Annotated in this window: 56 protein-coding genes, 1 tRNA gene, 1 other RNA gene and 1 pseudogene; 17 read left to right on the forward strand and 42 right to left on the reverse strand. The window is 69.9% G+C overall.

Going from position 1 to position 54,838, the window contains the following annotated elements; genetic code table 11:
* From ACYVAK_RS00535 to ACYVAK_RS00575, 9 genes are all read right to left on the reverse strand, one after another.
* Positions 1-593 (reverse strand): PAS domain S-box protein (locus tag ACYVAK_RS00535; protein WP_461056946.1); only part of this gene is annotated, 593 nt, incomplete at its 3' end.
* A 180-nt stretch (positions 594-773) separates the two neighbouring features.
* On the reverse strand, positions 774-2,033 hold the full coding sequence (locus tag ACYVAK_RS00540; protein ID WP_461056948.1) for an FAD-dependent oxidoreductase: 1,260 nt from the start codon (positions 2,031-2,033) through the stop codon (positions 774-776).
* 25 nt (positions 2,034-2,058) lie between these two features.
* Positions 2,059-2,805, reverse strand: coding sequence for an S-methyl-5'-thioinosine phosphorylase (locus ACYVAK_RS00545; RefSeq protein WP_461056950.1), 747 nt, complete (start codon positions 2,803-2,805; stop codon positions 2,059-2,061).
* Positions 2,802-3,359, reverse strand: a complete 558-nt coding sequence (locus ACYVAK_RS00550) for a hypoxanthine-guanine phosphoribosyltransferase (protein WP_461056952.1) — start codon at positions 3,357-3,359, stop codon at positions 2,802-2,804. The genes ACYVAK_RS00545 and ACYVAK_RS00550 overlap by 4 nt, the downstream gene beginning before the upstream one ends.
* A 9-nt stretch (positions 3,360-3,368) precedes the next feature.
* On the reverse strand, positions 3,369-4,376 hold the full coding sequence (gene nagZ / locus ACYVAK_RS00555) for a beta-N-acetylhexosaminidase (protein ID WP_461056954.1): 1,008 nt from the start codon (positions 4,374-4,376) through the stop codon (positions 3,369-3,371).
* The gene (locus ACYVAK_RS00560) at positions 4,370-4,879 is read right to left on the reverse strand and encodes a CYTH domain-containing protein (RefSeq protein WP_461056956.1); all 510 of its coding nucleotides are present in this window, start codon (positions 4,877-4,879) and stop codon (positions 4,370-4,372) included. Before ACYVAK_RS00560 ends, nagZ begins: the two co-directional genes overlap by 7 nt.
* On the reverse strand, positions 4,879-6,252 hold the full coding sequence (gene rlmD, locus ACYVAK_RS00565; RefSeq protein WP_461056958.1) for a 23S rRNA (uracil(1939)-C(5))-methyltransferase RlmD: 1,374 nt from the start codon (positions 6,250-6,252) through the stop codon (positions 4,879-4,881). Before rlmD ends, ACYVAK_RS00560 begins: the two co-directional genes overlap by 1 nt.
* A 99-nt stretch (positions 6,253-6,351) precedes the next feature.
* Positions 6,352-7,017: a YdbL family probable chaperone protein gene (locus ACYVAK_RS00570; RefSeq protein WP_461056960.1), complete on the reverse strand. Its 666-nt coding sequence runs from the start codon at positions 7,015-7,017 to the stop codon at positions 6,352-6,354.
* Positions 7,018-7,144: 127 nt separating this feature from the next.
* Entirely contained in the window at positions 7,145-9,145 is a 2,001-nt protein-coding gene (locus ACYVAK_RS00575; RefSeq protein WP_461056962.1) for a hypothetical protein, read from the reverse strand.
* Positions 9,146-9,242: 97 nt separating this feature from the next.
* Here ACYVAK_RS00575 and ACYVAK_RS00580 point away from each other — a divergent pair, with 97 nt between their 5' ends.
* Complete coding sequence (locus tag ACYVAK_RS00580) at positions 9,243-9,911, forward strand: response regulator (RefSeq protein ID WP_461056964.1); 669 nt, start codon at positions 9,243-9,245, stop codon at positions 9,909-9,911.
* Here ACYVAK_RS00580 and recO read toward each other — a convergent pair.
* From recO to rpoE, 10 genes are all read right to left on the reverse strand, one after another.
* Positions 9,867-10,637 (reverse strand): DNA repair protein RecO, encoded by a 771-nt coding sequence (gene recO, locus ACYVAK_RS00585; RefSeq protein WP_461056966.1) that lies wholly within the window; start codon positions 10,635-10,637, stop codon positions 9,867-9,869. The two genes, ACYVAK_RS00580 and recO, sit on opposite strands and share 45 nt — an antisense overlap.
* 9 nt (positions 10,638-10,646) lie before the next feature.
* On the reverse strand, positions 10,647-11,561 hold the full coding sequence (gene era / locus ACYVAK_RS00590; RefSeq protein WP_461056968.1) for a GTPase Era: 915 nt from the start codon (positions 11,559-11,561) through the stop codon (positions 10,647-10,649).
* Complete coding sequence (rnc, locus tag ACYVAK_RS00595) at positions 11,558-12,250, reverse strand: ribonuclease III (RefSeq protein WP_461056970.1); 693 nt, start codon at positions 12,248-12,250, stop codon at positions 11,558-11,560. Before rnc ends, era begins: the two co-directional genes overlap by 4 nt.
* Positions 12,251-12,260: 10 nt before the next feature.
* The gene (locus tag ACYVAK_RS00600; RefSeq protein ID WP_461056972.1) at positions 12,261-12,623 is read right to left on the reverse strand and encodes a DUF4845 domain-containing protein; all 363 of its coding nucleotides are present in this window, start codon (positions 12,621-12,623) and stop codon (positions 12,261-12,263) included.
* Positions 12,624-12,639: 16 nt separating this feature from the next.
* Positions 12,640-13,458 carry a signal peptidase I gene (gene lepB / locus ACYVAK_RS00605; protein WP_461056974.1) on the reverse strand — a complete coding sequence of 273 codons (819 nt, stop codon included), beginning with the start codon at positions 13,456-13,458 and terminating at the stop codon, positions 12,640-12,642.
* A 9-nt stretch (positions 13,459-13,467) separates the two neighbouring features.
* On the reverse strand, positions 13,468-15,267 hold the full coding sequence (gene lepA, locus ACYVAK_RS00610) for a translation elongation factor 4 (protein WP_461056976.1): 1,800 nt from the start codon (positions 15,265-15,267) through the stop codon (positions 13,468-13,470).
* A gap of 131 nt (positions 15,268-15,398) precedes the next feature.
* The gene (locus ACYVAK_RS00615; protein ID WP_461056978.1) at positions 15,399-16,856 is read right to left on the reverse strand and encodes a Do family serine endopeptidase; all 1,458 of its coding nucleotides are present in this window, start codon (positions 16,854-16,856) and stop codon (positions 15,399-15,401) included.
* A gap of 11 nt (positions 16,857-16,867) precedes the next feature.
* Positions 16,868-17,335 carry a SoxR reducing system RseC family protein gene (locus ACYVAK_RS00620; RefSeq protein ID WP_461056980.1) on the reverse strand — a complete coding sequence of 156 codons (468 nt, stop codon included), beginning with the start codon at positions 17,333-17,335 and terminating at the stop codon, positions 16,868-16,870.
* Positions 17,332-18,006: a sigma-E factor negative regulatory protein gene (locus ACYVAK_RS00625; RefSeq protein WP_461056982.1), complete on the reverse strand. Its 675-nt coding sequence runs from the start codon at positions 18,004-18,006 to the stop codon at positions 17,332-17,334. Before ACYVAK_RS00625 ends, ACYVAK_RS00620 begins: the two co-directional genes overlap by 4 nt.
* A gap of 8 nt (positions 18,007-18,014) precedes the next feature.
* Positions 18,015-18,593 carry an RNA polymerase sigma factor RpoE gene (rpoE, locus tag ACYVAK_RS00630; RefSeq protein ID WP_461056984.1) on the reverse strand — a complete coding sequence of 193 codons (579 nt, stop codon included), beginning with the start codon at positions 18,591-18,593 and terminating at the stop codon, positions 18,015-18,017.
* A 159-nt stretch (positions 18,594-18,752) separates the two neighbouring features.
* Between rpoE and ACYVAK_RS00635 the strand changes: the two genes are divergently transcribed.
* From ACYVAK_RS00635 to ACYVAK_RS00660, 6 genes are all read left to right on the forward strand, one after another.
* The gene (locus tag ACYVAK_RS00635; protein WP_461056986.1) at positions 18,753-20,783 is read left to right on the forward strand and encodes a 3-hydroxyacyl-CoA dehydrogenase NAD-binding domain-containing protein; all 2,031 of its coding nucleotides are present in this window, start codon (positions 18,753-18,755) and stop codon (positions 20,781-20,783) included.
* Between the two features lie 97 nt (positions 20,784-20,880).
* The gene (locus tag ACYVAK_RS00640; RefSeq protein WP_461056988.1) at positions 20,881-22,011 is read left to right on the forward strand and encodes a polyamine ABC transporter substrate-binding protein; all 1,131 of its coding nucleotides are present in this window, start codon (positions 20,881-20,883) and stop codon (positions 22,009-22,011) included.
* Between the two features lie 4 nt (positions 22,012-22,015).
* Positions 22,016-23,158, forward strand: coding sequence for an ABC transporter ATP-binding protein (locus ACYVAK_RS00645; RefSeq protein ID WP_461056990.1), 1,143 nt, complete (start codon positions 22,016-22,018; stop codon positions 23,156-23,158).
* 140 nt (positions 23,159-23,298) lie between these two features.
* Positions 23,299-24,156 carry an ABC transporter permease subunit gene (locus ACYVAK_RS00650; protein WP_461058590.1) on the forward strand — a complete coding sequence of 286 codons (858 nt, stop codon included), beginning with the start codon at positions 23,299-23,301 and terminating at the stop codon, positions 24,154-24,156.
* Positions 24,153-24,962, forward strand: coding sequence for an ABC transporter permease subunit (locus ACYVAK_RS00655; RefSeq protein WP_461056992.1), 810 nt, complete (start codon positions 24,153-24,155; stop codon positions 24,960-24,962). The genes ACYVAK_RS00650 and ACYVAK_RS00655 overlap by 4 nt, the downstream gene beginning before the upstream one ends.
* A gap of 237 nt (positions 24,963-25,199) precedes the next feature.
* The gene (locus tag ACYVAK_RS00660; RefSeq protein ID WP_461056994.1) at positions 25,200-26,624 is read left to right on the forward strand and encodes an alpha-amylase family protein; all 1,425 of its coding nucleotides are present in this window, start codon (positions 25,200-25,202) and stop codon (positions 26,622-26,624) included.
* 22 nt (positions 26,625-26,646) lie between these two features.
* On the opposite strand, the gene ACYVAK_RS00665 is transcribed toward ACYVAK_RS00660, so the two are convergent.
* From ACYVAK_RS00665 to ACYVAK_RS00675, 3 genes are all read right to left on the reverse strand, one after another.
* Positions 26,647-27,288, reverse strand: coding sequence for a class I SAM-dependent methyltransferase (locus ACYVAK_RS00665; protein ID WP_461056996.1), 642 nt, complete (start codon positions 27,286-27,288; stop codon positions 26,647-26,649).
* A 77-nt stretch (positions 27,289-27,365) separates the two neighbouring features.
* The gene (gene rlmKL / locus ACYVAK_RS00670; protein ID WP_461056998.1) at positions 27,366-29,528 is read right to left on the reverse strand and encodes a bifunctional 23S rRNA (guanine(2069)-N(7))-methyltransferase RlmK/23S rRNA (guanine(2445)-N(2))-methyltransferase RlmL; all 2,163 of its coding nucleotides are present in this window, start codon (positions 29,526-29,528) and stop codon (positions 27,366-27,368) included.
* Positions 29,528-30,091: an alpha/beta hydrolase gene (locus ACYVAK_RS00675; protein WP_461057000.1), complete on the reverse strand. Its 564-nt coding sequence runs from the start codon at positions 30,089-30,091 to the stop codon at positions 29,528-29,530. The genes rlmKL and ACYVAK_RS00675 overlap by 1 nt, the downstream gene beginning before the upstream one ends.
* Before the next feature lie 63 nt (positions 30,092-30,154).
* Between ACYVAK_RS00675 and ACYVAK_RS00680 the strand changes: the two genes are divergently transcribed.
* Genes ACYVAK_RS00680 through ACYVAK_RS00690 form a run of 3 tightly spaced genes read left to right on the forward strand, consistent with a single transcriptional unit; the run spans position 30,155 to position 32,067 of the window.
* A complete protein-coding gene (locus ACYVAK_RS00680; protein ID WP_461057002.1) occupies positions 30,155-30,748 on the forward strand; it encodes an N-acetylmuramoyl-L-alanine amidase in 594 nt (197 codons plus the stop codon).
* Between the two features lie 48 nt (positions 30,749-30,796).
* On the forward strand, positions 30,797-31,669 hold the full coding sequence (gene tesB / locus ACYVAK_RS00685) for an acyl-CoA thioesterase II (protein WP_461057004.1): 873 nt from the start codon (positions 30,797-30,799) through the stop codon (positions 31,667-31,669).
* Entirely contained in the window at positions 31,669-32,067 is a 399-nt protein-coding gene (locus tag ACYVAK_RS00690) for a hypothetical protein (RefSeq protein WP_461057006.1), read from the forward strand. The genes tesB and ACYVAK_RS00690 overlap by 1 nt, the downstream gene beginning before the upstream one ends.
* 34 nt (positions 32,068-32,101) lie before the next feature.
* Here ACYVAK_RS00690 and ACYVAK_RS00695 read toward each other — a convergent pair.
* The 13 genes and pseudogenes from ACYVAK_RS00695 to ACYVAK_RS00755 all read right to left on the reverse strand — a co-directional run bounded on the left by ACYVAK_RS00695 (position 32,102) and on the right by ACYVAK_RS00755 (position 42,727).
* Positions 32,102-32,456, reverse strand: a pseudogene (locus tag ACYVAK_RS00695) (PilZ domain-containing protein).
* The gene (gene holB / locus ACYVAK_RS00700; RefSeq protein WP_461057008.1) at positions 32,456-33,439 is read right to left on the reverse strand and encodes a DNA polymerase III subunit delta'; all 984 of its coding nucleotides are present in this window, start codon (positions 33,437-33,439) and stop codon (positions 32,456-32,458) included. Before holB ends, ACYVAK_RS00695 begins: the two are co-directional and overlap by 1 nt.
* A complete protein-coding gene (gene tmk, locus ACYVAK_RS00705) occupies positions 33,436-34,077 on the reverse strand; it encodes a dTMP kinase (protein ID WP_461057010.1) in 642 nt (213 codons plus the stop codon). Before tmk ends, holB begins: the two co-directional genes overlap by 4 nt.
* Position 34,078: 1 nt before the next feature.
* Positions 34,079-35,110, reverse strand: coding sequence for an endolytic transglycosylase MltG (gene mltG, locus ACYVAK_RS00710; RefSeq protein ID WP_461057012.1), 1,032 nt, complete (start codon positions 35,108-35,110; stop codon positions 34,079-34,081).
* A complete protein-coding gene (pabC, locus tag ACYVAK_RS00715) occupies positions 35,110-35,898 on the reverse strand; it encodes an aminodeoxychorismate lyase (RefSeq protein WP_461057014.1) in 789 nt (262 codons plus the stop codon). The genes mltG and pabC overlap by 1 nt, the downstream gene beginning before the upstream one ends.
* Positions 35,888-37,336 (reverse strand): aminodeoxychorismate synthase component I, encoded by a 1,449-nt coding sequence (locus ACYVAK_RS00720; protein WP_461057016.1) that lies wholly within the window; start codon positions 37,334-37,336, stop codon positions 35,888-35,890. Before ACYVAK_RS00720 ends, pabC begins: the two co-directional genes overlap by 11 nt.
* A gap of 4 nt (positions 37,337-37,340) precedes the next feature.
* Entirely contained in the window at positions 37,341-38,579 is a 1,239-nt protein-coding gene (fabF, locus tag ACYVAK_RS00725) for a beta-ketoacyl-ACP synthase II (RefSeq protein WP_461057018.1), read from the reverse strand.
* Between the two features lie 94 nt (positions 38,580-38,673).
* On the reverse strand, positions 38,674-38,913 hold the full coding sequence (acpP, locus tag ACYVAK_RS00730; RefSeq protein ID WP_297864848.1) for an acyl carrier protein: 240 nt from the start codon (positions 38,911-38,913) through the stop codon (positions 38,674-38,676).
* A 108-nt stretch (positions 38,914-39,021) separates the two neighbouring features.
* A complete protein-coding gene (fabG, locus tag ACYVAK_RS00735) occupies positions 39,022-39,765 on the reverse strand; it encodes a 3-oxoacyl-ACP reductase FabG (protein WP_461057021.1) in 744 nt (247 codons plus the stop codon).
* Between the two features lie 43 nt (positions 39,766-39,808).
* Positions 39,809-40,750 carry an ACP S-malonyltransferase gene (gene fabD / locus ACYVAK_RS00740; protein ID WP_461057023.1) on the reverse strand — a complete coding sequence of 314 codons (942 nt, stop codon included), beginning with the start codon at positions 40,748-40,750 and terminating at the stop codon, positions 39,809-39,811.
* A gap of 98 nt (positions 40,751-40,848) precedes the next feature.
* Positions 40,849-41,823 carry a beta-ketoacyl-ACP synthase III gene (locus ACYVAK_RS00745; RefSeq protein ID WP_461057025.1) on the reverse strand — a complete coding sequence of 325 codons (975 nt, stop codon included), beginning with the start codon at positions 41,821-41,823 and terminating at the stop codon, positions 40,849-40,851.
* Positions 41,824-41,992: 169 nt separating this feature from the next.
* Positions 41,993-42,187: a 50S ribosomal protein L32 gene (rpmF, locus tag ACYVAK_RS00750; protein WP_461057027.1), complete on the reverse strand. Its 195-nt coding sequence runs from the start codon at positions 42,185-42,187 to the stop codon at positions 41,993-41,995.
* A 3-nt stretch (positions 42,188-42,190) separates the two neighbouring features.
* On the reverse strand, positions 42,191-42,727 hold the full coding sequence (locus ACYVAK_RS00755; protein WP_461057029.1) for a YceD family protein: 537 nt from the start codon (positions 42,725-42,727) through the stop codon (positions 42,191-42,193).
* 132 nt (positions 42,728-42,859) lie between these two features.
* Here ACYVAK_RS00755 and ACYVAK_RS00760 point away from each other — a divergent pair, with 132 nt between their 5' ends.
* Complete coding sequence (locus ACYVAK_RS00760) at positions 42,860-43,360, forward strand: hypothetical protein (protein WP_461057031.1); 501 nt, start codon at positions 42,860-42,862, stop codon at positions 43,358-43,360.
* A gap of 9 nt (positions 43,361-43,369) precedes the next feature.
* On the opposite strand, the gene ACYVAK_RS00765 is transcribed toward ACYVAK_RS00760, so the two are convergent.
* A complete protein-coding gene (locus ACYVAK_RS00765; RefSeq protein ID WP_461057033.1) occupies positions 43,370-44,968 on the reverse strand; it encodes an ArnT family glycosyltransferase in 1,599 nt (532 codons plus the stop codon).
* On the opposite strand from ACYVAK_RS00765, the gene ACYVAK_RS00770 reads away from it, so the two are divergent.
* From ACYVAK_RS00770 to ACYVAK_RS00780, 3 genes are read left to right on the forward strand one after another with little or no spacing between them, the layout of a single operon-like run.
* Positions 44,967-45,920, forward strand: coding sequence for an AAA family ATPase (locus ACYVAK_RS00770; protein ID WP_461057035.1), 954 nt, complete (start codon positions 44,967-44,969; stop codon positions 45,918-45,920). The genes ACYVAK_RS00765 and ACYVAK_RS00770 overlap by 2 nt on opposite strands.
* Positions 45,921-45,943: 23 nt before the next feature.
* Entirely contained in the window at positions 45,944-46,909 is a 966-nt protein-coding gene (locus tag ACYVAK_RS00775; RefSeq protein WP_461058592.1) for a DUF58 domain-containing protein, read from the forward strand.
* A complete protein-coding gene (locus ACYVAK_RS00780) occupies positions 46,906-48,867 on the forward strand; it encodes a transglutaminase TgpA family protein (RefSeq protein ID WP_461057037.1) in 1,962 nt (653 codons plus the stop codon). The genes ACYVAK_RS00775 and ACYVAK_RS00780 overlap by 4 nt, the downstream gene beginning before the upstream one ends.
* A gap of 6 nt (positions 48,868-48,873) precedes the next feature.
* Here the strand turns inward: ACYVAK_RS00780 and ACYVAK_RS00785 are convergent, their stop codons facing one another.
* Genes ACYVAK_RS00785 through dnaX form a run of 4 tightly spaced genes read right to left on the reverse strand, consistent with a single transcriptional unit; the run spans position 48,874 to position 52,009 of the window.
* Complete coding sequence (locus ACYVAK_RS00785) at positions 48,874-49,218, reverse strand: histidine triad nucleotide-binding protein (RefSeq protein ID WP_461057039.1); 345 nt, start codon at positions 49,216-49,218, stop codon at positions 48,874-48,876.
* Between the two features lie 60 nt (positions 49,219-49,278).
* Positions 49,279-49,878 (reverse strand): recombination mediator RecR, encoded by a 600-nt coding sequence (recR, locus tag ACYVAK_RS00790; protein WP_461057041.1) that lies wholly within the window; start codon positions 49,876-49,878, stop codon positions 49,279-49,281.
* Between the two features lie 34 nt (positions 49,879-49,912).
* Positions 49,913-50,242: a YbaB/EbfC family nucleoid-associated protein gene (locus tag ACYVAK_RS00795; protein WP_461057043.1), complete on the reverse strand. Its 330-nt coding sequence runs from the start codon at positions 50,240-50,242 to the stop codon at positions 49,913-49,915.
* Positions 50,243-50,245: 3 nt separating this feature from the next.
* A complete protein-coding gene (dnaX, locus tag ACYVAK_RS00800) occupies positions 50,246-52,009 on the reverse strand; it encodes a DNA polymerase III subunit gamma/tau (RefSeq protein WP_461057045.1) in 1,764 nt (587 codons plus the stop codon).
* Between the two features lie 154 nt (positions 52,010-52,163).
* Between dnaX and ACYVAK_RS00805 the strand changes: the two genes are divergently transcribed.
* Together ACYVAK_RS00805 and ffs are read left to right on the forward strand one after the other, a co-directional pair.
* Positions 52,164-52,256: transfer RNA gene (locus ACYVAK_RS00805), tRNA-Ser, on the forward strand.
* Positions 52,257-52,293: 37 nt separating this feature from the next.
* Positions 52,294-52,390: signal recognition particle sRNA small type (gene ffs / locus ACYVAK_RS00810), an RNA gene on the forward strand.
* Between the two features lie 71 nt (positions 52,391-52,461).
* On the opposite strand, the gene ACYVAK_RS00815 is transcribed toward ffs, so the two are convergent.
* On the reverse strand, positions 52,462-53,196 hold the full coding sequence (locus ACYVAK_RS00815) for a 3-deoxy-D-manno-octulosonic acid kinase (RefSeq protein WP_461057047.1): 735 nt from the start codon (positions 53,194-53,196) through the stop codon (positions 52,462-52,464).
* A gap of 27 nt (positions 53,197-53,223) precedes the next feature.
* Between ACYVAK_RS00815 and ACYVAK_RS00820 the strand changes: the two genes are divergently transcribed.
* A complete protein-coding gene (locus ACYVAK_RS00820) occupies positions 53,224-54,270 on the forward strand; it encodes a glycosyltransferase family 9 protein (RefSeq protein WP_461057049.1) in 1,047 nt (348 codons plus the stop codon).
* On the opposite strand, the gene ACYVAK_RS00825 is transcribed toward ACYVAK_RS00820, so the two are convergent.
* Positions 54,271-54,681 carry a DUF6165 family protein gene (locus ACYVAK_RS00825; protein ID WP_461057051.1) on the reverse strand — a complete coding sequence of 137 codons (411 nt, stop codon included), beginning with the start codon at positions 54,679-54,681 and terminating at the stop codon, positions 54,271-54,273. It lies immediately after the preceding gene.
* Between the last annotated feature and the right edge of the window lie 157 nt (positions 54,682-54,838).

Consider the following 54,838-nt stretch of genomic DNA (forward strand, 5'->3'; position numbering starts at 1 on the left):
ACCATCCCGTCGTGCGCCGGCCGGATCGCCTCCGGCACCAGCATCTTCACGTTGCGGCCCAGCACCTCCGCCCGCGAGTAGCCCCACAACCGCTCCGCCGCCGCGTTGAAGAACGTCACGTTGTTCGACTGGTCGATCGTCACCACCGCATCCAGCGCCTGCTCCAGCGTCTGGTTGATGATCTCCCGGCCCTCGCGCTCCGCCGTGATGTCCTTGACGAACGCCGTGTACAGGATCTTCCCGTCCAGGCGCACCTTCGACAGCGACAGGTTGCCCCACACCATCGAGCCGTCCTTGCGGAAGATCTGCACGTCCCGCGACGTCCCCACGATCTTGTCCCGGCCCGTCGTCCGGTTGGCGTCCACCATCCCGTCGTGCGCCGGCCGGATCGCCTCCGGCACCAGCATCTTCACGTTGCGGCCCAGCACCTCCGCCCGCGAGTAGCCCCACAACCGCTCCGCCGCCGCGTTGAAGAACGTCACGTTGTTCGATTGGTCGATGCTGACCACCGCGTCAAGCGCCTGTTCGAGGACGCTTCGCCATTGCTCGGCTTGGCGGGTGGCGGGGAACCAGCGCACGAGCGACGACCACATGGCAGACCTCCAGGCGAGGGACGGACAGGCATTAAGGGCGGCGCAGAAAGTACGGGAACCGCGGCGTGAAAAAAGGGTGAAATATCGCCATGGCGGCGTCGATCTCACCACTTTTCGCAAAAGCACGGCGCCAGGCGCATCGCCAGCCGCGACGCGCACCGCATCCCGGTCAAGGGGTCGTCACGCCGAAGCGAGTCGATCGAGGAACGCCGCCGGCAGGGCCTGCCGCCCCAGCCAGCCGCGCTGCGTGCCGGTCAGCACGCGCAGCATCTGCCCGCGCCCACCGGGCAGGCGCCCCATCGGCACGAAAAGCGCGTCGCGCATTGCCGCGACCGCGTCCTGCTCGCCTTGGAACACCGGCGTCAACCAGCGGCTCCAGAACTGGTAGATCGCGACGTGGCGGCGGCGCTCCGTCGCGAAGGCATGGAGCGCGCCGTCCAGCGTGCGCGCCTCCGGTGCCGCGCCCTCGGGCAAGGTTCGAAGGGCATCACGCAGGGCCAGCGCATCGAGCAGGGCCATGTTCACGCCCTGCCCCAGCTGCGGGCTCATCGCGTGGGCCGAATCGCCGCAGAACACGAGGCGGCCACGGTGCCACGGGCCGCGCATCACCACGTCGCGATACGTGGCGCGGGCGAGCGCTCCGGCCTCGGTGATGCCGGCCACGAGCTCGGCGGCTTCCGGCCACAGCGCGGCGAGTTCGGCCTTCCACGCGTCCAAGCCCTCGCGCTCCCAGGCCTCGAAGGCCTGGCGCGGCAGGCTCCAGAAGAAGCTCAGCATCGGCCGCGCATCACCGGGCCGCGTGCCCACGGGCAACACGCCGACCATCTTCCGCGCCTGCCGGTAGCGCTGCCGGAGTTCCTTCGGGTGCGTCCAGCCGCGGTCCTCGCACAGGCACCACAGCGCGCCCCACGGGTACACCGCGTCCATCGATGCGACGTCGGGCATCGATTGGCGAAGGGCCGAGTGCGATCCGTCGGCCGCGATCACCAGATCGAACGGGCCGTGCCTTTGGCCACCGGCATCGACCAGCGTGCCGTCGTCGTCGGCGCGCTCGATACGCGTCCCGGTCGTGATGCGCCCGTGGTCCGGCCAGGCCGCACGGAGGGCTTCGAACAGCGCGCCGCGCTGCAGGCCCCAGCCGAACAGGCGGGCGTCGAGCCCAGCGTAATGCATGTCCATCACCGCGCGATGGCCGTCGCCACGCGGCGTGTCGCCATACAGGCGATCGATGCGCCGCCCGTAGGCCAGCACCGCGTCGAGCAGGCCCATCTGCCACAGCGCCCCCAGCCCGGTGGGCTGCAGCAGGAAGCCCGCGCCGACCGGCCGCGGCGCTTCGGCCTGCTCGAACACCTGCAGCCGGTGCCCATCGCGGGCGAGCAGCAGCGCCAGCGCTTGGCCGGCGGTGCCGTAGCCGACGATGGCGATGTCGAGGGGCCTCATGCGCGTCGGGGGCCGCGTCGGAGGCTCAGACCGTCAAGGCCCGCAGCAATCCGGGCAAAGGCTCGGTGGCCGCGGCCATGTTCGCCAGCACGTCCTCAAGGGTGATCACCTCGTCGGTCGGCGCGCGGCCGGCCGCCCAGTTCGCGACGATGGCGAGGCAGGCGTAGTCGAGGCCAAGCTCCCTCGCGAGCGCGGCTTCCGGCATGCCGGTCATCCCGACGAGGTCGCAGCCGTCGCGGCGCAGGCGTTCGATCTCGGCCTTGGTCTCCAGCCGCGGGCCCTGCGTGGCGCCGTAGCAGCCGCCATCGACGACCGGCACGCCGGCGGCCTTCGCCGCCTCGACCAAGGCACGGCGCAGCGACGGCGTGTACGGGTCGCCGAAGTCGACGTGCAGGGCCTCGCCCTCGCCGTCCCACAGGCTCACGGTGCGGCCGTGCGTGTAATCGATGATCTGGTCGGGCACGCCGATGACGCGGGGGCCCCAGCCTGACGTGATCCCGCCGACCGAATTGACCGCGACGACGCGCGTCGCGCCGATCGATTTCAGCGCCCACAGGTTGGCGCGGTAGTTGATGCGGTGCGGCGGCATCGCGTGGCCCTCGCCATGGCGCGCCATGAAGGCGATGCGGTGCGGGCCGAAGCCGCCCACGCGCACCGGCGCCGAGGGCATGCCGTAGGGCGTGTCGACGGTGTGCGTCTCAACACCCTCGAGCTCGGCCAGCTTGTACAGGCCGGTGCCGCCGATGACGGCGAAGTCGATGGCGCGGCTCATGCCTGAGGCTCCCACGCGTAGATGGCCGGCAGGTTGCGGCCCTGTTCGTAGAAGTCCATGCCGTAACCGTAGACGTAGAAGTCCGGCACCTCGAGGCCGATGTGCTCGGCCTTCGCATCCGGCGCGCAGCGGTCGTGCGCCTTGCGGCAGAGCACGGCCACGCGCACTTCGGCGGCGCCCTGGTCATGGCACCACTGGGTGATGCCGACCAGCGTATTGCCCTCGTCGAGGATGTCGTCGACGACCAGCACGCGGCGCCCCTTGAGCGGCGTCTGCGGGCGGTGCAGCCACACCAGCGTTTCGCCGGTCGTCTTGCCGCGGTAGCGCGTGGCGTGCAGGTAGTCGAACTCGAAATCGCGGCCGGTCGCCAGCGCGAGGCCGGTGGCGAACAGCATCCCGCCATTCATCACGGTCAGGAACAGCGGCGGCTCGGCGGCATCGGCGTACGCCGCGCGCAGCTCCGCGGCGACGCGGGCAATGGCGGCATCGATGGCCGAGCGGTCATGGATCACGCGCGAGTCGCGCAGGGCATCGGCCAGCAGGGGGCGGGTCATTCGGAGTTCTCAGGCGATGAACGGGGACGCGCCAAGCGCGGACTGGATGGCGGGACGGCGGGCGTCGGCGAGCAGCCCCTGCCAGCCGAGCGCACCGCGGCCCATCAGGCCGGCGAGCGCGGCGGTGTTGGCCGGACCGCGCGAATCGCAGGCGTTCAGGCTGTCCTCGACCAACGCCGGGGCGCAGACCAGCACCACGTCGCAGCCGGCATCCAGATGCGCGTCGATGCGCGCCTTGATGCCACCGGCGGACTCCGCCGCGGCCATGCCGATGTCATCGGAGAACGCCACGCCGCGGAAGCCCATGCGCTCGCGCAGCACGTCCTTCAGCCAGAACGGCGAGTAGCCGGCCGGCTCCGGTGCGATGGCCGGGTACGTGACGTGGGCGAGCATCACCGCCTCGGCGCCCGCCTCGATGCCGGCGACGAAGGGCACGAGGTCCTCGTGCTCCAGCACGTCCATCGGACGCGGGTCGACGGCTTCATCGAAGTGCGTGTCTTCGAGCACCGAGCCGTGGCCCGGAAAGTGCTTGAGCGTCGCCGCCATGCCGGCGGCGTGCATGCCCTGCACGTAGGCGCGGGTGAAGGCCGCCACCACCTGCGGGTCGGCATGGAAGGCGCGATCGCCGATGGCGAGGTTGCCGCGGCCAAGGTCCACCACCGGCGCGAAGCTGAGGTCGAGGCCGATCGCACGGATCTCGCTGGCCATCAGCCAGGCGTGTTCGTGCGCGAGGCGCAGGGCGGCGCCGGGATCACGCTCGTAGAGCGGCCCGAACGGCGCGAGCGCCGGCAGTTTGGTGAACCCTTCGACGAAGCGCTGCACGCGGCCGCCCTCCTGGTCGACGCAGAGCAGCTGCGGCCGGGGCGCGGCCTCGCGGATGGCGGCGGCGAGTTCGGTCACCTGCTCGCGCGAGGCGAAGTTGCGCTTGAACAGGATCACGCCGGCCGCGGCCGGATGCTGCAGCCAGTCGCGCTCCTGCGCGGTGAGTTCCGTACCACTGATGCCGAAGATCAGCACGCGTGTTTCTCCTCGTCGGTCCACGCAGCAAACGGCCGGGCCGACAGCGCGAGGTTGTAGTAGCGGGCGTGCTCGGTCACTTCCGCGCCGAGCCACGCTGGTCGTTCGAACGCCTCGTCGACCGCGCCCAGCTCGATCTCGGCGACGACGAGCCCGGCATTGTCGCCGTGGAACTCGTCGACTTCCCACAGATGCGCGCCGACGTTGACGTAATGCCGGGTCTTGTCGATGGCGCCGCCGACGCAGAGCGCCAGCAGGGCTTCCGCATCGGCCAGCGGAATGGCGTACTCGAACTCCTGACGCGAGGCGCCGAGCTCACGCGACTTCAGGTTCAGCGCGGCCTGCTCGCCGGCGATGCGCACGCGCACCGACGCCTTCTGCGCGCCGGCCTGCAGCGATGCCGCGTCGTTGAGGTAGCCCTGGGCCATGCGCTGGCGGCGCGAGGCTTGCGCGCGCCACGCGTCGCCCAGCACGAGGAACTTGCGTTCGATCTCGATGCCCATCAGCGGCGCTCGAACACGGCGATCGACTCGACGTGCGCGGTGTGCGGGAACATGTCCATCACGCCGGCGCCGAGCAGGGTGTAGCCGCGCTCGTTGACGAGGAAGCCGGCATCGCGGGCCAGCGAGCCCGGGTGGCAGCTCACGTAGACGATGCGGGGAATGGTCTTCAGCGGCAGCTGGGCCAGCACCTCGGCCGCGCCGGCGCGCGGCGGGTCGATCAGCAGCTTGTCGAAGCCGTCGCGCATCCACGGCTCGCCCGAGAGGTCCTTGGCGAGGTCGGCGGCGAAGAAGCGCGCGTTCGGCAGGCCATTCGCCTCGGCGTTCTGCCGTGCCCGCGCCACCAGCCCGGCATCGCCCTCGACGCCGACGACGTCGAAGCCGCGCCGCGCGATTGGCAGCGTGAAATTGCCCAAGCCGCAGAACAGGTCGAGCACGCGCTCGCCGGGCTTGAGGTCGAGCAGATCGATGGCTCGCGCGATCATCTGGCGGTTCAGGCCGGCATTGACCTGGATGAAATCGAGCGGCCGGAACTGCAGGCGCACGCCGTCCGCGGCGCCCACGTCCGCGGGGCTGAGGTCGAAGTGCAGGTCGACGTGCTCCGGCCACAGCGGCGCGACGGTGTCGATGCCGCCCGGCTGAAGGAAGACCGCGACTGCCTCGCGCTTCGCGAAGTCCGTCAGTTTCTCGAGATCGCCGGCCGAGAGAGGTTCGAGGTGGCGGAACACCAGCGCCAGCACGCCGCTCTCCCTCGCCACGCCGCCATCCAAAGCACCGTCGCCGGCGATGAACTCGATCTGCGGCAGCGTGCGGCGGCCGTCGAGCGATTCCACCAAGGCGGACAGCGCCGGAATGCGCTGACCCACGGCCGGGATCACCGTGTGGCACTCGGACAGATCGGCGACGAAGCGCGGGTCCTGCTCGCGGAAGCCCACCAGGGCCTTGCCCTTCTTTTCGACCCAACGCACTGACAGGCGGCCCTTGCGCCGATAGCCCCATTGCGCGTCGCGGATCGGAGTGAACCACTCGCGCGGCTCGACGTGGCCGATACGCGCCATGTTCTCGGTGAGCACGCGGGCCTTGGCCTCGATCTGCTTCGCCTCGTCGAGGTGCTGCAGCACGCAGCCGCCGCAGGTCCCGAAATGGGCACAGCGCGGCGCCACGCGATCGGCCGAGGCGTCGAGCACCTCGAAGGCCGCCGCCTCGTCGAAATGGCGGTTCTTCGCCGTCTGCTTGGCCCGGACGCGCTCGCCCGGGAGCGCGCCCGCCACGAACACGGCCTTGCCGTCGCGGCGGCCGACGCCCCGACCGTCGTGGGTCAGGCCGTCGATGGCGATCTCGAAATCAGGGTCCAGTCGTTGCCGCTGTCGTGCCACGGGAAGCTCGGAAAGGAACGGGGCGCGATTGTATCGCGCCCCGGATTTCTCGCCCCGACTCCCCCGCCCGGCGCCGTCGCAAGGTGAGTCGGCGTCGGCCTACTTCTGCTTCCAGCCGCCGGCGCTGTCCTGGTACCACCAGCCCGCGCGGGCCTGCGCCACCCACTCCTTCGCGAACGTCTGCCGGATCTGCGTCTCCCATTCCGGGTGGCCGTTGGCCACGGCGATCTCGCGGTAGACGGCGTTGCGGTCGCGGTTCTCCTCGGCGACCGCCTGGTTCGCCGCCGTGCGCTGCGCCAGCGGCACCTTCGACGGATCGCGCAGCACGACGAGGCCGTCGTTGCCGAAGCCCATCGCCCCGGCGTCGAAGAGCGGCGCCAGCCTGCCCTGGAAGCGCTCGGCCATCCGCGCCTGGATGGCCTGGATGGCCGGCGTGCGGATGCGGATGTCGACGTTCTCCTGCGCATGCGCGCTGGCGATGAGGAAACCGAGCGGGTCGAAACGCGCTTCGGTATGCGAGAACACGCGAACGGGAACGACGCCACGACCCTCGACCGTCGCCGCGACGAAACGGCCGGCCTCGCCGTGCTCAACACTGGTCGACCCGCCGCTGGCGGCCGACGCCCCACCGATCACGTCCTCGACGAATTCCTCCGCCGCCTTCTGCGCCTCGGCAGCCGGGAAGTACACGTTGATGGTGACACATGACGCCAACAGCACGACGGGCAGAAGCAGGACGGAGAGCTTCATCAGGGGCGGGCGCATGGCGATCACCTTCATTGGCGGGTTCCCGCGATGCTAACGCCGTAGATCACGTGCCGCGCAAGCCGGAACCTCGCTGCCGTCGCCCGGCGTTCAGGCAGTCGCCGAGGGGCCGCCGTGCGCGGGGGCGTCACTCGATCCGCAGCGTGTCGCCTTCGGTGGCGTCCTTCAGGCGCGAGACCAGCGTCGGCCAGTCGACGCTGCGCCGGAACCCCACCACATCGATTCGCGGCAGGCCGCGGCCGTCGATGATCACGTAACCGTCGCCTCGCTTCTTCAAGCCGGTCATGGCGCAACGGTTGTCGCGCAGCACGCAGCCGATACCGATGCGGTCGTAACCGAAATCGTCGAACGTGCGCAGCAGCCGGGCCTGCATCCCGGCGACCAGCCCGGAGCCCCCGAGGTCGGAGATGTCCTGCACGGCGCGCTGGCTGATGCGACGCGGCCCGGCCCAGTCGCGGTCGGTCAGCAGGCGCGCGTCGAAGGCGACCGGCGTCCAATCGACGAGGCGCAGGTCGCGGATACGCCCGTCGAGGCGTCCGGTGATCTCGCCGAAACCGAAGGCACCGGTCAACGGCGCGAGGTCGATGTCCTGGAAGCGCAGGTTGGCCGCCAACGACGGCGCCACGCCGAATGGCCGCTCGAGCGCGAGGTCATCGATGCGGACCTCGCCACCGAACAGCTGCATGGCGAGCCCCCCCTCGAAGCGCACGCGGTTCCGCTCGTACAGGGCATTGGGCAGGGTCCCGCCCAGCGTGCCCTCGAAATCGGGCCAGCCAAGGCGTTGGGACAGGCTGCCAAGGTCGAGGGCTTCGAGCGCCAGCCCCATCTCGATACGCAGGGGCGCCTCGCCGCGAGCCGGTCGCCACACCAGCCGGTCGAGCCGCAGATGCCCGCCGAGTGTCCCGGCCCGCAATGGGGCCGCAAGGACGAGCTGCCCCCCGCTGCTGCGGAAACCGAGCCGCCCGGCTTCGATGCCGATGCCGTACAGCGCGGCGGCCCGCCAGCCCAGGGCGCTGGCCGTGACGTCGGCGTCGCGCGACCAGCGCACGCCGCCATCGATCCCTGCCAACGAGAAGCGTCCTTTCGGATCGATGGCGATGGCCTCGCGAAGATCGACATCGAGCGCGGACAGCCCCTCGGGATCGAACGCGACGGCGCCGCCACCCTGCCCCGCCAACTGCAGCTCGCCGAAACCCGCCGGCGCAAGCACGCCGTCGAGGTAGCGGGCGCGAAGCGCCGCAAGGTCCGGCGAGGCCCAGCGTGCCGCCAGCGCCGAGACAGTACCGTCCGGGCCCAAGCGGGCGTCGCCCTCCGCCTGGAGGGCGGGCGCGTCGCCCCACGCCCAACGGGAGACGCGCCAGCCGCCGTCGGGCGCGGACTCGGCGTCGAGACGGAGGTCGACGCCACCCGCCGGCACCGCGAGATAGATCGGGGTCACCAGCAACTCGCCGGCCCGCAAGCCGGCTTCGATCGACACGCGCACGCCCGCCGGTTCCGAGGCCTTCGCGGGGAACGCCACGTAGCTCAGCCGCAGCGGCATCGACAGGCCGGCCCCCGCCATCAGGCCGTCCAGCGTCTCGAAGGCGAGCCGCTCAAGCCGCACGTCGGCGTCGATCCGGGTCGAGTCATCGCCAACCGGAACGGTCAAGGTACCGGACACCGTGCCGTCGTCGATTCGACCGTCGGCCCAAATCTGCCTCTGGAGCCCCTGCAACCACGCCAGCGGGATGTCTTGGAGCGCAACGCGCCAGGGCGAGGCCACGTCCTTGTCGACGCGCAGCGAGCGGCGTCCCTGCGACCAAGCCATCCGCGTCCGCGCGGCGGAGAGATCGACCACCAGCCGGCCGGCCTCACGGCCACCGACGTGCAGCGGCCCGTCGCACGTCAACGGATCGAGCGTCGCGACGCGCTCGCAGGACCATGCCACCCGCTCGAGGCGGAGCGCCGCGTCCGGCAGTTCCACCCGCGCCGCCTCGACCGCCAGCCCGATCGGATCCGCGCCGGCCGCGCCAGTCCGGAGCCGGATGCCGACGGTTTCGGCACGGGCTGCACCGGCGTCCACGCGAGCGATGCCGACGCGCAGTTCGCGAGCGCCGGTTTCGGGCGTCGCAAGCAGGACCGCGGCCACGACCAACACCGTTCGGAGGAGCACTGTCAGAGTTTTCCTATAGTGGCTTGCGACGGCGACCGGCATCCTGATTGGAGCATGCATCGAGGAGGATGCCGTGAGCCTACGCTTCCTGGTGGTGGAAGATGATCCCGCAAGCCGCGAGTTCGCCCGGATCAATCTGTCGCCGTTCGGTATCGTCGACGTGGCACGCACGCTGGCCGATGCCGGCGCCCTTTGCGCCGAGCATCACTACGGCCTGCTGCTCCTCGACGTTGCGCTGCCGGACGGGCAAGGCGATGCCTGGCTGGCCCGCCAGCGGGCGCTCGGCAACCGGACGCCGGCGGTGGCGCTCACGGCCGAGCTGGACGTCGAGCGTCGGCGCCGGCTCATGGCCAGTGGTTTTGCCGAGGCCCTCGGCAAGCCGCTCTCGGCATCCATGCTCCGCGACGCACTGGCACCGTGGCTGGGCAACGCGTCCGAGGCATGGGACAACGCCCGGGCGCTGTCGGCACTGGGCGGTTCCGACGCAGCCCTTCGGCGCATGCGAACCCTGTTCCTCGAGGAACTGCCGCGCCAGCGTGAGCGGGTCGTTGCCGCGCTCACCGGCGACGACGTCGCCGGCCTTCGTGCCGTGCTGCACCAGTTACGCGCCGGCTGCGGCTTCGTCGGCGCCACCGCCTTGGCCGGAGCGGCCGAAGCCCTGCATGCGGAACCGGCGGATGGTGAGGCCGCAAAACGACTACTCCGCCGGATCGACGAGACGCTCGCCAGCCCCAGGGTGTGAACGCCCTACCCGGGCGACTTCGGCCATCAGGCTCCAGGCCTTGAGGGGCTTGCCACCGAGATGATGCGCGAGGATGGCCCGCAGCCCACGACGCAATTCGCCGACCTCGTCAGCCGGCGGACAGCGGTCTTCCGCCAGCGCCAGCAGCGCGCTGCCGCGAAGGCTGTCAGAGGCATGGCTACGATCGCGCCAAGCCCCGTGCTCGGGATCGATGCGGTAGCGTGCCGCCGGGTCGAGCGGCTCGCCGTCGGCGGTTTCGCCCCAAGGCAGCCCGAGGCCGAGGGCGTCCAACAAGTCGCGTTCGAAGCGGCGCAGGGTCCAGGCCAACGGGCGTGGGCCGTCGGGCGGGGTGACTTCGGCGAGCTCACCGCGCAAGGCGCCATAGCGCACGAACACCTCGGGAACGGCGTCCTGGCGAGGCAGCAGGCGGAGCAGCAATTCGTGCACGTAGAAGCCCGCCAACGCCGCATCGCCCGCATGCCTCGGCGCGGCATCCACCGCTTCCCAGCGCGCCAGCGTCCAAAGCTCGCCCCGTTGCGCCGCGTCGAATTCAATGGCCTGCCAAGGCTGCAGCGCGGCGCGGCGCGCCTGCTGCTTGGCCCCCTGCACGCCCCGGGCCACCACGCCGATGCGGCCGTGGTGCTCGCTCAACAGTTCGACCAGCAGGCTGGTCTCGCGCCAGGGCCGCGCATGCAGCACGAAGGCGCGTTCACCGCCGACGCGCACGGGGGCTGGCTACTCGCCGTAGCCGAACTGGCGCAGCGCCGATTCGTCGTCCGACCAGCCCTCGCGCACGCGCACCCAGGTCTGCAGGAAGACGCGGCGTCCGAAGAGCTTCTCCATCGAGATGCGCGCGGCGCTGCCGATGGTCTTCAGCATCTCGCCGCCCTGGCCGATCACGATGGCCTTCTGGCCATCACGCTCGACCCAGATGATGGCGGCGATGCGCAGCTTCTCGCCCTCTTCTTCGAACTTCTCGATCTCGACCGTCGTCGAGTAGGGCACTTCCTGGCCGAGCTTGCGCATCAGCTGCTCGCGCACCAGCTCGGCGGCGAGGAAACGCTCGCTGCGGTCGGTGATCTCGTCCTCGGCGAACAGCGGCGGCGACTCCGGCAGCACCGAGATCAGGCTCTTCACCAGCGGGCGCAAGCCATCCTGCTTGCGCGCGGCGATCGGATGCACCGCGGCGAACTCGCGGTCCTTGGTCACTTCGGCGATGAAGGGCAGCAGCGCGCCCTTCTCGGCCAGCTTGTCGACCTTGTTGATGACGAGCACGACCGGCACCCCGGCGTCGCGCAGCACCTTGTAGGCGAGGCTGTCCTCGTCGGTCCAACGGCCAGCCTCGACGACGAGGGCGGCGCCGTCGACGTCTTCCACCGCGCCACGGGCAGCCCGGTTCATGTACCGGTTCATCGCGCGCCCGCTCTGGTCGCGGTGCAGCCCGGGCGTGTCCACCAGGGCGATCTGGCCGTCCTGGAAGGTGGCGATGCCGAGAAGGCGATGGCGCGTGGTCTGCGGTTTCGGCGAGACGATGCTCACCTTGGCGCCGACCAGGGCGTTCACGAGGGTGGACTTGCCCACGTTGGGGCGGCCGAGCACGGCGATGGTGCCGGCGCGGTGCGGGGTGTCGGTATCGAGGGTGTCGCTCATGCCGGCAGTGTAGCGGCGCCGCGGCCCTTCGGATAATCGCGCTCCAGGGCGGCCAGCAGGGCTTCAGCGGAGGCCTGCTCGGCATTGCGAAGCGAGGTGCCCTCGCCTTCCACTTCCAGCAGGGGCTCGCCCGCGCGGGCCCGCACGCGGAAGTGCCGGGAATGGTCGGGCCCGCGGGCCTCCACGAGCTCGTACTCCGGCCGCGCCCACTGGCGCGCCTGCAACCATTCCTGCAGCCGGGTCTTGGGGTCCTTGTCGACCTTGCCGGTGGGCATGGCGGCCAAGCCCGCCTCGAACCACGGCAGGGCGACGATGCGGCAGGCCTCGAGCCCACCATCGAGGTAGATCGCCCCGACCACCGCCTCGAGGGCATCGGCGAGGATGGAATCGCGGTGCCTGCCGCCCGACTTCATCTCGCCCGGGCCGAGTTGCAGGCGATCCCCGAGGCCAAGGCCCCGTGCGATGGTCGCGAGGTTCGATTCCCTCACGAGGGCCGAGCGCGCCCGGGTCAGGGCGCCTTCGTCGGCCTGCGGCCAGCGCTCGTGCAGGGCCTCGGCAATCAGCAGGGCGAGCACGGCGTCGCCGAGGAACTCGAGCCGCTCGTTGTGCGGCGCGCCGGCGCTGCGATGCCGCAGCGCCGTCTCGAGGCGGCCCGGGTCGGCGAACCGATGGCCGAAGCCTGCCTTCATGCCTGATCGGTCAAGGCTGGCGGATCGGCGCCGAGTGATGGAACTTGGCGACGAAATCGATGTTGTAGATCAACGGCTTGCGGATCTCGTAGTTCAGCACGAGATTGAGCTGGTTGCCATCGCGCACGACGCGGACGAACTCCGGCTTGTACGAGTCGGCGTAGTCGATCGTCATCTGCCGGTCCATCGCCCTGCGGATCGTGTTGATGTCCGCGGCTTGCGCCTCGGCGGCGACCTTGTTGACCGCATTGCGGATCGAGTAGTACTCGATGTAAGTCGGCCCGATCTTCATGCCGAGGAACAGGAAGAACCCGACCACCGCCAGGACGACGATGAATCCGATGAAGCTGATACCGCGCTGACGCTGGTGCATGGGCGACCCCGGGGGTTTAGCGGATGACATCGCCCATTCGACGCCAATCGAAGCTGTCCACGCAAGCCCAGTTCGAGCAGTTGAGCCAGATGACGTCGGCGCGGCCGGCCAGGTTGGCCGCCGGCACGAAGCCCCAGAAGCGGCCGTCGTCCGAGGCGACGCGGTTGTCGCCGAGCACGAAGTAATGCCCGTCCGGCACCACGTACTCGCCGTCGCCGTAGGCCATCTGTCGCGACCATTTGTCGAGGATGGCGTGTTCCTTGCCCGGGGCGAGGGCCTCGCTGACGCGGGTCGCGCCCGTCATCTCGATGGCCGCCGGGGCGCCGCTGCCCACGTAGATCGCCTCGTCGCCGTAGGCGACCGGCGCGCCGTTCACGGCCAAGCGATTCTGGCGGACGGTAATGGTGTCGCCGGGAAGGCCGATGACGCGCTTGATGTAGTCGGTGCCGGCGGGCGGATCGCCGGGCACCGGCGGGTTCCGGCCCGGGTAGCGGAAAACGACGACGTCGCCGCGCTCCGGGGTACCGGTCTCGAACAGCACGGTGTTCGTCACCGGCAGCCGGACGCCGTAGGCGAACTTGTTGACGAGGATGAAGTCGCCGATCAGCAGGGTGGGCATCATCGATGAGGACGGGATGCGGAAGGGCTCGTACACGAAGCTCCGCAGGCACAGGACGATCGCCAGCACAGGGAACAGGGAGGCGAAGAAATCCACCGTCTCGTTCGGCTTGTCGCCTGCGGCACGACGCTTGGACAACACCAGCTTGTCCACCAGCCAGAAGGCACCGCAGAGCAGCGTCAGGGCGGTGAGGATGAGGGCGAAATCCAGCTTCACGCGGCGTCCTTACTTGGAGTTGTTGTCGACCGAGAGCACCGCGAGGAAGGCTTCCTGCGGGATTTCCACCTTGCCGAACTGCTTCATGCGCTTCTTGCCCTCCTTCTGCTTCTCGAGGAGCTTCTTCTTGCGCGTGGCGTCGCCGCCGTAGCACTTCGCGAGCACGTTCTTGCGCATCGCCTTGACCGTGGAGCGGGCGATGATCTGCGAGCCGACGGCGGCCTGGATGGCGACGTCGAACATCTGCCGCGGGATCAGCTCGCGCATGCGTTCGCAGAGGTCGCGGCCACGGCGGTCGGCGTGGGCGCGGTGCAGGATCATCGACATGGCGTCGACCTTGTCGCCGTTGATCAGCACGTCGACGCGCACGAACGGGCCGGCCTCGAAGCGAAGGAAGTGGTAGTCGAGCGAGGCGTAGCCCCGCGACACCGACTTCAGGCGGTCAAAGAAGTCGAGCACCACCTCGGCCATCGGCAGCTCGTAGGCGATCTGCACCTGGCTGCCGAGGTAGGTGATGCCGATCTGGCTGCCGCGCTTCTCCTCGCAGAGCTTGATGATGTTGCCGATGTATTCCTCGGGCGTGAGGATGTTGGCGCGGATGATCGGCTCGCGGATTTCCTGGATCTTGTTCACCGGCGGCAGGCGCGCGGGGTTGTCCAGCTTCATCACCTCGCCGTCGGTCTGCACCAGCTCGTAGACCACCGTGGGCGCCGTCGTGACGAGGTCGAGGTCGTACTCGCGCTCGAGGCGCTCCTGAACGATCTCCATGTGCAGCATGCCGAGGAAGCCGCAGCGGAAGCCGAAGCCCATCGCTTCCGAGCTTTCCGGCTCGAACTGCAGGGCGGCGTCGTTGAGGCGCAGCTTCTCCAACGCCTCGCGCAGCGCCGGGTAGTCGTCGGCCGCGGTCGGGAACAGGCCGGCGAACACGCGCGGCTGCATCTTCTGGAAGCCTGGCAGTGCCGAGGCCGCCGGATCGCGGGCGGAGGTCAGCGTGTCGCCCACCGGCGCACCGTGCACGTCCTTGATCGACGCGGTGAGGAAGCCGACCTCGCCGGGCAGCAGCGCGTCCTTGATCTTCCGCTTCGGGGTGAACACGCCGACGCTGTCCACTTCGTGCACGCGGCCGGTCGACATCACCTGGATCTTGTCGCCCTTGCGGATCTCGCCCTGCACGACGCGCACCAGCGAGACCACGCCGAGGTAGTTGTCGAACCACGAGTCGATGATCAGCGCCTGCAGCTTGTCGGTGTCGCCGACCTTCGGCGGCGGGATGCGCGCCACGATGGCCTCGAGCACGTCGCGCACGTTCAAGCCGGTCTTCGCGGAAATGGCGACGGCGTCCTCGGCATCGATGCCGATCACGGCCTCGATCTCGCGCTTGGCACGCTCGGTGTCGGCGGTCGGCAGGTCGATCTTGTTGAGCACCGGGACCACTTCGAGGCCCTGCTCGACGGCGGTGTAGCAATTCGCTACCGACTGCGCCTCGACGCCCTGCGCCGCATCGACGACGAGCAGCGCCCCCTCGCAGGCGGCCAGCGAGCGCGACACCTCGTAGCTGAAGTCGACGTGGCCGGGCGTGTCGATGAAGTTGAGCTGGTAGGTCTGGCCGTTCTTCGCCGTGTAGGGCAGCGAGACGGACTGGGCTTTGATGGTGATGCCGCGCTCGCGCTCGATGGGGTTCGAGTCGAGTACCTGCGCCTCCATCTCGCGATCCTCGAGGCCGCCGCAGAGCTGGATGATGCGGTCGGCGAGCGTCGACTTGCCGTGGTCGACGTGGGCGATGATCGAGAAGTTGCGGATATGCTGCATGGGGTGGGTGCCGGGAAGACGATGCCCCGATAGGGCCAGCCCTCGATTATCGCACACGGACTACCAGGCCCCGTGACGCGGGCCCTGACGCGGCCCAGGCCGAGAGACCCGGGCCGCGCGGCGTCCGGCCGTCAGGGCATCGGCAACTCGACGAAGCCCGTGCTGCTGGCATTCCGGACCAGCAAGCGCAGCGTGGCACCGGCCTTCACCTTGGCGAGTTCCGACTCGAACGCCGCGGGAGTCCCGACATCCCGGCCATTGACGGCTAGAACAACGTCCCCCGGATTGAGCCCGGCCTGCCTCGCCATGGCCGAGCCGACCCGGCTGATCCGCACGCCTTCACCCGCCTGCAGGCCGAGACGCTGGCGGGTGGCGGCGTCAACGGCCTCCACGGCCAAGCCGAGGGCATTGGCCGGGGCGGCAGCCGGGGCGGACGGCGTCGCCGGCGTGCCGGCCGTTGCGCCATCGAGAGCATCGAGGGACACCACCAGATCGCGGCTGCCGCCATCGCGCCGCACGGTGACCGTCGCGCGACTGCCCGGCGCCAACACCCCGACCTGGGGCGGCAGATCGGAGGCGCTGAGGATTTCCCGGCCGTTGAAGGCGGTGATGACGTCGCCCGGGCGGATCCCGGCCTTGTCGGCCGCACTGCCATTGTTGACGCTGTTGACGAACGCCCCGACAGGCCGGGAGAGGCCGAGCTCGCGGGCGCGCTCGCGGGTCAGCTCGCCAATCTGCACGCCCAGGACGCCGCGACGGACCTCGCCGGTCTCGCGCAGCTGCCGGGCCGTGTTCATCGCGACATCGACCGGAATCGCGAAACTCACGCCGATGAAGCCTCCGGTGTTGCTGAAGATCTGCGAGTTCACGCCGACCACCTCGCCACGCACATTCAACAGCGGTCCGCCGGAGTTGCCCCGGTTGATGGCAACGTCGGTCTGGATGAAAGGCACGTACTGCTGGCCCGGGTCGAGGCTGCGGCGGTTGACGCCGGAGACGATGCCGGCGGTCACCGAGTAATCGAAACCGAAGGGCGACCCGATCGCAACGACCCACTGGCCGGGCTTCAGGCTGCGCGCATCGCCGATGCGGACGGCCGGCAATCCGGTGGCCTCGACCTTCAGGACCGCGATGTCGGAGAGCGGGTCGGAGCCGACGATCTTCGCCTCGAGCTCGCGGCGGTCGTTGAAGCGGACGATGACCTTGTCGGCACCGTCGACGACATGGTGGTTGGTGATGATGTAGCCGTCACCGCTGGTGACGAAACCGGTGCCCTGCGACACGCCGCCGCGGGGCTGGGGCTGCGGCATGCCTGGTCCGATGAAGCGGCGGAAGATCTCGGGGAGCTGCTCGTCGGAGGGCCGGACCTGCGGCGGCCGTTCGCGCCCCGGCGAGCTCGTCGCTTCGATGTTCACGACCGCGGGCGTGACCTGCTCGACGAGACGCGTGAAGTCGGGCAACTGGACCAACGCCGCAGGGGACGTGGCCGGCGCTGCCGCCGCGGCGGTTTGCGCGCCAACCACTGGCGGCAAGAGCAGCGCGGTGGCCAGCAGGGGCGCGAGGGGAAGCAAGCGGGCGGGGGTCATCATCGAGAAAGCTCCTAGGATTCGTGGGCGGACTCGGAGGCGGGTTCAAGGCAGGGCCGCAGGCGCAGCGGCGGCGCATCGGGGCGCTTCGTCCACCGGCCGGCCAGAAAAGTTCCCAACAGCAGCCCAACGAGTGCACCGGCATTCGCCGCAGACCACTGCGCACCCAAGGCGTGGCCGAGGGCCGCGCCAGCAACGAGCGCGAGGATCGCGACGCCGTAGGCGCGGCCCGCGGCCCGCCGCAGGCGCGATGCCTCGACCTCGACGTCCACCTGTTCGCCGGCGGACAACCGGTCGCCACGGCGTTCGAGACGGAAAACCTCCGACCCTCCCGCAGCGAAAAGGCCGCAACGGCCGCCACAGCCCACGCAGCCGCGGCACTGCGACTCCACCCAGCGCAGGTCGATGTGGCTCTCGGAGGAAGCGAGGACGACGGCGCGTCGTCGGATCGCGCCGCCCTCCGCGCGGGAGGCCGTAGTCACTGCCGTGGTGGCTCAGCCGCCGGCGCGCGATAGTCGACGGCGTAGCCACCCTCGCCCGCGACGCTGCGCGGCCAAGGCCGACCGGGCGCATCGACGGCCGGCAAGGGCGCGAGTTGCTCCGGCGTGGGCTGCGGCGCGCGCACCAAAGGTGGAACCGCATGGGCGAGCGCGTCGACGTCGGCGACAGGCTGCCGTCGCAAAGGCATCGGCGCAGGATGATCGAAACCAGCCCTCCGAGGCGGCTGGGGTGCGGCGGCGCCAGCCCCCCCGGCCACGAGGCTCGCCGGGGCATCGTCGACCGGCGCCGGCGCGGACGGCCAAATCAATACGGCCGCAAGCGCCGCGGCGGCGGCCGTCGCCATCCAACGGATGCCGCGACCGGGCGGGGACCCGCGACGACTCGATGCCTCGGACACCTCCGGCACCTCGGCAGGGAGCGCCACGATGCGGGCGGCGACGCGACCCGCGAGCGTCTCCGACGGGCGATGCAAGGGATGGCGGCGGAGCACATCGCCGACCACCTGCCAACGGGCGACCTCGGCGCGAAGGGTTTCGTCCTGCAGCAGTCGCCTCGCCACGAAGCGCGAGGCCTCCGCCGTCAAGGCACCGTCGTGCCAGGCGCTCAGCTGTTCGCGGAAGTCGTCAGGTCCGGCAGGAGCATTCGGGGACATCGGCGTACTCATGGGTTCAACAGGGGCTTCAATCGGGCATCGATGGCGTCGCGGGCACGGAAGATGCGCGAACGGACGGTGCCGATCGGACACTGCATGCGTTCGGCGATCTCCTCGTAGCTCAGACCCTCGACCTCGCGGAGGGTCAGGGCCTCGCGCAACTCCGGGGCAAGGCCGTCGACGGCCGCCAGCACCAGGGCCTCCATCTCGTTGCGAAGGGCCTCGTGCTCCGGCGTGGCGACGTCGTGCAGTCGCTCGGCCTCGCGGACGGCCGCCAGCTCCTCGTCGTCGATGTCGTCGGTGGCCGGGCGGCGGCCGAGACTGACGAGGTGGTTCTTCGCGGTGTTCACGGCGATCCTGTAGAGCCAGGTGTAGAACTGCGCGTCGCCGCGGAACTGCGGCAGGGCGCGCCAGGCGCGGACGAAGGCCTCCTGCACCACGTCCTCGGCCTCGGCCTCGTCGCGGATGTAGCGTCGCACCAGGGCCGCGATGCGGTACTGGTACTTGCGGACGAGCAGGTCGAAGGCAGAACGGTCACCGGCTTGGACGCGTTGCACGAGTTGGAGGTCGTTGGGGTCGTCGCCCATCCCGGGCCCGCTCCTGGCTGCTTGGCGCCGGGATCGGCCGCGAATGGAACGCAGGCCTAGACCGGGCTTTCTGGAAAAAGTTCCCGACCGATTTGACCGGGGGAAAGTGCAGCCCGGATGATACCGGCCCATCACCCTACTCTTCCGTACGGACTCCCCATGTTCGAAGGTCTTCGCCTGCAGCATTGGCGCACCCAGGTGCGTGCGGACGGCATCGTCGTGCTCACCCTCGACCGCGCCGACCAGAACGTCAACGCCCTTTCCCGTGCCGTGCTCGATGAACTCGCGGCACTGGTCGAGCGCCTCGCCATCGAGAAGCCGAAGGGCGTGGTCTTCATCTCCGGCAAGAAGGCCGGCTTCATCCCTGGTGCCGACATCAAGGGCTTCGAGGCCATCCACGCCCGCGGCGAGACCTTCGACTGGATCCGCTCGGGCCAGGTGCTGTTCGACCGCATCAGCAAGCTGCCCTTCCCCACGGTGGCGGCCATCCACGGCCACTGCATGGGCGGCGGCACCGAACTGTCACTCGCCTGCCGCTACCGCATCGCCAGCAGCGCCGACAACACCCGCATCGGCCTGCCGGAAGTGAAGCTCGGCATCTACCCGGGTTGGGGCGGCAGCGTGCGCGCCCCGAAACTGCTGGGCGCCCCGGCCGCCTTCGACCTGATGCTGACCGGCCGCGGCCTGCGCGCCTCGCAGGCCCGCGCCATCGGCCTGGTCGACAAGGTCGTCGAAGGGCCGCTGCTGGAAGACGCCGCCATCGAACTGGCGAAGAAGGGCACGCAGCGCCCGTTCAAGCAGCGCCTGACGGCCTGGGCCACCAACACCTGGCTGGCGCGCCAGGTGCTGGCCAACATGATGGTCAAGCAGGTGGCGCGGAAGGCCCGCAAGGAGCACTACCCGGCGCCATTCGCGATGATCGAGGCCTGGCGCCGCAACGGCGTGGCGAACGTCGGCAAGGCGCTGATGGCCGAGGCCAAGGCCGTTTCGAAGCTCGCCACCGGGCCGACGGCGATGAACCTCGTGCGCGTGTTCCTGCTGATGGAGCGCCTCAAGGGCCTTGGCGGCAAGGACCACGGCATCCAGCACGTGCACGTGGTGGGCGCGGGCGTGATGGGCGGCGACATCGCGGCCTGGGCCGCCTTCCGCGGTTTCACCGTGACGTTGCAGGACCGCGAGATGACGTTCATCGAGCCGGCCCTGAAGCGCGCCGACGCGTTCTACGCGAAGAAGATCAAGGACGAGGCCAAGCGCGCCGAGACCCGCGCCCGCCTGCAGGCCGATGTCGAAGGCGCCGGCGTGGCCAAGGCGGACCTCGTCATCGAGGCCATCTACGAGAACGCCGAAGCCAAGCACGCCCTGTTCACGAAGGCCGAGGAAACGCTGAAGCCCGGCGCGATCCTTGCGACCAATACGAGCTCCATCGCGCTGGAGATCCTGCGCGAGGGTCGCACGGACGCGGCACGCTTCGCCGGCCTGCACTTCTTCAACCCGGTGGCGATGATGCCGCTGGTGGAGATCGTCCAGCACGACGGCCTCGACGCCGAGACGACGCGCCGCCTCGCCGCCTTCTGCAAGGCCATCGACAAGCTGCCGGTGCCGGTCGCGGGCACGCCGGGCTTCCTCGTCAACCGCATCCTCGCGCCCTACATGCAGGAAGCGATCCTGTTGTTCAAGGAAGGCGTGCCGGGCGCGGTGATCGACAAGGCCGCGCTGAAGTTCGGCATGCCGATGGGCCCCATCGAGCTGGTCGACACCGTGGGCCTCGACGTCGCCGCGAGCGTCGGCAAGATCATGGCGGCCTTCCACGGCCAGCCCCTGCCCGAGGGCCTCACGGTCGAAGAGGGCAAGCGCGGCAAGAAAGACGGCCAGGGTCTGTACAAATGGGAGAACGGCAAGGCCGTGAAGCCCGAGGTGCCGGCCAGCTACAAGGCCCCGGAGGACCTCGAGGACCGGCTGATCCTGCCGCTGGTCAACGAGGCGGTGAGCTGTTTGCACGACGGCACCGTGGCCGACGCCGACCTGCTGGATGCCGGTGTGATCTTCGGCACCGGCTTCGCGCCCTTCCGCGGCGGCCCCATCGCCCACGCCCGTGCCGCCGGGCCCGCCAAGCTGAAGGCCACGCTCGAGGCGCTGGCCGCCAAGCACGGCAACCGTTTCGAGCCTCGCCCGGGCTGGGACGCGCTCTGATCCCCGGTGAAGGGGATGCGATCCATCCCCTCGAAACGCGTTGACACACCCGGAGGCCGCATCGACCATGCGGCCTTCGCCTTTCGAGGACCCGACCATGCGCCTGACCCTATCCGCCCTCGCCGCCGCCCTGCTCCTCGCCGCCTGCGGCGGCCAGGTCGATGCCCCTGCCGCCGACGGCGCCAAGCCGGACGGCAACGGCAAGCGCCAGGTCAACGTCTACAACTGGTCGGACTACATCACGCCGGAGACGCTGGAGCGCTTCACGCGCGAGACCGGCATCGAAGTGGTCTATGACGTCTACGCCGACAACGAAACCCTCGACGCCAAGCTCGTCGCCGGGCAAAGCGGCTACGACGTGATCTTCCCGTCGGCGCCGTTCGCCCAGCAGCACATCGCCAACAACCTGTATGCGGTGCTCGACAAGGCGGCCCTGCCGAACCTCGGCAACATCGACCCGGCGCTGGCCGCTGGCCTCTCGGCCGCGGACCCGGACGGCACGCACATCGTTCCCTACATGTGGGGCACCACGGCGATCGGCTACAACAAGCAGAAGGTCGCGGAAGTGATGGGACCGGATTTCGTGATCGACAGCTGGGCCGCGATCTTCGATCCGGCGATCAGCGACAGGCTCGCGACCTGCGGCATCGGCATCCTCGACGACCAGCAGGAAGCCTTCTCCGCAGCCTTGTTCTTCCAGGGCCGCGACCCGAACGGCATGGGCAACGGCGAGATCGAGCTCGTGCAGCAGACCTACGCGCCGATCCGCAAGAACATCCGCTACTTCAACTCCAGCCGCTACATCGACGATCTCGCCAACGGCGAGATCTGCGTCGCGCTCGGCTACAACGGCGACGTCCTGCAGGCCCGCGACCGCGCCGAGGAGACCGGGACCGGCGTCGAGATCGCCTACGTGATCCCGAAGGAAGGCGCGATCCGCTGGTTCGACGTGATGGCGATTCCGGCCGACGCGCCCAACAAGGCCGAGGCTCACGCGTTCATCAATTTCCTGCTGACCCCGGACGTGATCGCCCCGATCACCGAGTTCGTCGGCTACGCCTCGGCGAACGCACCGGCCAAGGCACTCGTGAGCGAAGCCCTGCGCAACGATCCGGCGGTGTACCCGCCGGAGGACGTGATCGGCAAGCTGGTCGACACGCGGAAGCTGCCCCTGGAGGAGAACGACGCCCGCCAGCGCGCATGGACGTCGATCAAGAGCGGCGGCTGAGCCGATGAGCGCACCCGCGCGGCGGCAGGCCCAGATCGACCCCTGGCAGGACCCGAACGCGGAGCCCATCCTCCGCATCGAGGGCGTCACCAAGACTTTCGGCAAGACCTACGCCGTGGACGATGTCTCGCTCGACATCTTCCGCGGCGAGTTTTTCGCCCTGCTCGGCGGCTCGGGCTGCGGCAAGTCCACGCTGTTGCGGATCCTCGGCGGATTCGAAGTGCCGGACAAGGGCCGCGTGCTGATCGACGGCACCGACATGACGCGCGTGCCGCCCTACGAGCGGCCGGTGAACATGATGTTCCAGAGCTACGCCCTGTTCCCGCACATGACGGTCGAGCAGAACATCGCCTTCGGCCTGAAGCAGGACAAGCGCCCGGCCAGCGAGATCGGCGACCGCGTGGCGGCCATGCTCGACCTCGTGAAGATGGGGCAACTCGGTCGCCGCAAGCCGGACCAGCTCTCGGGTGGCCAGCGCCAGCGCGTGGCGTTGGCACGTGCCTTGGCGAAGGAACCCAAGCTGCTGCTGCTCGACGAGCCGCTGGGTGCGCTGGACAAGAAGCTGCGCGAACACACCCAGTTCGAACTGGTGAATATCCAGGAGCGCACCGGCACCACCTTCGTCATGGTCACCCACGACCAGGAAGAAGCGATGACGATGTCGACCCGCGTCGCCGTGATGGACGCCGGCCGCATCGTCCAGGTGTCGACGCCATCCAACCTCTACGAATACCCGAGCTCGAAGTTCGTCGCCGAGTTCATCGGCGCGGTCAACATGCTGCGCGGCACCGTCGTCGACCAACAGGGCGAGCGCGTCCTCGTGCACTGCCACGATTTCGCCTTCGACGTCTGGGCGCGTTACGCCGAACCGCTGCCGGTGGGCACCGACGTCCACGTGGCGGTCCGTCCCGAGAAGATCGACGTTGCCGAGACCGAGCCCGACGGGATGGACAACGTGGTGCGCGGCCGCGTGGTCGAGATCGCCTACCTCGGTGACGTGTCGATCTACCACGTGCAGACGGAGGACGGTTTCGTCCTGCGTGTGCAGGAAACGCATGCCGCCCGCAGCGCCGACCCGCACTACAACTGGGGCGACGTGCTGTACCTCGTGTGGCACGCCCGCGACGCGATCGTGCTGACGGCCTGATGCAGCGCCCGACCTCCCACGACGGCGGCGCCTGGTGGGACCTCTGGTTCCAGGTCGTCGTCGGCCTGTTCCGGCAGATCGGCGCGCTCGGCCGCGAACTGCGCGGCAGCCGCGGCCGCTACGTGGTCATCGCCATCCCGATGCTCTGGCTGCTGGCGTTCTTCCTCGCGCCACTGCTGGTGGTGCTGAAGATCAGCGTCGCCGAACGCACCGGTGGCGTACCGCCCTACTCCGACCTCGTGGCGATCGGCGAGCAGGGCCTCGTCCAGATCAACCTGAGCTTCAAAGGCTACGCGACCCTGCTCACCGACCCGCTGTACGTCGAGAGCTACCTGAACTCGCTGCAATTCGCGTCGATCTCGACGCTGGGTTGCCTGCTGCTCGGCTACCCGATCGCCTATGGCATCGCCCGCGCGACGCCCGCGTGGCGCATGTTCCTGCTCGTGCTGGTGGTGCTGCCGTTCTGGACCAGCTCGCTGCTGCGCACCTATGCGCTCACCGGCCTGCTTCGCGACAACGGCATGGTGAACCAGCTGCTGATGGCGATCGGCGCGACCGATGCCCCGATCCGTCTGATCGACACGCCTTTCGCGGTGTACGTCGGCATCACCTACAACTACCTGCCCTTCATGGTGCTGCCCCTCGTGGCCAACCTGATGCGGCTCGACTTCACCCTGCTGCAGGCCGCCGCCGACCTCGGCGCCAGGCCGTGGCGCGCCTTCCTCTCGGTAACGCTGCCGCTCTCCCTGCCGGGGATCATCGCCGGCTCGCTGCTGGTGTTCATCCCGGCGGTGGGCGAGTACGTCATCCCCGCCCTGCTCGGTGGCCCGGAGGCCCTGAGCATCGGCTCGCGGATCTGGGAAGACTTCTTCAACGCCCGCAACTACCCGCTGGCGGCGGCCGTCGCCGTGGCCATGCTGGTGCTGATCGTCGTGCCCATGCTGCTGTTCGAGGCCTCGCAGGAGCGCCGCGCGGAGAAGGAGGCCCAGCGCGCATGAGCGAGCGCCGCCCCTTCATCCTCTACACGCTGATGGCCTTCGGTTACGCCTTCCTGTACCTGCCGATCGCCAGCGTCGTCGCCTTCTCGTTCAACGAGACCCGTTCGGTGAGCCTGTGGAGGGGCTTTTCGCTGCAGTGGTACGGACGGCTGCTCGAGAACCAGGCCGTCATCGATGCGGCCCTGCTGTCCCTGCTGATCGCCGCCATGGCCTCCACGCTGGCCGTGGTGATCGGCACGATGGCCGCGCTGGCCCTGTCGCGCTTTGGCCGGTTCAAGGGCCGCGGCCTGCTCTCGCTGCTGAGCTCCGCGCCGCTGGTGATGCCCGACGTGATGCTGGGCATCAGCGCGCTGTTCCTGTTCATCACCCTGCAACAGCTCGTGGGTTGGCCCGAGGGCCGGGGCATCGACACCATCACCATCGCGCACGTGACGCTCTGCGTCTGCTACGTGACGGTGGTCGTGCGCTCGCGCCTCGCCCAGACCGACCACAGCCTCGAGGAGGCGGCGATGGACCTCGGCGCGCGACCGTGGAAGGTGTTCTTCCTCGTGACCCTGCCGCTGATCTGGCCGGCCCTGCTCGCAGGCTGGCTCCTCGCGTTCACGCTGTCACTGGACGACGTCGTCATCGCCAGCTTCACGTCCGGGCCAGGCTCCAGCACCCTGCCCGTGCTGATCCTCTCGAAGGTGCGTTTCGGCGTCACGCCGGAGATCAACGCGCTGGCCACCCTCATCATCGTTGCCGTCTGCGTCGGCGTGAGTCTCGCGGGTTGGTTGATGCATCGGAACGCGCGGCACGCCCGCTGATCGCGCGCGCCACATCGATGACCGCGCCCTCCCGCGTGCATACGTATTCAGCATACGTACGCCGCCGTTAGAGCCTAGGCTCTAATCCGAGCAAGCCCCCCGGTCCTGCTCATCGACGCGCCTGGATCCCAGGGCCGGGCGTCGTGCAGACGCTCCACCCAGGACGCACCGCAGTGGCAAGGACGGCCGACCCGGCCCGTGCTCGAAGCGCTCCCTCCCCCGTTTGGAGCCACACCGATGACCTCCCGTGCCTTCCGCCCGCTCCGGGCGCTCCGTGCTTCGTTCCGTACCCTCGCCTTCCTCGCCTTCGCGGCCATCGCCGCACCGGCGGCCCAGGCCGACGCCATCCTCCACGCCTTCAACTGGCGCTACGCCGACGTGCAGGCGCGCGCCGACCAGATCCGCGACGCCGGCTACCGCATCGTGCTGGTGTCGCCGGCCTACAAGAGCGAAGGCAGCGCCTGGTGGGCGCGCTACCAGCCGCAGGATTTCCGGTTGATCCACAACCCGCTGGGCGATACCACCGCGTTCCGCAACATGGTCACGGCGCTGCAGCAACGCGGTATCCGCGTCTACGCCGACATCGTCATGAACCACATGGCGAACGAGGCATTCAAGCGCAGCGACCTGAACTACCCCGGCAGCGCCGTGCTGTCGACGTACGCGGGCAACCCCGCCTACTACAACGGCCAACGCCTGTTCGGCGACCTGCGCTACGACGTGCTCTCGGGCAACGATTTCGGACCGGCGCGCTGCATCGTCGACTACAACAACGTCTGGGAAGTGCAGAACTACCGCCTCTGCGGCGGCGGCGGCGACGCCGGCCTGCCGGACCTCGTCGGCAACGGCTGGGTCGTCGCGCAGCAACAGCAATACCTGCAGGCCCTGAAAAACATGGGTGTGAAGGGCTTCCGCATCGACGCCGCCAAGCACATGCCGGCCAGCTTCATGAACGCCGTGCTGACCCCGACGATCAAGTCGGGCATGCACGTGTTCGGCGAGGTGATCACCGGCGGTGGTGCGGGCAACGGCGAGTACGACCGCTTCCTCGCGCCCTACCTGCGCGACACCGACCACGGCGCCTACGACTTCCCGCTGCACAACCAGCTGCGCAATGCATTCGGCTTCGGCGGCCGGATGACGCAGTTGGTCGACCCGCTGGCGGTCGGACAGGCCTTGCAGCCCTCGCGCGCGATCACTTTCACCATCACGCACGACATCCCGAACAACGCCGGCTTCCGCGGGCTGATCATGGACCCGACCGACGAGACGCTGGCCTACGCCTACATTTTCGGCCGGAACGGCGGCGTGCCGATGCTCTACTCGGACAACAACGAGAGCGGCGACAACCGCTGGGCCGACGCCTGGAACCGCAGCGACCTGAAGGCCATGGTGCGCTTCCACAACACCGTGCAGGGCACCGACCAGCAGGTGCTCTCCGCAGGAGACTGCCATCTGGTTTTCCGCCGCGGCGACCGCGGCATCGTCGCCATCAACAAGTGCGGGAATTCGGTGTCGGTGCCCGTCGGCATGAACAACAGCGTGCTCTGGTGGAACACCGACTACCGCGACGCCCTCGACAGCACGAACGTCGTGCGCATCACCAGCGGTACCTATACCTTCAACCTGCCGCCGCGCCGCGCGCGGATGTGGTTGCGCTGACGCCCGAGGTGCTGCGTCGGCCTCAGCCGGCGCGGCGCCCCATGGGCTGGGCCAGCACCGCCGTCGAGCGCTGCCGCTCGTAGACGTACACCGTCGCGGGCGGCACGTTCCACCACGTGAAGCTGACGCGGCGCGCGGTGAGTTTCAATTCCTCGAGGACTTCGCGGGCCACCGGACTGGCCGGACCGTAGGTGAACTGGACGAACCGCCCGTCGGCACGCAGGCAGTCGAAGGCCGCCCCGACGATCTCGCGCTGCAACGGCCGAGGCATCGACAGCAAACCCAACCCCGACACCACCGCGTCGGCGGGACCGGCCGCGAGGAACCCGCTCTCGACGGCGATGTGCCGGACGTCCGCCGCGTTCGCCAGGTGCAACCGGATGCCGGGGAACCGCTGGCGAAGCGTCTGGTGCATCGCCTCATTGAGCTCCAGCACCATCAGGTCCGCCGGCGCGATGCCATGGCGGAGCAACTGTTCGGTGATCGCTCCCGTACCGCCACCCAGCTCGATCAGCCGGCCCGACTTCGGCGGCAGCGCGGCGATCATCTGACGCGCCAGCTGCGGGCTCGATGGCGACACGGCGGCGACGCCCAGCGGGTTCTTCAGCCACTGGCGGAAGAATGCCCAGCGCGTTGGACGGTCGTCGGCGGTCGATTCACGCATTCAGCAGGGCCATCAAAGGAGGTGCGGTGACCAGAATGCCACGGGCTCGGTGCCCCGACGTTACCGTTTCGCTAGATTCAGTCGCGCGACCGGCTGCGATGCAACAACCAAGCGCGATGGATGCGCGGATTGCGCTCGAAGTCCGGGCCGATGGTATCCCGGGTGATCTCCTCGACCTCGGCGAACTTCGCGATCGTCTCGAGGTCCGGCTTGAAGCGACGGAAATTGTTCGAGAACAGCAGCACGCCGCCCGGCGCCAAGCGGCGCATGGCGGCGCCGAGCAGGTCGACGTGGTGCTTCTGCACGTCGAAATCGTCCTTGTCCTTGCTGTTCGAGAAGGTCGGCGGGTCGCAGAAGATCAGGTCGTACTCGCCTTTCTCGGCGCGCAGCCAGCTCATCACGTCGGCCTTGACGTAGCGGTGCTGCGGGCCGACCTGGCCGTTGATGGCCATGTTGCGCGCCGCCCATTCGAGGTAGGTGGAGCTCAGATCGACCGACGTCGTGCTCGCCGCGCCGCCCACGGCGGCGTGCACCGTGGCCGCACCGGTGTAGCAGAACAGGTTGAGGAAGCGCGCGTCCTTGGCTTCCTCGAAGATCCGCGTGCGCAGCGGCCGATGGTCGAGGAACAGTCCGGTGTCGAGGTAGTCGAACAGGTTCACCTCCAGTCGCACCGCGCCCTCGCGGACGATGAAGGCCTCCTGCCGCTCGTCCATCCGCCCGTATTTGCTGCCGCCTTTGCCGCGCGCGCGCGTCTTGGTGGCGATGCGCTCCTTCGGCACGCCGAAGACCTCGCGCAGGGCCGCGAGCAGTTCGCCGAAGCGGCGACGGGCGTCGTGCTCGGCCACGCTGGCCGGCGGGGCGTACTCCTGCACGTGCAGGAAGGTGCGCGCCTCGCCTTCGTCCTCGGTGTACACATCCACCGCCGCGGCGTATTCCGGCAGGTCGGCGTCGTAGGCACGGAAGCAGGTGACGCCCTCGCGCTCACGCCAACGCGCCGAGTGCTTCAACGTCTTCTTCAGGCGGTTGGCGATCATCTGCGCGCCTTCGCTCAAGCCGCGCGCCTCGCCCTCCACGCGCGGCGGCGGCGGCGCGAAGGAGTCGCAGGCGAGCAGCGTGCATTCCAGCGCGCCGTTGCTGATCGCGTAGCGCTTGCGCGCACGCAGGCGCGTGGCATGGGCCAGCGACTCGCTGCCGCAGAGGATCGCGCCCCGCCACTCGGGCACCGCCTGCTGCAGCGCGGCGCCGATGGCCGCATACAGGGCCTCGTCGGCGGCGAGGCGCTCGTCGTAAGGCGGGTTGCAGGCGACCACGCCGGGGCCCTCGCAGGGGCGCTGCAGATCGGCGATGTCGCCGGTCCGGAAGTCGATGGCGTCGAACACGCCCGCCGCTTCGGCGTTGCGTCGCGCCTGCTGGACGATGCGCATATCGAGATCGACGCCGAAGAAGCGCGCCGGCAGGTCGGCGCGATGGTCACGCGCCTTGGCCTCCTCGAGCAGCCGCTGCCACAGCGCATGGTCGAAGCCACGCCAACGGGTCGGCGGCTCCTCGCCGTGGCGCAACAGGCCGGGCGCGGTATCGGCGGCGATGAGCGCCCCCTCCACGAGCAGCGTGCCGCTGCCGCACATCGGGTCGAGCAGGGCCAGCGGCGTGCCGGCGGCGTCCGCGGCGGCCAGCGCCTCGCGCGTCCAGCCGGCGCGTGCGAGCACCGCGCAGGCGAGGTTCTCCTTCAGCGGCGCATCGCCCTGCCCTTGCCGCCAGCCGCGGCGGTGCAGCGGGCCGGCGAGGTCCACGGAGAGGATCGCCTTGCCCTTCCGCACCACGAGATCGAGGCGCAGGTCGGGGTTGTCGACGTCCACCGACGGCCGGGTGCCGGTGTCGAAGCGCAGCCGGTCGACGATCGCATCCTTCACCCGCTGCGCGGCGTAGCGCGAGTGGTTGAAGCCGGGGCCGGACACCGTGGCGTGCACGGCCAGCGTGCCTTCCGCTTCGAGATGCTCGAGCCAGTCGAGCGCGTGCACGGCAGCGTAGAGATCGTCCTCGCTGGCACAGTCGAACTCGAGCAGCGGCCACAGCGCACGGCTACCGAAGCGCGACCACAGGGCGCAGCGCAACAGGCTCTCCGCCCCGCCTTCGGCATTGACGCCGGACTGCGCGGCGGTCGCCTTGTCGGCACCCAGCGCGAGGAGCTCGTCGGCCAGCAGGTATTCGAGGCCGCGACCACAGGGCACGAAGTACTGCATCAGGCGTCCACCCGCTTCAGGAGGTCGGCGAAAGCGCTCGCGCTGTACTCGACATGCGCGGCCAGCCGGTGCGAATCGTGCACCAGCCGCACCTCCGCCTTGCGTGAGGCGCACCAGTCGACGACGGCGGCGGCCGGGATGAGCTCATCGTCCCAGCCGTGCACGACGAGGGTTGGCAGGGCCTCCGGAACGCGCAGCGGGGTCGGCCACCAGCCCGGCATGGCAATCGGCGGGGCCATCAGGAACAGGCCGAGCAGCGCCGGCCCCGCCGGCGCGACACCCTCGCCACGGGCGGCCAGCCGCCACGCGACTTCACCGCTGATAAAGGCGCCCATGCTCGAACCGGCCAGCACCAGCCGGCCGGCGTTCGACTCGGCCCGCGCCTGCAGGCGCGCCACGCGGGCCGCAATGTCCTCGGGGCGACGGCCGGCGTCGAGGTCGCGGTAGTCCGGGCGCTCATGGGTCCAGCCGAGGTGTTCGGCGACCTGCGCCAAGGCCGAGACCTTGGTGGCCTCGGGGCCGCTTTCGAGGCCATGCGACAGGATGACGTGGCCTCGGGCCATGCGGGATTCACTCGTGCAGCGCGGCGACGGGGCGCCAAGGGGCGCGATGCTAGCATCCGGCCCATGGCCGACCCTGACTCCGCGCCGTCTCCCGTGCTCGCACCCGGCACGCGCTACGAGCCCGTGCCCTATGCCGAGCGCTTGGCGCTGCGGGACCCCGCTAGCATCGACCTCGTGGTCATGCACTGCACCGAGACGCCCACGCTCGCCAGCGCGCGTGAATTCGGCGAGCGCGTGCTGTACCCCGACACCGGTACCGGCGCCTGCGGCCACTACTACATCGACCGCGACGGCTCGCGCGTCTGTTATGTCGAACCTGAGCGCATCGCCAACCACGTGCGGGGATGGAACCCGCGTTCCATCGGCGTCGAGATCGTCAACACCGGCCGCTACCCGCATTGGTACGACAGCCGGCACCAGGCCATGGACGAGCCCTACACCGAGGCCCAGGTCACCGCCCTCCTCGCGCTGCTGGTCCACCTGCGCGAGCGCTTTCCGTCGCTCCGCTTCATCGCCGGCCATGAGGATCTGGATACCGCGCGCGTGGAGGCGAGCGACGACCCGACGCTGACGGTGTGGCGCAAACGCGACCCCGGGCCGCGGTTCCCGTGGGAGCGCGTGCTCGCCGCCTGCGGGCTGGCGCGCCTGAAGCCCTGAACGGGGGGCCGCTATACTTCGCGGCCGCGATCCAACGCCCGTGCCCCCATGACCCACCCTGTCGTCGCCGACCTCGTCCAGCTGCTGCAGCTGGAGCGCCTCGAGGACAACCTCTACCGCGGCCAGAGCCGCGATATCGGCACGAAGTTCGTGTTCGGCGGGCAGGTGATGGGCCAGGCCTTGGCCGCCGCGCAGGCCACCGTCGACGCGGCCCGGCACGTGAACTCCCTGCACGCCTACTTCCTGCGTCCGGGCGACATCGAAGCACCGATCGTCTATTCGGTCGACCGCACCCGCGACGGCCGCAGCTTCAGCACGCGGCGCGTCACCGCCATCCAGCACGGCCAGCCCATCTGCGTGTTCGCCAGTTCCTTCCACATCGAGGAACCGGGCGCCGAGCACCAGGTGAACAAGCCCGAGGTCCCGGACCCGGAAGACCTCGAGCCGATGGCCATGCCGGCACCCGAGCTGCTGGCCAAGCTGCCGCCGATGATGCAGCGCTGGCTGTCTCGGCAGGTGCCCTTCGAGGTCCGTCCGGTGTACCCGCGCGACGAACTGAAGCCGGCCAAGCGCCCGCCCTACCAGCAGGTCTGGTTCCGGCTCATCGACCGCGTCGACGACACACCGCTGCTGCACCGGGCGCTGCTCGCCTACGCGTCCGATTTCCACCTGCTCGGCACCGCCACCCTCCCGCACGGCATCAGCTACTACGACCCGGGCGTGCAGATGGCATCGATCGACCACGCCATGTGGTTCCATCGCCCGTTCCGCGCCGACGATTGGCTGCTCTACGCGCTTGACAGCCCCACCGCGCAGGGCGCTCGCGGCCTCGGCCGCGGCAGCATCTACTCGCGCGACGGGCGCCTCGTGGCCAGCACGGCGCAAGAAGGCATGATCCGCATCATCGAGGGCGAAGACTGATGCGCGAGGTCTATCGGTCGCTGCGCGTAGAGCAGGTCGAGGGCGCGGCACGAATGCTGAACGAAGCGGGCATCGAGACCAGCATCCAGAACGGCCGGTCCTACAAGGGCGGACGCCGCCGCGCCTTCAGCTACCGGGAGACACCCGACTCGCCGAAGGCCGCGGTGCTTTACGTCACCCACAACGGCGACCTGCCCGAGGCGCGAAAACTCTTGCGCGAGGCAGGTCTGATGGAGCCCGGACAGCGCGAAAGCTACCTGCCGCCCGAGCTGCAGTTCGCGAGGCGCGAGGCCGACAAGCCACGTATCGATCCGCGGCGCGTGCGCAGCGTGCTCCTGATGATGATCGCCATCATCGTCGCCATCTTCACGTTCTTCGGCCCCTACCTGGCGCGCTGACGGAGAGCCACTCGCCCGGCGCGCCCGGGCACACTCACATCGTCGCGGTCGGCTTGTCGGAGTCGATGATGCCGGCGAGATGCGTTTCGATCTTCCCCTTGACCATGTCCGCCTCGGGCGTTTCGGCGAACTGCACCCCGATGCCGGCGGCACGTCCGCCCTGCGCACCGGTCGGGGTGATCCACACCACCTTCCCGGCGACCGGCAGGCGGTCCTTGTCGTCGAGCAGGGTCAGCAGCAGGAAGACCTCATCGCCGATCTGGTAGCGCTTGGTGGTCGGCACGAACAAGCCCCCCCCCCCGAAGGAAAGACATGTAGGCGGTATGCAACGAGCCCTTGTCCTTGATGGCGAGGGAAAGAATGCCCTGGCGGGCGCCACCGGCTCCGATCATCGACGTGTCTCCGTTGTCGCCATTAGGCCGCGCCACTCGGCGAGCAAGCCCGCGAGGGCGAGCTCATGCTTGAGGGGGGCGGACAGCTGCAGGCGCAGGCGATTCAGTTGGTCAAACCACGCACCCAGCTTGTCGACATCGGCGGGCGGGGTCAATCCGGCCACGCCCGGCGCGCCCGCGACTCCGCGGGCCAAGGCCACCGCGGCATCGGCGACGAATCGCAGCCGCAGGGGTGCGAGGGCCGGTTCGGCCATCCACTGCTGGGCGATGCCCAGCGGGGCGACGATGCCACGGGCCACGCCCGCCCATTCCTTCAGCGTGGTGTCGCGAAGGGCAAGATGGCCTTCTCTCAGCCAGGCATCGGCAAGCCCTGGGTGGCCATGGGCGGCGTCGAGGGCCTCGGTAGCGCGCGACGCCGGGTGGCCTTGCGACACCAGCCACGCCATCGCCGGGTCGCTTCCGGGAAGCGCGAACTCGACGCGCTGGCAGCGACTGCGAATGGTGGCCGGAAGCCGCTGCGGGGCCGCGCTGACCAGCAGCAGGAAGCGGTTGTCGGCGGGCTCCTCAAGGGTCTTGAGCAGGGCGTTGGCGGCCGACGTGTTGAGGGCATCGGCAGGATCGATCAGCACCACCTGCGCACCGCCGCGCTGGGCCGTCATCTGCATCGAGCCGCTGAGGGAACGCACCTGATCGATGACCAGCTCGGTGCGCAGCTTCCCGGTGTTGGCGTTCTCTTCGAACGTGATGATGCGGAAATCCGGATGCGTGCCGGCCTCGCGCAGGGTGCAGCCACGGCAGCGTCCGCAGGGCGGCGCGTCCTTCGGCGCGTCGCAGAGCAGCCGCGCCGCCAAGGCGTCGGCCACCGCGCGCTTGCCGAGCTGCTCGGGGCCGCAAAGCAGCTGGGCATGCCCGAGGCGGCCGGCCCGCCACGCCGCGAGGGCGGTGTCGAGGCGCTGCTGCTGCCAGGGCGCCAAGCTCACGCCGCGCTCCAGCGATCGAGGAAGGCATCCAGCGCTGCGCAGGCGTCGTGCACGACGGCTTCGACCGGCTGCGCGGCATCCACGACGGCGATGCGCTGCGGCTGCGCGGCGGCGCGCGCGCGATAGGCCCCGCGCACGCGTTCGAAGAACTCGTCCTTTTCCCGCTCGATGCGGTCGGCCGGCGCGCCGCGCGAGCGCGCCCGCGCGAGGCCGGCCTGCACGTCGAGGTCGAGCAGCAGGGTGAAGTCGGGTATGCGGCGCACGAACACGCGCTCGAGCTCGGCGATCACGCCCATCGGCAAACCGCGGCCACCGCCCTGGTAGGCAAAGCTGGCATCGGTGAAGCGGTCGGCCAGCACCATGTCGCCACGCGCGAGCGCCGGTTCGACCAGCGTCTCGACGAGCTGGGCGCGCGAGGCGAACATCAGCAGCAGTTCGGCATTCGGCACCAGCGCCTGCGCCGGGTCGAGCAGCAGCGCGCGAATAGCCTCGCCCGCCGGCGTGCCGCCGGGTTCACGTGTGCCGACAACGGCGTGACCGCGCCCTTCGAGTCGCGCGCGGAGCGCTCCAAGCACGGTGGTCTTGCCAGCCCCCTCCCCGCCTTCGAGGCTGATCAGCGCGCCACGGGTGGCCGTCATCTCAACGTCCCCCAAGCTGGTAGCGCACGACCGCCCGCCGGTGTTCGGCGTAGGTGCGGGAGAACTGGTGGCTGCCGTCACCCCGGGCGACGAAGTAAAGCGTCTCGCCATCAAGTGGCTGAGCGGCGGCCATCAGCGCAGCGCGGCCGGGCATGGCGATGGCATGCGGGGGCAAGCCGAAGCGCGTGTACGTATTGAAGGGCGTGTCGGCTTGGAGGTCGCGGCGGCGCAGGTTTCCATCGAAAGCGGCGCCGAGGCCATAGATGACGGTCGGGTCCGTCTGCAGCCGCATGCCAAGCCGCAATCGGCGCACGAAGACGCCGGCGATCTCCGGCCGCTCGCTGGCCTTGCCGGTTTCCTTCTCGACGATCGAGGCCAGGGTGAGCAGCTGTTCGGGCGACTCGAGCGGCAGGTCGGGCTGGCGCGCCGCCCAGGCCTCGGCCAGCGCGGCATCCATCGCCTTTGCGGCCTGGTCGAGCAGCGAGACCGTGGTCTCGCCGCGGGTGAACAAGTAGGTCTCGGGCAGGAAGCGCCCCTCGGCCGGCACGCCGTCGCGTCCGAGGGCGGCCATCAACTCGGCGTCGTCCAGATCGGCAACGTCGTCCTCCAGCACCGCATCGCGGGCGAGCGCGGCGCGCAGGTCGCGCATCGACCAGCCTTCGACGATGGTGAAGCGGTAGCGGATGACGTCACCACGGACCAGCTTCTCGATCAGCGCCCGCGGCGTCAGCGCCGGATCGAGCGCGTACTCGCCCACCTGGATGCGCGGCAGGGCCTGCATCTGCGTCGCAAGGGCCTTCCACTCGAGGTCATGGCCGGCCTCGACGCCCGCCGCGCGCAACTTGCCGAGCACCTGCACGAAGGAATCGCCGCGCGCCACCGTGACGGTCGCGCCGTCCGGCGCACCCGCCGGCGCATCGGCGAAAGCCTGGAAATGCCGCCAGGCGAACCAGCCCGCCACCGCCGCGAGGAGCGCGAGGAGGAGGCCGAGTTTGATCAGGACACCGAAGAACTTGCGCAGCAGGGAACGCATCAGGACTCGCGGAAAGCGGGATGGGACGCCGCCAGCGCGGCGCGGGCCTCGACGAAGCCCATCGGCCGCGGATCGAGCGCGCGCGCGCCGCAGCGGCCGACCGGCAGGATACCCCGCACGGCATTGCTGAGCAGCAGGGCCTCGACGCGGGGCAGGACCTCGAGCGGCAGCGGCTGCACGTGCACGCCACCGGGCGGCGACCAGGCCTCGAGCAGCAGGGCGCGCGCCACGCCGGCCACGCCGGCACGGTCCATCGGCGGCGTGGTCCAGCGGCCATCGAGCCGAGCGAACAGGTTCGCCCGGGTGCTGCAGGTGAGGTGCCCCTCGGCATCCACCATCAGGCCGTCGTGCAGGCCGCGTTCGGCAGCCTCGCGCGCGCCCAGCACCTGTTCCAGGCGATTGAGGTGCTTCATGCCCGCCAGCGCCGGCTGGACGCCGAGCCGGAGCGCCAGCACGTCGACGTCGAGCGCGTCGCCCACCATCGGCGGTGGCAGCGAAGCCGTGACCCGCAGGGTGGGCTCGGCACCGGGCGTCGGGGCATAGCCCCGCCCCCCCGCCCCGCGCGTCAGGATCAGCTTGATGACGCCGTCCGGCGCGGTGGCCAGCGCCTCCGCGAGGGCAGCGTCGAGGGCCGCCTCGGACGGCGGCGCGATGCCGAGCCGGCGCGTCCCGTCGAGCAGGCGCGCGCGATGGCGCGGCCACCAGGGCAGCGTGCCGCGGTGTGCGCGCATGGTTTCGAAAAGGCCGTCGCCGTAGGCGAGGCCGCGGTCGAGGGCCTCAGGCGCCATCGACCTGCCCCAGCGCGCGAAGCAGGCCGCGGGCCTTGGCACGGGTCTCCATCAGCTCCTTGTCCGCGCGCGAATCCACCACGATGCCGGCGCCGGCACGGAAGGCGACCTCGCAGCCGTCGGTCCACAGCGTGCGGATCAGGATGTTCAGGTCCATGTCGCCGCCGGCATCGAGGTAGCCCATCGCCCCCGTGTACGGGCCGCGGCCCTCGCCCTCGAGCTCGGCGATGATCTGCATGCAGCGCACCTTCGGGCAGCCGGTGATGGTGCCGCCGGGGAACACGGCCGCGATCGCCTGCCCCGCCGTCACGCCGGCGCGCAGTTCGCCGGAGACGTTGCTGACGATGTGGTGCACGTGGGCGTAACTCTCCACCGTCATCAGCTCGTCCACGCGAACGGTGCCGGGCGCGCACACCCGGCCGAGATCGTTGCGTTCGAGGTCGATCAGCATCACATGCTCGGCGCGCTCCTTCGGGTGGCCGACCAGCTCGGCGATGCGTGCCGCATCGTCGTCGCCGGCGAACCGTGGCCGCGTCCCGGCGATCGGCCGCGTCTCGATGCGGCGCCCGCGGATCGACACCAGCCGCTCCGGCGAGGAGCTGGCGACGCTGCCGCCGGGCAGCGAGCACAGGCCCGCGAACGGCGCGGGGTTCGCCTGCCGCAGCGCGGCGTAGAGCGCGACAGGATCGGGCGATGCCTCGAAGCTGGCGCGCCAGCCGCGCGAAAGATTCACTTGGAACACATCGCCGGCGCGCAGGTACTCGTGCACGCGCGCCACGCCATCGAGGAAGCGCTGGTCGGCCTCCTCGACCAGCGCTCGCGGCCGCGTGTCGCCCTCACGCGTGACGCCTTCCGCGTTCGTCACCCCGGCGACCGCCTCGGCCTCCGCCACCACGTTCACGATGCGGGCCAGCCAGGCCTCGTGGCCAGGCAGCGCCACGGCGAGGCAACGGCCGCTCTCGCGATCGCGAATCACCGCCGCCGGACAGAACACGGCCGCGGCCACCGGCAGACCACCCCGGAACGCCGGCAGGTGCAGCGTCGGCTCCACCTGCGCCGCCAGCTCGTAGCCGAGATACAGCGCCCAGCCGCCGCGGAAAGGCAGACCGGCGGCATCCATGGCGCGATCGCGGTCGTCGCCCCCCCGCGTCGACGTGTCCCGGCAGACGGCCGTCCGCGCCAGGCGTTCGCGCAGTTCGGACTGCGCATCGTCGAGCGCGTCGAGGAATCGCCCGGCCAGCGCGTGGCCGCTCTCGCGCCGGGTAACGCCATCAGCCCCGAGGAAGAATCCGCTCTCGCCGCCCGCCAGCAGGAGGTCCCAGCGCGCCCTCCCGCCCTGCGCTGCCGATTCCAGCAGCAGCGGGAACTCGGACGGTGCCGCGCGTTTCAACGCGAGCAGGTCGAGGCCCGCGGGCAATTCGCGGACCGAGGCGCTCATGGGGTCACAGGCGGCGGAACACCAGCGTGGCGTTGGTGCCACCGAAGCCGAAGCCATTCGACACGACGAGGTCGAGCTTGGCGTCGCGCGCGACGTTCGGCACGTAGTCGAGGTCGCAGCCCTCGCCCGGTTCGTCGAGGTTGATCGTCGGCGGCACCACGCCGTCGACCATGGCCATGATCGAGAAGATGGCCTCGACGCCGCCCGCGGCACCCAGCAGGTGGCCGGTCATCGACTTCGTCGAGCTGACCATCATCGTGTAGGCGTGGTCGCCGAAGGCGCGCTTCATCGCCAGCGTTTCCGCCACGTCGCCGAGCGGCGTCGAGGTGCCATGCGCGTTGAGGTACTGGACGTCCGTGGCGTTCGCCCTGGCGTCCTTCAGCGCGGCGGCCATGCAGCGCGCCGGGCCCTCGCCACCTTCGCTCGGCGCGGTCATGTGGAACGCATCCGAGCTGGCGCCGAAGCCGGCCAACTCGCAGTAGATGCGGGCGCCACGCGCCTTGGCGTGCTCGTACTCCTCGAGCACGAGGATGCCGGCACCGTCGCCGAGCACGAAGCCGTCGCGGTCCTTGTCCCACGGGCGCGAGGCGCGCGTCGGGTCATCGTTGCGCGTGGAGAGCGCGCGCATCGAGCAGAAGCCACCGACCGAGGTCGGGGTGCAGCCGTGCTCGGCGCCGCCGGCCACCATCACGTCGGCGTCGCCGTGCTGGATCATGCGCATCGCCATGCCCACGCTGTGGTTCGCGGTGGCGCAGGCCGAGACGGCCGAGAAATTCGGTCCCTTCAGGCCCTTGATCAGCGAGAGCTGGCCCGGAAGCATGTTGATGATCGTGCTGGGCACGTAGAACGGCGAGACCTTGCGCGGGCCGCCGGTGTGCAGGTCGATCGCCGTTTCCTCGATGCCACGCACGCCGCCGATGCCCGAGCCGATCAGCGCGCCGATGCGCTCGGCATTCGCTTCGGTGATTTCCAATCCGGAGTCGTCCAGCGCCTGGAAGGACGCGGCGAGGCCGTAGTGGATGAAGGTGTCCATCTTCTTCGCATCCTTCGGAGGCACGATCGACTTGACGTCGAAGTCGCGCACTTCACCGGCGATCTGCGCGGTGTAGGCCGAAGGGTCGAAGTGGGTGATGCGCCCGATGCCGGAGCGGCCGTTGCGGATGTTGTCCCACGCGCTGGCGAGGGTGTTGCCCACGGGCGAGACGATGCCCATGCCGGTGACGACGACGCGACGCTGGCTCATGAGGAGCACTCCTTGGATCGGGTTCCGGCGGCGAGGGCCACCGATAACAAAACGCCGCGCCCCGTGAAGGACGCGGCGCCTGACGCAACCGGGCTTACGCCTTGACGTGCGCCTTGATGTAGTCGATGGCCTGCTGGACCGACGTGATCTTCTCGGCTTCCTCGTCCGGGATCTCGCACTCGAACTCTTCCTCGAGGGCCATCACCAGCTCGACGGTGTCCAGCGAGTCGGCGCCGAGGTCGTCGACGAACGAGGCCGTGTTGGTCACGTCCTCTTCCTTCACGCCCAGCTGTTCGATGACGATCTTCTTGACGCGCTCTTCGATGGTGCTCATGGGTCTTGATCCCTCCCGGGTATGCCACGTTGCAGACGCTTTGTTGTCGGGGCGGGGCCGTGCGCGTCCAAGCAGCGGGCCGCCGTATTCAGGGTTGCGGGCCGGATTCTATGCCATGTGCATGCCGCCGTTGACATGCAGGGTCTCGCCGGTGATGTAGGCAGCCGCCGGGCCGGCCAGGAAGGCCACGGCCTCGGCGATGTCGCGGGGGCTACCGAGACGGCCGAGCGCGATGTCGGCGAGCATCTTGGCCTTGGCGTCCTCCGGCAGGTCGCGGGTCATGTCGGTCTCGATGAAGCCCGGCGCGACGACGTTGACGGTGATGTTGCGGGAGCCGATCTCGCGGGCCATCGACTTCGAGAAACCGATGATCCCGGCCTTCGCGGCGGCGTAGTTCGCCTGCCCCGCGTTGCCGGTGACGCCGATGACCGAGGCGATGTTGATGATGCGGCCCTTGCGCGCCTTCATCATCCCGCGCATCACCGCCTTGCTGGTGCGGAAGATCGAGCTCAGGTTGGTGTCGAGGATGGCGTTCCAATCCTCGTCCTTCATGCGCATCAGCAGGTTGTCGCGGGTGATGCCGGCGTTGTTGACGAGGATCGTCACCGCGCCGAATTCCTTCGCGATCGCGTCGACCAGCGCCTCGACGGCAGCGCCGTCGGTGACGTCGAGCGCGCGGCCATGGCCGCCCAGCGGCTTCAGCCGCTCGCCGATGGCCGCCGCGCCATTCTCGGTGGTTGCCGTGCCGATGACCGTGGCGCCCTTCGACGCGAGCAGGTCGGCGATCGCGGCACCAATGCCGCGGCTGGCGCCGGTGACGAGGGCGATTTCGCCATTCAGTTCGTTGGACATGCGGTTCGGCCTGCGGATCGGATGAGGGGAACGATGGCCCGGATCAGGCCGTGGGGCCGCCCAGGGCGGCCTCGAAGTCGGCCGGGGTCGCCGTGGACTGGCCCACGAGCGACTTGTCGATGCGCTTGGCGAGGCCCGTGAGCACCTTGCCCGGGCCGCACTCGACCAGCGTCGTGGCGCCCACGCCGGCCAGCGCCTGCACGCAGCGGGTCCACTGCACCGGCAGGTAGAGCTGGCGCACGAGGGCCTCGGCGATGGCCTCGACCGAGTCGTGCACCGCGGCATCGACGTTCTGCACCACCGGGATCGCCGGGGCGCGCCAAGCGAGGCCCGCGACGACCTGGGCAAGGCGGTTCGCAGCCTCGCGCATCAACGGCGTGTGCGACGGCACGGACACGGCGAGTTTCACCGCCTTGCGCACGCCGCGTTCGGCCAACAGGGCGATGGCGCGATCCACCGCGGCCGCGTGCCCGCCAATGACGATCTGCCCGGGCGAGTTGTAGTTGGCCGGCACCACGACCTCGGCGTGTGCGGCATCGACGCAGGCGGCTTCCACCACCGCGTCCTCGGCGCCCAGCACGGCCGCCATCGCACCGGTGCCAGCCGGCGCGGCGTCCTGCATCAGCTGGCCGCGCAGGCGGACGAGGTGGGCGGCGTCGCGCAGCGTCAGCGCGCCGGCGGCGACGAGGGCGCTGTATTCGCCCAGGCTGTGGCCGGCCAGCGCCCGCGGCGTGGCACCGCCGCGGGCCTGCCACAGGCGCCACACGGCGACGCTGGCGGCGAGCAGCGCCGGCTGGGTGAACTCGGTGCGATTGAGCTGCTCCTCCGGGCCACCCTGCGAGAGCGCCCAGAGGTCCACGCCGGCGCCGTCGCTGGCTTCATCGAACGTCGCGCGGACGCCGGGGTTCAGCTCCGAGAGTTCGGCGAGCATGCCGACGCTCTGCGAGCCCTGGCCGGGGAACACGAAGGCGAGCGGTGAAGTCATGCAACGGGTCCGGAAACGAAAACGGGCGGCCATGATAGGGCCGCCCGCGCGAATCCGTCTGTACGAGGCGGTATGGCCCCGCCCCGCCGAGCCAGGACTCAGTAGCGCATCAGCGCCGAGCCCCAGGTGAAGCCGCCGCCGAAAGCCTCCATCAGCACGAGCTGGCCGCGCTGCACCTTGCCGGAACGCACGGCTTCGTCGAGCGCCAGCGGCACCGAGGCCGCCGAGGTGTTGCCGTGCTTGTGCACGGTGAGCACGACGCGGTCCATCGACATCGCGAGGCGCTTGGCCGTCGCCTCGATGATGCGCAGGTTGGCCTGGTGCGGGATCAACCAGTCGAGCTGGGTCTTGTCGATGCCATTGGCCTCGAGGGCCTCGTCGACGACGCTGTCGAGCGCCTTCACCGCGTACTTGAAGACGTCGCTGCCGGCCATCAGCACGCGCACGCCGGCGTTCTTCTCGTCGAGCTTGAAGCCCGCGGAGACGCCCACCGGGTTGTACAGCAGCTCCTTCTTGCCACCGTCGGCATGCAGGTGAGTGCTGAGGATGCCGGTCTCCGCATCGGCCTTCAGCACCACCGCGCCGGCACCGTCGCCGAACAGCACGCAGGTGTTGCGGTCGGACCAGTCCAGCATGCGCGTGAGCGTCTCGGCACCGACGACGAGCACGGTCTTCGCCGCGCCGCTGCGGATGAACTTGTCGGCCGTGGTGAGCGCGAAGATGAAGCCCGAGCAGGCGGCGTTGACATCGAAGGCCGGGCAGCCGGTGGCGCCGAGCCGCGCCTGCAGGAGGCAGGCCGAGCTCGGGAAGATGATGTCGGGCGTGGTCGTGCCCATGACGATCAGGTCGAGGTCCGCGGCGCTGACGCCGGCGGCCTCCATCGCACGCAGGGCGGCCTGTTCGGCGAGGTCGACCGTGGTCTGGCCCTCGGCCGCGATGTGCCGCTGCTGGATGCCAGTGCGCTCGCGGATCCACTGGTCCGAGGTCTCGACGATCTTCTCGAGGTCGGCGTTGGTGAGGATTTTCTCCGGCAGGTAGCTGCCGGTGCCGGCGATGCGCGCGTAGACGGTCATTCTCGAGGGCTCCAAGGCACGCCGCCGCCCTTCGCGGGCGTACGGTGGCGCAGAAAAACGAAACGCGACGGGGCGAGCCGTCGCGTCATCGCAGCGTCACCCGGGAAGCCGCCGTTGGCAAGCCCCCGAGGACCATTTGAAGGCTGGCGCCTCGCGCCATGCCCACCGATCACTCGGTGTCGGCAACCTTCGACTTGGTGTCGATCACCTTCTTGCCGCGGTAGAAACCGTCGGCGGTGACGTGGTGGCGCAGGTGCGTCTCGCCGCTCGTCGGGTCGGTGGCGAGCTGCTTGGCGGACAGCGCATCGTGCGAGCGGCGCTGGCCACGACGGGACGGGGTGACGCGGGATTTCTGGACGGCCATGGGTCAATCTCCGAGGGTCTTGCGGCCTTTCAGCGCGGCGAGCGCGGCGAAAGGGTTGGTTCTGGGTTGTTCGTCTTCTTCGGCTTCGGCGGCAGCGTCGTTCCAGACCGCCTCCACTTCCGCGCTGCCCGGCTTCACCGGGAAGGCCGGCACCGCGAGGATCAATTCATCCTCGACCAGTTCCAGCGGGTGCAACGTGCCATCCGGGCCCACCAGGGCGGGCTCGACCCCTTCCGGGAGCGCCGCTTCTTCGGATTCGTCGACCAGCAGACCGAGCTGCTGCCGCAACGACACCGGATAGGAGAAGCGCTCGAGCGACCGCTGGCAGACCAGCGGCAACTCGGCCTCGGCGACGATGTCGATCGTCGCCAGACCGGAGAGATCACGCCCGAACTCGATCTCGTAGCGGCACTCGCCCTCGGTGTCCGCCAGCAGGCCGGCGAGCCGGGTGAAGGAGGACAGCGGGACGCGGCCGGTGAAGATACGCGCGGCGGAAACCATCCGCCACGCGTCCACCACGGAAAGCGAGGTCGCGGACATAAGCGCGCAAGAGTAAGCAGGCACACCGTCCTTGTCAAATCAATGACCTGTGGTCGTTCAGATGCCCCGGGGCGTTTGCCGCCATGAAGTGCGGGGCGCACACTCGATGCTGGCCCTCATGCCCGCTTCCGCATGGACTTCGGATTCACCACGCTCGCCCTCGCCATCCTCGCCCCCATCACTGCCGGCGTCGCCGTGTTCTACCGCGGGCGACGGGTCCGTGAACGGCGGCTCCGCGAGCTGCTCGACCTCGCCGATGCCGTCCAGATCCTCCTGGCCCGCGCGAGCGAGCGCATGACGGCCTGGCGCAGCGTCGTCGGCCGGCTGGCCGGGGACCTGGGCTCTGGCGCGCAGCAGGCCCTCGACGGGGAGCCGCTGATCCGTGAAGCCAAACGCGACCTTCTGCAGCACCGTTTGTGGATCCAGTCGCACGGCCTCCGGGCCACCCGTCTCGAACTCGACGAGGCCCGTGCCGCCCTCCAACGGGCGCACAACCGGCTGGCCGAGCAGCTGGCGGCCCTCGAATCGGCCGGCGACGCCCTCACCCAGGCCACCGATGCCGCGCACGAGGCCGCCCTGCGCGAACCCGCTTCCTTGCGCCGCCCGGTCGACGGGGACGCCACGCAGGACTGACGCCTCCGCCTATCGGGCGGGAGGATGGGCACCGCACGACGCGGTACCGATCGCCGCCGGGCCCGTCCGGCGGACCCCACGGTAGAGCCAGAAACGCTTGCCGCCCCCCGGGCCCTCGACCGTGGCGACGTACTCGACCGCCTCGAACCAGCGGCACGGGCGAGCCACCCAGGACGCATGGTCGCGTTCCGGGGTCTCGGCGACCTCGAAGGCAAGCCAAGCCCGCGTGCCCGGCGCGAGCCGCGACAGCGCCGCCTCGTCGTAGCCCCACAGGCGGATCTGCGGGGCGCGGCCGTGCTTGTGGTTGTTCCAGTGGTCGAGCACGAATACCTCGGCGCGGCCGCCGAGCGAGAAACTGAGTTGGGCGGCGAGCATGAAATGGTCGGCAACCACGACCTCGCCGTCGGCCAAACGCGGCCGCAACGCCCCGGCGATCTCGTCCCAACCGACGAAGTTGTCGGGATAGAGCGCTGTACCCGCGGCGCGGGCCGCCAACGCTGGCGAGGAAGGCAGGACGAACCCACCGAGCATCAGGGCGGTCGCGGCCGTCGCCATGCCCGCCGCCCACGGCGCGAGGCGCGCGGGCCAGCGCGCCTTCGCGGCGTCGAGCGCGACAGGCAACATCGTGGCGGCCAGCAGGTAGGCGGGAACCGGCCAGTGCAAGGAAAACCGCGCTTTGTCGACAAAAGGCGCGAGCAAGGCGTAGAGCAGCCAAAGCCCCCCACCGGCCAGCGCGACGAAGCGAAGAGCCGGCGAGGTCGCGCGACGATTGGTCCAAAGCGCCCAACCGAACAGCATGTAGAGCAGCGGCGTGGTGATCACCGCCTGCAGCAGAGGCTGCAGCAAGCCCTCGGCATCGAAGTGCCACGGGTGCCGCTCCACCAGCTGGAAGTGCAGGCCCGCACCCTGCGCGTCGAGGTTGAACTGCAGGATCGGCCACCAGGCCACAGCGCCGACGAGCAGGGCCAGCCACAAACCGAGATCGCCGCGCCGGCGCCAACCGCCCGCAGCGAAGAACGCGATCGCACCGACCAGCAGGATGGGCCCGAAGCGGTAGTGGGTGAGCGCGCCGAGAGCAAGGGCGATCGCGAACTGGAGATACATCGCCCCCCGCCGTTCGTCGTCGTCGCGCAGCAGTCCGGCACACGCATCCAGAGCGAGCAAGGCGGCCAACGTCATCAAGGCATCGGGAAGGGCCATCACGCCCATCGGCATCAGCAATGGGATCGGCAGGCTCCACAGGCCTGCACGCCAGGCCTGCTCGTTCGTCGCCAGTCGCCGCGCGATGCGCACCACCACCCACGGTGTCGCGGCGCCCGCCAGCAGGAACAGCAGCCGCACGCCGAGTTCGGCGGGCAGCGGCAGGAGATCGATCAGCCTCATCCCCAAGCCGACCGCGGCGGCCGTCGCCCCCGGCAGGTCGGAGTAGGCCCACGCCGGATGCAGGGCTTCCCAAGCATAGAACGCCTCGTCACCGAACAGCGGCATGGTCGCGGCGAAGGCCAGCTTCGCGACCAGCAGCAGCGCCCAGAGCGCGATGAACTTCACGCGGGCCGACGAATCCGCCGTGCGAGACTCGAAACCCGTTCCTGCCGTCGCGACGCCCATGCACGCACCTCCTCAACCGGCCGCCATCCTACCTGCCGACACCCGAACAGCCCTCGATGCGGCGATCGAGCAGGTGAATACGCTGGTGCTGGGGAAGCGACGCGAGGTACGCCTTGCCTTCACCGCGCTGCTCGCCGGTGGACACCTCCTTGTTGAGGACCTCCCGGGACTGGGAAAGACGACGTTGGCGCGCGCACTGGCGGCGACGCTCGGGCTTGCATTCCAAAGGATGCAGTTCACCGCCGACCTGCTGCCCTCCGACATCCTCGGCGTCTCCGTCTACGACCAGAACGACCGTGGGTTCCGCTTCCATCCCGGACCGGTGTTCACGCAACTGTTGCTGGCCGACGAGATCAACCGCGCACCACCGCGAACGCAAAGCGCCCTGCTCGAGGCGATGGCGGAGCACCAGGTGACGGTCGACGGCGTGTCTCACCACCTCCCGGCCCCATTTTTCGTTATTGCCACGCAGAATCCGGTCGATCTTTCCGGCACGTTCCCGCTCCCGGACTCGCAGATGGATCGCTTCCTGCTGCGACTGTCGATGGGCTACCCGGATGCCGACGCGGAGCGCGCCATGCTCGCCGGGCGAGACCGGCGCCTGATGATCAACGAGACGATGCCGCGCCTCGGCGCCGAGGAGGTCCTCGCGCTGCAGAAGGCCGTGGATGGCGTCCATGCCAGCGATGTGCTGCTCGATTACGTGCAGCGCCTGCTGGTCGAGAGCCGCCGTCATACCGGGGTTCGCGTCGGACTCTCGCCCCGCGCGGGGCTCGCCCTGCTGCGCGGCGCGCGTGCCCACGCCCTGCTCCTCGGGCGTGCCCACGTGCTGCCCGACGACGTCCAGGCCCTGTTCGCCCCGGTAGCGTCACACCGGCTCGTGACCGACGCCGAGGGCGACCGGCGGGAGGCCTTGGCCGCATCGATCCTGGGAGCGGTGGCGGTCGACTGACGATGCCGTCCCGGCCCGACCTGATGGAACGCATCGACCGCGGCTTGGCGCGCCTGCCCTTCGTGCGCGGACGGAGGCCCGAGCCGCTGCCCCTCACCCTCGACCGCAAGCGCATCTACGTGCTGCCGACGCGGCACGGCGCGCTCGTCGGCGTCCTTGTGCTCGGCATGCTGCTCGGTGCACTCAACTACAACAACAACCCCGGCTTGATGCTGGCCTTCCTGTTGGCGGCCGTCATCCACAACGGGGTCGTCTTGGCCCACCTGCGGCTTTCCGGCTTGCGCATCAGCTCGCTGCATGCCGATCCGGTGCATGCGGGCGAGGCGGTGGTCTTGCGTCTCCGGCTCGCATCCGGGAAGCGCTCGCGGGACGGCGTGCGGCTCGAGGCGCCTGGCGGCGACGCGGTCGACCTGCCGCCGTCCCTGTCAACGCCCGGGGCCGATGCCGACGTCGAGCTGGGGATCGCGACCACGCGACGCGGCCTGATGGACCTCGGCCGACTAAGGCTCAGCACGACGCGCCCCCTCGGCCTCGTCCGTGCTTGGAGCGGATGGCGCCCGCAGCAGCGCATCCTCGTCTACCCGGCACTCGAACGCAGCGGCCCGCCACTGCCCGGCACACCCAGCGACGGCGAGCGGCAGCCTCGTGCGCAGCGCAGCGGTGAGGACACACACCATCTGCGCGACTACCGGAACGGCGACGCCCCCCGACAGATCGCATGGAAAGCCAGCGCACGGCTGGATCGCCTCATGGTCCGCGAGTACGAGGCCGGTGCCGCACGCGTCGTGGCCCTCGAATGGCAGGACCTGCGCTCGTTGCCCCACGAGCAGCGGATTTCGCGTCTCGCCCGCTGGGTGGTGGAGGCCGAGCGCGAGGGCCGGCGCTATCGATTGCGCGTCCCCGGCACGACGCTGGGGCCGGCACGAGGGCCGGAGCATCGCCACGCCTGCCTGCGCGCGCTGGCGCTGCTGCCGGAAAGCCCCGCGTGAGCGCCGCACCGCCGACGGCCCCCGGCCCGCAGCTGACCGCCGTCCTGCGCCGCGCGGTGGTGGTCGCCGTACTCGCGGCCGCCCTGCCGCTGCTCCTGCATCTCCCCGGACCCGTTGCCCTCGGCATCGGCGCGGTGGCCCTCGTGTCGGGATGGAGCGCCCTCCGCAAGCCGCTCCCGGTCGCCCTGCGGCTGCTGCTGGTCGTCGTCATCACCGGCGCGGTCCTGGTTGGTTTCGGCTTCCGCATCGGACGCGATGCCGGCAGCGCGCTGATGCTCTCGATGCTGGTGCTGAAACTGTCCGAACTGCGCGCGTTCGACGACGCCAAGCGCGTCGTGGCCTATGCCCTGTTCGCGCCATTCGCCGCGTTCCTCCAGGACCAAGGACCGATCACTCTGGCGCTCGGCCTTCTTGCGGTGCTCGGTGTCCTTATCGCGATGGGCCGATTGGCCGAGGCGCCGAGCGCGCCAAGGCCCCTGCCCAGGGAAATGGCCGGGCTGCTACGCGCCCTCGCCCTCGCCCTGCCGCTCGCACTCGTCGGCTTCTGGTTGTTCCCGCGGCTGCCTGCCCCCCTGTGGGGCCTCCCGGAGAACGCCGTCGCGCGCACCGGCATCAGCGAATCCATGGCGCCGGGCGACTGGATCGACCTGCTCGCGAACGATCGGCCGGCCTTCCGGGTGCGCTTCGATGGCCCGACGCCCCCGACCGACACGCTGTACTGGCGCGGCCCGGTGCTGACGCGATTCGATGGCCGGACGTGGACACGCAACGAATGGCTGGGCGGGTTCCCGGCACCGACGCTCCCCGAAGGAACAGGGGTCGACGGCATCGGCTACACGATCACGCTTGAACCCACCGATCGCCGCTACATCTTCGCTCTCGAATCCCCGGCTGGTTGGTCGCCGGACCTCGAGCTGGGCTTCGACGCCTCGCTGCGCAGCCGCACGCCACTGCGTGCGCTGAGCCAGCATCGGCTCCGCGCCTTGCCGCCCGAGCCTTACGAAGCCAGGCTCGACCGTGGCCTGCGCGAGAGCTTCCTGCGCCTCCCCGAGGGCTACAACCCCCGCACGCTTGAGCGGGCCCGCACATGGCGCAACGCTTCGGCGGACGATCGCGCCTACATCCGGCGCGTGCTGGCTTGGTTCAACGCGGAGCACGCCTACAGCATCTCGGCCCCACCTCTGGGACGCCACACAGCGGACGAATTCCTCTTCGACACCCGCGAGGGCTTCTGCGAGCATTTCAGCTCGGCCTTCGTGATCCTGATGCGTGGCGCGGGCATCCCCGCGCGCGTCGTGACCGGCTACACGGGGGGCGTGCCGAACCGCGTTGGCGGCTACTGGGTGGTCCGGCAGATGGACGCGCACGCATGGAGCGAAGTGTGGCTGGACGGGGAAGGCTGGGTCCGCGTCGACCCCACCGCGGCAGTGGCGCCGGAGCGCATCTACGACACCCTGGACGATCTCGGCGGCGAATCGGCGATCGGCGGCGCGCTGCGGCCCGTGCTCGACGTCGGCGACAGCCTCCGGGAGGCGTGGAACAACTTCGTCGTGCGCTATGACGCGCTGCGCCAGGCCGAATTGCTGCAGAACCTCGGATGGCGCGGCGCCGGCGCGGCCGAAGTCGGCCAAGCCTTCGTCATCGCCGCAGGGCTCGCCCTCGGGCTGACCCTCATGGTGCTGATGTGGCCGCCCAAGGGGGAACGCGACCCGCTGCTGCGCGCATGGCGTGGCTTCCTGAAGCGCTGGGCGAAACGCGGCGTGGCGAAACGGCCCGACGAAACTGCCGAGGCCTACCTGCGGCGGCTGCGCTCCGTGGCGGCATCCCACGCGGCGGCGGACGAGGTCGACACCCTCGTGCGTCGTTTCGTCGCCGCTCGTTATGCCCCGCCAGACGGCGACGTCGCACTGGAGCGCGCGGCGCTCGCCGAGGACTTGAGGCGCTTCCGCCCGCGGTGACGGGACTCAGCCCGGGGGCCAGGCCAAAGCGCGGCCGGCGAGCAGATGCAGGTGGATGTGGAACACCGTCTGTCCGCCGTCGCCGTTGCAGTTCATCACCACGCGGTAGCCGTTTTCCGCGAAACCCTGCGCCTTCGCCCAACCGGAGGCCGCCAGCATCAGGCGGCCCAGCAGTTCGGCCTGCGCCGGCGTCGCGTCGTTGAGCGTCGCAATGGGCTGTTTCGGGATGAACAGTACGTGCACCGGCGCCTTCGGCGCGATGTCGCGGAACGCCAGCACGTGCTCGTCCTCGTAGACGATGTCGGCGGGAATCTCGCGGCGGATGATCTTGTCGAAAATCGTCTCGGGCATGGTCGGCTCCAGCGGTTCCACCAGAGGATGCCAGTGCCACGCGACGCGGTGTAGCCCGCTTCAGCCCGCCGCTTCGCTGCGTTGCCCGAAGGCGTGCGCCAGGGTGTCGCGATCGACGTACTCGAGCTCTCCGCCGAGCGGCAGGCCCTGCGCCAGGCGGCTCGGGGTGACGCCGGCCGCGCGTGCCATCTGCGCGAGGTAGTGGGCCGTGGCCTCGCCTTCGACGGTGGGATTGGTGGCGATGATCATCTCGCGCACCTCGCCGGCGGCGAGCCGCGTGCCGAGCAGATCGAGGCCGAGCTGGCGCGGACCGATGCCATCCAGCGGCGAAAGCCGACCCTGCAGTACGAAGTACAGGCCGCGGTAGCCCGTGGCCTGCTCGATGGCGAGGCGATCGGCCGGGGTCTCGACGATGCAGAGCACGCTGCGATCCCGGGAGGCGCTGGCGCAGATGGCGCACACCTCGGTCTCGCTGAAATCGCGGCATTGCTCGCAGTGGCGGATGCGCTCGACCGCGGCGACGAGGCGCTCTGCCAAACGGGACGCGCCTTCGCGATCCCGCTCCAGCAGGTGGTAGGCCATGCGCTGGGCGCTCTTCGCCCCCACGCCCGGCAGCACGCGCAGGCCGTCGATCAGTTGCTCGAGCAGGGAACTGCTCACGGCGCCGCCGCCCGCGTCGTCGCGCGCGCCGGGCTCACGCGCCGAACATGCCCCGCATGCCGGGCGGGATCGGCATGCCGGCGGTCGCGGCCGACATGCGCTTCGCGGATTCCTCGTTGACCTTGGCGACGGCGTCGTTCAACGCCACCAGCAGCAGGTCCTCGAGCATCTCGGCATCGCCCAGCGCCTGCGGGTCGACGTGCACCTTGCGGGCGTCGAACTTGCCGCTCAGCGTGACGCTGACCAGGCCGCCACCGGCGCTGCCCGTGACTTCCAGCGCGGCGAGCTCGTCCTGCGCCTTCTTCATGTTGTCCTGCATGCGCTGCGCCATCTGCATGGCCTGCGCGATGTTGCCCTTGAACATGGCTTACTCCTCGATCGGTCGGATGGACCCGTCGACGAGCTTGGCGCCCTGCGCCATCAGCTGCTTCACGACGGGATCGGAAAGGAAACGCGCCTCGGCATCCTGCTGGCGCTCGGATTTCTGCCGCTGCTGGCGGTCGAACAGGGTCTCGGCGCCGGTGGCCTCGCCGCGCGGCGCCTCGACGAAGCGCAGCTGCGGCGCGCGGCCAAACAACGGCGCCAGCCCTTCCGCGAGTCGGCGCACGCTGATGTCCGACTTCATCGGCTCGCCCTCGGGCAGCAGGGCGAGCGTGAGGCCATCGGCGTCGCCGCTGACGAAGCGCGCATGCGCCGCGAGCTGGCCGGCGGGGCCGCTCAAGGCCTGCCGCTGCAGCGCCGCGAGCCAGTCTTCGTTCGAGGCGATCGGCGCGGCGGCGGGCGGGACGTCGGCGGCAGGACGTTCGATCATCCGCGCCGCGCTGCCACCGGCCGATGCGGCTTCGACGAAGGGCGACGGCGGGGCGCGGACGGGCTCCACGGGCCGCGGCGGTTCGACCGCGCGGGCGAACGGCGACGGCGGCGCCTTGCGCGGCGCCGGCGCATCGACGACCGGGACGGCGACGCTGCGCAACGGCTCCGCGGATGACGGGCGCGCCGCGTCGGGCGCGCGCTCGCCGCCCCGCGGCCCCGGGCCCGGCGCATCGCCGGCGGGCATCGGCTTGAAGGCCAGCATGCGCAGCAGCGCCATCTCGAACCCCACGCGCGGCGTCGGCGCCAGCGCCAGATCGCGCGCGCCGTGGATCGCCATCTGGTACCAGAGCTGCACCAGCTCCGCCGGCACCTGGGTGGCCAGCGCCTCGGTATCGACACCGTCCACAGCGCGCGCCGCTTCGGGCACCAGCTGCTTCACCTGGACGGCGTGCAGGGCCGCGGCGACGTCGTCCAGCACCTGCGCGTAATCCGGCGAAAAGGCCGCCATTGCCTCGATCTGGGCGAGCAACGAAGGACCGTCGAAGGTGGCCAGCGCCGCCAGCAGCCCTCCGATCGCCTTGTGGTCCAAGGTGCCGAGCATGGCGTGCACGGCCTCGGCCGTGAGTTGTCCGCCGGAATAGGCGATGGCCTGGTCGAGCAGCGAAAGCCCGTCGCGCAGCGAGCCGTCGGCACCGCGCGCCAGCAGGCCGAGCGCGGCGTCATCAGCGGGAATGCCTTCGGCATTGACGATGCGGCGCATCTGGCCGTGGATCTGCTCCTGCTCCAGTCGGCGCAGGTTGAACTGCAGGCAGCGGCTCAGCACGGTCACTGGCAGCTTCTGCGGGTCGGTGGTGGCGAGCAGGAACTTCACGTGCTCCGGCGGCTCCTCCAGCGTCTTCAGCAGCGCGTTGAATGCGCTCTTCGACAGCATGTGGACTTCGTCGATCAGGTAGACCTTCACCCGGCCGCGCGACGGCAGGTACTGGGCGTTGTCGATCAGCTCGCGAACGTCGTCGACGCCGGTGTGGCTGGCGGCGTCGATTTCGATCAGGTCGACGAAGCGGCCGGCATCGACATCGACGCAGACGTTGCAGATGCCGCAGGGGTCGGCACTCGTGCCCTGCTCGCAGTTCAGCGACTTCGCGAAGATGCGCGAGATGGTGGTCTTGCCGACGCCCCGGGTGCCGGTGAACAGGAAGGCGTGGTGGACACGGCCCGATTCAAGGGCATTCGACAAGGCACGGACGACGTGCTCCTGCCCGACGAGTTCGGCGAAGCGCTTCGGGCGCCATTTTCGTGCAAGAACGAGATAGGCCATGCCGAACCCCGGAAACCGACCGGCATTGTGCCAACCGGGCCGGCCCGGCGCCACGCGAGCGGGCGTTCATTTGTGCCCTCGCCGCCCGGCCGGTATGATCCCAGGCTCCCTGACGCCGGCTGGAGGCCGCCCCCGGGAGAAGCAGCACGAGCGTGGACAGGTGTCCGAGCGGTTGAAGGAGCACGCCTGGAAAGTGTGTAAGCGGCTAAACCCCGCTTCGCGGGTTCGAATCCCGCCCTGTCCGCCACTTCGAAGCTGTTGAGCGGAACCCTCTATGGCGGCCCCGTTGGCGCCTCCGCGACGATAGGCTGAAAACCCCGCCAGGCCCGGAAGGGAGCAACGGTATCGGCTGATTCGGGCGCCGGAGTCACGCTGGCGGGGCCGTCACCCGCTTCGCGTCGGGCAACCGGCCATGGGCGGCGTCTACCGGCGCCCTGCCGGAGACCATCCCGTCAACGGGACGATCGCGCGTCCCTCATGCCATCGCGCCAGGCGGAACGCAGTCTGGCCATGCCCGCCGCAATCTGGGCCGCAGTGACATGGCGCTGGTACTTGACCAGCGAACGCTCAAGGCGGGCGATCTCATCGTCGCACCAACGACCCGGCGCGTGGCCCGAGGTGCCTCGATCCCAGTCGATCACCGTGATCCCGCCATCGGCCCGCTGAAGCACGTTGCGCGCATTCAGGTCGGGATGATGCGCACCGAATCGGTGGAACCGGGCCAGCGTCGCGCCGACGGCCTCCCAGGGGGCCGAGGCGGCGTCCTCGTGAACGAGGGACATCAGGTCGGCCCGCACCGGCACGCGCGCCATCAGCAGGGCGGCCCGATAGAACACCCCCTCTCGCCACCACGCCCCGGCAATGGGGGAAGGCACCGGCAGGCCCGCCGCGAGGAGCCCTTCGAGCAAAACCACCTCGCGCACGCAGCGCGCGTGCCGCTCGCCCAGCCACAAGTAGTGCCGCGTGCACACCCGCGCGATCAAGCCGCCGCGACGGTAGTGGCGCAGCACACCAGCGCCGAACGGCCCCTCCACGTACCAAGCATCGCCGCGACCGCCGACGCCGATCGGCAGCGCGTTCGCGCCGTAGCGCGAGACATCGAACCACTCGACGCGGGCGCGCTCGCGCCATGCCGCAGCGGCATGGAGGCAGGGCGGACGGTCGTGGGCGGGCGCGGGCGTTATCATCGGTGGCAGTCTAGCAAGGCCCTTCCCGTGCCCTCCCCGCCCGCTTCCGTCTGCCTCCTGCGACTGTCCGCGCTTGGCGATGCCACGCATGTCGTCCCCCTGGTCCGCACGCTGCAACGCCATCGACCCGACGTCGCGATCACTTGGATCATCGGGAAGGCCGAGGCCTTGATGCTCAAGGGTCTCGAGGGCGTCGAGTTCGTGGTCTACGACAAGAAGTCGGGCTGGACGGGGCTGCAGCAGCTGCGGGCAACGCTGGCGGCACGACGCTTCGACGCCCTGCTCCAGATGCAGCTCGCCTTTCGCGCGAACATGCTCTCGACCCTGGTACGCGCCGACCGCCGCATCGGCTACGACGCCGTGCGCAGCAAGGAAGGCCACGGGCTCGTCGTCAGCGAACGCATCGCCCCCGGCGGGCACCATGTGCTCGACGCCTTCGGGCAGTTCGCCGAAGCGCTGGGATGCCGGCAGGACCGCATCGAGTGGCGCCTCCCTGTACCGGACGAGGCGCACGATTGGGCCGTCGAGCAACTGCCCGGCGATACCCCGACCCTTCTGGTTTCGCCCTGCTCGAGCCACCGGCTGCGCAACTGGCGGCCTGAGCGCTACGCTGCCGTGGCGTCCCGGGCGCTCTCGCGCGGCTGGCGCGTAACTCTGTGTGGCGGGCCCAGCGCACTGGAACGCGAGGTCGGCGATGCCATCCTTTCGGCCATGCCGGAGCGCAGCCACGTTCTCGACCTGATCGGCAAAGACACCTTCAAGCGCTTCCTCGCTCTGTGCGGGCGCGCCTCGCTTCTGCTCGGCCCGGACTCCGGGCCCGTACACATGGCGAACGCGATGGGCTGCCGCGTCATCGCCCTGCACGCCTGCACCGACGCCGAACGCAGTGGTCCGTACTCGGACCGCCGCTGGTCGCCGAACCACTACGCCGAAGCCGCGGAACGCTTTCTGGGCAAGCCGGCCACCAGCCTGCCGTGGGGCAAGCGGGTCGAGTTCGAAGGCGTGATGGACCTCATCGGGGTGGACGAGGTCATCGAGCGCTTCGAGGCCTGCGCCGCCGACCTCGGGGCCTGATCAGCGCGCGGCGCCGGGCGCCTTGTAATCCTGGTAGCTCTTCTCCTCGACATAGGTCGACCCGAGCGCGAGGTTGATGTCCTTCTTCACCTTGGCGCGCTCGTCGTTTTCGAAGTAGACGGCACGGGCCAACCGGATGAATTCGTGGTCGAAGGCCTGCGCCTTCTCCTTGATGCGGATGTCGTCCTCGATGACCCACAGTCGCTCGTTGACTGCCTTCAGGGCCACGAGCAGCGCGGCGATATCGACGCGCGAGGCCGGGTGCGCCGCCCATGTCGCGCGCAGCGCGTCGAGTTCGCGGCGGATGTTGACCAGCTTCGACTCGTCACGGATGCGCTCGGACTTGATCTCGAGGATGGCGATCTTGTCGAGCAGTTCGCCGAACGACACCGGCACGCTGATCTCGGACATCGGGGTTACTCCATTCGACGGCGCGGAAGTGTAGCGCGGCGCTGATCCCGCCCGCGCAGGCACGCGGATCGACGGCAAGAAAAAGGCGCCTTCTGCAAGGCGCCCTTTCGTCATCTGGCGGAGAGGGAGGGATTCGAACCCTCGGTACGCTATAAAC

The organism is Silanimonas algicola, assembly GCF_054777375.1.

Excerpts from the sequence above, each read along its gene's own strand:
- ACYVAK_RS00540 (WP_461056948.1), bottom strand. The coding sequence starts at position 2,033 with ATGAGGCCCCTCGACATCGCCATCGTCGGCTACGGCACCGCCGGCCAA.
- ACYVAK_RS00545 (WP_461056950.1), bottom strand. The coding sequence starts at position 2,805 with ATGAGCCGCGCCATCGACTTCGCCGTCATCGGCGGCACCGGCCTGTAC.
- ACYVAK_RS00550 (WP_461056952.1), bottom strand. The coding sequence starts at position 3,359 with ATGACCCGCCCCCTGCTGGCCGATGCCCTGCGCGACTCGCGCGTGATC.
- ACYVAK_RS00560 (WP_461056956.1), bottom strand. The coding sequence starts at position 4,879 with ATGGGCATCGAGATCGAACGCAAGTTCCTCGTGCTGGGCGACGCGTGG.
- ACYVAK_RS00570 (WP_461056960.1), bottom strand. The coding sequence starts at position 7,017 with ATGCGCCCGCCCCTGATGAAGCTCTCCGTCCTGCTTCTGCCCGTCGTG.
- era (WP_461056968.1), bottom strand. The coding sequence starts at position 11,561 with ATGAGCGACACCCTCGATACCGACACCCCGCACCGCGCCGGCACCATC.
- rnc (WP_461056970.1), bottom strand. The coding sequence starts at position 12,250 with ATGAAGGCAGGCTTCGGCCATCGGTTCGCCGACCCGGGCCGCCTCGAG.
- ACYVAK_RS00600 (WP_461056972.1), bottom strand. The coding sequence starts at position 12,623 with ATGCACCAGCGTCAGCGCGGTATCAGCTTCATCGGATTCATCGTCGTC.
- lepA (WP_461056976.1), bottom strand. The coding sequence starts at position 15,267 with ATGCAGCATATCCGCAACTTCTCGATCATCGCCCACGTCGACCACGGC.
- ACYVAK_RS00615 (WP_461056978.1), bottom strand. The coding sequence starts at position 16,856 with ATGATGACCCCCGCCCGCTTGCTTCCCCTCGCGCCCCTGCTGGCCACC.
- ACYVAK_RS00625 (WP_461056982.1), bottom strand. The coding sequence starts at position 18,006 with ATGTCCCCGAATGCTCCTGCCGGACCTGACGACTTCCGCGAACAGCTG.
- rpoE (WP_461056984.1), bottom strand. The coding sequence starts at position 18,593 with ATGGGCGACGACCCCAACGACCTCCAACTCGTGCAACGCGTCCAAGCC.
- ACYVAK_RS00635 (WP_461056986.1), top strand. The coding sequence starts at position 18,753 with ATGTTCGAAGGTCTTCGCCTGCAGCATTGGCGCACCCAGGTGCGTGCG.
- ACYVAK_RS00640 (WP_461056988.1), top strand. The coding sequence starts at position 20,881 with ATGCGCCTGACCCTATCCGCCCTCGCCGCCGCCCTGCTCCTCGCCGCC.
- ACYVAK_RS00645 (WP_461056990.1), top strand. The coding sequence starts at position 22,016 with ATGAGCGCACCCGCGCGGCGGCAGGCCCAGATCGACCCCTGGCAGGAC.
- ACYVAK_RS00650 (WP_461058590.1), top strand. The coding sequence starts at position 23,299 with ATGCTCTGGCTGCTGGCGTTCTTCCTCGCGCCACTGCTGGTGGTGCTG.
- ACYVAK_RS00655 (WP_461056992.1), top strand. The coding sequence starts at position 24,153 with ATGAGCGAGCGCCGCCCCTTCATCCTCTACACGCTGATGGCCTTCGGT.
- ACYVAK_RS00660 (WP_461056994.1), top strand. The coding sequence starts at position 25,200 with ATGACCTCCCGTGCCTTCCGCCCGCTCCGGGCGCTCCGTGCTTCGTTC.
- ACYVAK_RS00665 (WP_461056996.1), bottom strand. The coding sequence starts at position 27,288 with ATGCGTGAATCGACCGCCGACGACCGTCCAACGCGCTGGGCATTCTTC.
- rlmKL (WP_461056998.1), bottom strand. The coding sequence starts at position 29,528 with ATGCAGTACTTCGTGCCCTGTGGTCGCGGCCTCGAATACCTGCTGGCC.
- ACYVAK_RS00675 (WP_461057000.1), bottom strand. The coding sequence starts at position 30,091 with ATGGCCCGAGGCCACGTCATCCTGTCGCATGGCCTCGAAAGCGGCCCC.
- ACYVAK_RS00680 (WP_461057002.1), top strand. The coding sequence starts at position 30,155 with ATGGCCGACCCTGACTCCGCGCCGTCTCCCGTGCTCGCACCCGGCACG.
- tesB (WP_461057004.1), top strand. The coding sequence starts at position 30,797 with ATGACCCACCCTGTCGTCGCCGACCTCGTCCAGCTGCTGCAGCTGGAG.
- ACYVAK_RS00690 (WP_461057006.1), top strand. The coding sequence starts at position 31,669 with ATGCGCGAGGTCTATCGGTCGCTGCGCGTAGAGCAGGTCGAGGGCGCG.
- tmk (WP_461057010.1), bottom strand. The coding sequence starts at position 34,077 with ATGACGGCCACCCGTGGCGCGCTGATCAGCCTCGAAGGCGGGGAGGGG.
- mltG (WP_461057012.1), bottom strand. The coding sequence starts at position 35,110 with ATGCGTTCCCTGCTGCGCAAGTTCTTCGGTGTCCTGATCAAACTCGGC.
- pabC (WP_461057014.1), bottom strand. The coding sequence starts at position 35,898 with ATGGCGCCTGAGGCCCTCGACCGCGGCCTCGCCTACGGCGACGGCCTT.
- ACYVAK_RS00720 (WP_461057016.1), bottom strand. The coding sequence starts at position 37,336 with ATGAGCGCCTCGGTCCGCGAATTGCCCGCGGGCCTCGACCTGCTCGCG.
- fabF (WP_461057018.1), bottom strand. The coding sequence starts at position 38,579 with ATGAGCCAGCGTCGCGTCGTCGTCACCGGCATGGGCATCGTCTCGCCC.
- acpP (WP_297864848.1), bottom strand. The coding sequence starts at position 38,913 with ATGAGCACCATCGAAGAGCGCGTCAAGAAGATCGTCATCGAACAGCTG.
- fabG (WP_461057021.1), bottom strand. The coding sequence starts at position 39,765 with ATGTCCAACGAACTGAATGGCGAAATCGCCCTCGTCACCGGCGCCAGC.
- fabD (WP_461057023.1), bottom strand. The coding sequence starts at position 40,750 with ATGACTTCACCGCTCGCCTTCGTGTTCCCCGGCCAGGGCTCGCAGAGC.
- ACYVAK_RS00745 (WP_461057025.1), bottom strand. The coding sequence starts at position 41,823 with ATGACCGTCTACGCGCGCATCGCCGGCACCGGCAGCTACCTGCCGGAG.
- rpmF (WP_461057027.1), bottom strand. The coding sequence starts at position 42,187 with ATGGCCGTCCAGAAATCCCGCGTCACCCCGTCCCGTCGTGGCCAGCGC.
- ACYVAK_RS00755 (WP_461057029.1), bottom strand. The coding sequence starts at position 42,727 with ATGTCCGCGACCTCGCTTTCCGTGGTGGACGCGTGGCGGATGGTTTCC.
- ACYVAK_RS00760 (WP_461057031.1), top strand. The coding sequence starts at position 42,860 with ATGGACTTCGGATTCACCACGCTCGCCCTCGCCATCCTCGCCCCCATC.
- ACYVAK_RS00770 (WP_461057035.1), top strand. The coding sequence starts at position 44,967 with ATGCACGCACCTCCTCAACCGGCCGCCATCCTACCTGCCGACACCCGA.
- ACYVAK_RS00765 (WP_461057033.1), bottom strand. The coding sequence starts at position 44,968 with ATGGGCGTCGCGACGGCAGGAACGGGTTTCGAGTCTCGCACGGCGGAT.
- ACYVAK_RS00775 (WP_461058592.1), top strand. The coding sequence starts at position 45,944 with ATGGAACGCATCGACCGCGGCTTGGCGCGCCTGCCCTTCGTGCGCGGA.
- ACYVAK_RS00785 (WP_461057039.1), bottom strand. The coding sequence starts at position 49,218 with ATGCCCGAGACGATTTTCGACAAGATCATCCGCCGCGAGATTCCCGCC.
- ACYVAK_RS00795 (WP_461057043.1), bottom strand. The coding sequence starts at position 50,242 with ATGTTCAAGGGCAACATCGCGCAGGCCATGCAGATGGCGCAGCGCATG.
- dnaX (WP_461057045.1), bottom strand. The coding sequence starts at position 52,009 with ATGGCCTATCTCGTTCTTGCACGAAAATGGCGCCCGAAGCGCTTCGCC.
- ACYVAK_RS00815 (WP_461057047.1), bottom strand. The coding sequence starts at position 53,196 with ATGATAACGCCCGCGCCCGCCCACGACCGTCCGCCCTGCCTCCATGCC.
- ACYVAK_RS00825 (WP_461057051.1), bottom strand. The coding sequence starts at position 54,681 with ATGTCCGAGATCAGCGTGCCGGTGTCGTTCGGCGAACTGCTCGACAAG.